44 protein-coding genes and 1 pseudogene are annotated in these 50953 nt (G+C 72.1%); 32 read left to right on the top strand and 13 right to left on the bottom strand.

Annotated elements, in window-relative coordinates; genetic code table 11:
- Positions 1-281: 281 nt before the first annotated feature.
- A complete protein-coding gene (locus tag ACTWP8_RS25040; protein ID WP_443324375.1) occupies positions 282-791 on the top strand; it encodes a response regulator in 510 nt (169 codons plus the stop codon).
- Between the two features lie 120 nt (positions 792-911).
- Here ACTWP8_RS25040 and ACTWP8_RS25045 read toward each other — a convergent pair whose 3' ends face one another.
- Positions 912-1811, bottom strand: a complete 900-nt coding sequence (locus tag ACTWP8_RS25045; RefSeq protein ID WP_443324376.1) for a hypothetical protein — start codon at positions 1809-1811, stop codon at positions 912-914.
- Positions 1812-2045: 234 nt separating this feature from the next.
- Positions 2046-3779 (bottom strand): PucR family transcriptional regulator, encoded by a 1734-nt coding sequence (locus tag ACTWP8_RS25050; RefSeq protein ID WP_443324417.1) that lies wholly within the window; start codon positions 3777-3779, stop codon positions 2046-2048.
- Positions 3780-4080: 301 nt separating this feature from the next.
- Between ACTWP8_RS25050 and ACTWP8_RS25055 the strand changes: the two genes are divergently transcribed.
- From ACTWP8_RS25055 to ACTWP8_RS25080, 6 genes and pseudogenes are all read left to right on the top strand, one after another.
- Complete coding sequence (locus ACTWP8_RS25055) at positions 4081-4968, top strand: FAD binding domain-containing protein (RefSeq protein WP_443324377.1); 888 nt, start codon at positions 4081-4083, stop codon at positions 4966-4968.
- Entirely contained in the window at positions 4959-5567 is a 609-nt protein-coding gene (locus ACTWP8_RS25060; protein ID WP_443324378.1) for a (2Fe-2S)-binding protein, read from the top strand. Before ACTWP8_RS25055 ends, ACTWP8_RS25060 begins: the two co-directional genes overlap by 10 nt.
- 5 nt (positions 5568-5572) lie before the next feature.
- The gene (locus tag ACTWP8_RS25065) at positions 5573-7957 is read left to right on the top strand and encodes a xanthine dehydrogenase family protein molybdopterin-binding subunit (protein ID WP_443324379.1); all 2385 of its coding nucleotides are present in this window, start codon (positions 5573-5575) and stop codon (positions 7955-7957) included.
- 210 nt (positions 7958-8167) lie between these two features.
- The gene (locus tag ACTWP8_RS25070; RefSeq protein WP_443324380.1) at positions 8168-9628 is read left to right on the top strand and encodes an NCS2 family permease; all 1461 of its coding nucleotides are present in this window, start codon (positions 8168-8170) and stop codon (positions 9626-9628) included.
- A 43-nt stretch (positions 9629-9671) separates the two neighbouring features.
- The gene (locus tag ACTWP8_RS25075) at positions 9672-10850 is read left to right on the top strand and encodes an XdhC family protein (RefSeq protein ID WP_443324418.1); all 1179 of its coding nucleotides are present in this window, start codon (positions 9672-9674) and stop codon (positions 10848-10850) included.
- A 76-nt stretch (positions 10851-10926) separates the two neighbouring features.
- A pseudogene (locus ACTWP8_RS25080) lies at positions 10927-11274 on the top strand (helix-turn-helix domain-containing protein); the annotation flags it as partial.
- Between the two features lie 15 nt (positions 11275-11289).
- Here the strand turns inward: ACTWP8_RS25080 and ACTWP8_RS25085 are convergent.
- Positions 11290-12099 carry a GntR family transcriptional regulator gene (locus tag ACTWP8_RS25085; protein ID WP_443324419.1) on the bottom strand — a complete coding sequence of 270 codons (810 nt, stop codon included), beginning with the start codon at positions 12097-12099 and terminating at the stop codon, positions 11290-11292.
- A gap of 616 nt (positions 12100-12715) precedes the next feature.
- Here ACTWP8_RS25085 and ACTWP8_RS25090 point away from each other — a divergent pair.
- Positions 12716-13549: a (2Fe-2S)-binding protein gene (locus tag ACTWP8_RS25090; protein ID WP_443324381.1), complete on the top strand. Its 834-nt coding sequence runs from the start codon at positions 12716-12718 to the stop codon at positions 13547-13549.
- Positions 13550-13772: 223 nt separating this feature from the next.
- Positions 13773-14861 (top strand): DUF2637 domain-containing protein, encoded by a 1089-nt coding sequence (locus tag ACTWP8_RS25095; protein ID WP_443324382.1) that lies wholly within the window; start codon positions 13773-13775, stop codon positions 14859-14861.
- A gap of 40 nt (positions 14862-14901) precedes the next feature.
- Here ACTWP8_RS25095 and ACTWP8_RS25100 read toward each other — a convergent pair whose 3' ends face one another.
- The 3 genes from ACTWP8_RS25100 to ACTWP8_RS25110 form a co-directional block, all read right to left on the bottom strand.
- Positions 14902-15366: an ATP-binding protein gene (locus ACTWP8_RS25100; protein WP_443324383.1), complete on the bottom strand. Its 465-nt coding sequence runs from the start codon at positions 15364-15366 to the stop codon at positions 14902-14904.
- Between the two features lie 259 nt (positions 15367-15625).
- Positions 15626-17368 carry a pyruvate dehydrogenase gene (locus tag ACTWP8_RS25105; protein WP_443324384.1) on the bottom strand — a complete coding sequence of 581 codons (1743 nt, stop codon included), beginning with the start codon at positions 17366-17368 and terminating at the stop codon, positions 15626-15628.
- Positions 17369-17468: 100 nt separating this feature from the next.
- Positions 17469-19109: a protein phosphatase 2C domain-containing protein gene (locus ACTWP8_RS25110; RefSeq protein WP_443324385.1), complete on the bottom strand. Its 1641-nt coding sequence runs from the start codon at positions 19107-19109 to the stop codon at positions 17469-17471.
- A gap of 332 nt (positions 19110-19441) precedes the next feature.
- Between ACTWP8_RS25110 and ACTWP8_RS25115 the strand changes: the two genes are divergently transcribed.
- The 3 genes from ACTWP8_RS25115 (at position 19442) to ACTWP8_RS25125 (ending at position 21544) form a co-directional block, all read left to right on the top strand.
- Positions 19442-20446, top strand: coding sequence for a helix-turn-helix domain-containing protein (locus tag ACTWP8_RS25115; RefSeq protein WP_443324386.1), 1005 nt, complete (start codon positions 19442-19444; stop codon positions 20444-20446).
- Between the two features lie 94 nt (positions 20447-20540).
- Positions 20541-21023: a DUF456 domain-containing protein gene (locus ACTWP8_RS25120; RefSeq protein ID WP_443324387.1), complete on the top strand. Its 483-nt coding sequence runs from the start codon at positions 20541-20543 to the stop codon at positions 21021-21023.
- Positions 21024-21175: 152 nt separating this feature from the next.
- Positions 21176-21544, top strand: coding sequence for a PPOX class F420-dependent oxidoreductase (locus ACTWP8_RS25125; protein WP_443324388.1), 369 nt, complete (start codon positions 21176-21178; stop codon positions 21542-21544).
- 56 nt (positions 21545-21600) lie between these two features.
- Here the strand turns inward: ACTWP8_RS25125 and rsgA are convergent, their stop codons facing one another.
- Complete coding sequence (gene rsgA, locus ACTWP8_RS25130) at positions 21601-22728, bottom strand: ribosome small subunit-dependent GTPase A (protein ID WP_443324389.1); 1128 nt, start codon at positions 22726-22728, stop codon at positions 21601-21603.
- A 675-nt stretch (positions 22729-23403) separates the two neighbouring features.
- Here rsgA and ACTWP8_RS25135 point away from each other — a divergent pair.
- The 3 genes from ACTWP8_RS25135 to ACTWP8_RS25145 all read left to right on the top strand — a co-directional run bounded on the left by ACTWP8_RS25135 (position 23404) and on the right by ACTWP8_RS25145 (position 26861).
- Entirely contained in the window at positions 23404-24999 is a 1596-nt protein-coding gene (locus ACTWP8_RS25135; RefSeq protein ID WP_443324420.1) for an ABC transporter substrate-binding protein, read from the top strand.
- 121 nt (positions 25000-25120) lie between these two features.
- Positions 25121-25894 (top strand): MBL fold metallo-hydrolase, encoded by a 774-nt coding sequence (locus ACTWP8_RS25140; RefSeq protein WP_443324390.1) that lies wholly within the window; start codon positions 25121-25123, stop codon positions 25892-25894.
- Between the two features lie 106 nt (positions 25895-26000).
- Positions 26001-26861, top strand: a complete 861-nt coding sequence (locus tag ACTWP8_RS25145; RefSeq protein ID WP_443324391.1) for a YhjD/YihY/BrkB family envelope integrity protein — start codon at positions 26001-26003, stop codon at positions 26859-26861.
- A 3-nt stretch (positions 26862-26864) separates the two neighbouring features.
- Here ACTWP8_RS25145 and ACTWP8_RS25150 read toward each other — a convergent pair whose 3' ends face one another.
- Positions 26865-28016, bottom strand: a complete 1152-nt coding sequence (locus ACTWP8_RS25150; protein ID WP_443324392.1) for a YihY/virulence factor BrkB family protein — start codon at positions 28014-28016, stop codon at positions 26865-26867.
- Positions 28017-28034: 18 nt separating this feature from the next.
- Here ACTWP8_RS25150 and ACTWP8_RS25155 point away from each other — a divergent pair, with 18 nt between their 5' ends.
- Together ACTWP8_RS25155 and ACTWP8_RS25160 are read left to right on the top strand one after the other, a co-directional pair.
- On the top strand, positions 28035-29687 hold the full coding sequence (locus tag ACTWP8_RS25155; protein WP_443324393.1) for an acyl-CoA dehydrogenase family protein: 1653 nt from the start codon (positions 28035-28037) through the stop codon (positions 29685-29687).
- Positions 29688-29931: 244 nt separating this feature from the next.
- Positions 29932-31230: a GAF domain-containing protein gene (locus ACTWP8_RS25160; protein ID WP_443324394.1), complete on the top strand. Its 1299-nt coding sequence runs from the start codon at positions 29932-29934 to the stop codon at positions 31228-31230.
- A gap of 19 nt (positions 31231-31249) precedes the next feature.
- Here ACTWP8_RS25160 and ACTWP8_RS25165 read toward each other — a convergent pair whose 3' ends face one another.
- A complete protein-coding gene (locus ACTWP8_RS25165; RefSeq protein WP_443324395.1) occupies positions 31250-32020 on the bottom strand; it encodes a hypothetical protein in 771 nt (256 codons plus the stop codon).
- Between the two features lie 189 nt (positions 32021-32209).
- On the opposite strand from ACTWP8_RS25165, the gene ACTWP8_RS25170 reads away from it, so the two are divergent.
- The 13 genes from ACTWP8_RS25170 (at position 32210) to ACTWP8_RS25230 (ending at position 43389) form a co-directional block, all read left to right on the top strand.
- A complete protein-coding gene (locus ACTWP8_RS25170) occupies positions 32210-32893 on the top strand; it encodes a class F sortase (RefSeq protein ID WP_443324396.1) in 684 nt (227 codons plus the stop codon).
- Between the two features lie 84 nt (positions 32894-32977).
- On the top strand, positions 32978-33544 hold the full coding sequence (locus ACTWP8_RS25175; protein WP_443324397.1) for a GNAT family N-acetyltransferase: 567 nt from the start codon (positions 32978-32980) through the stop codon (positions 33542-33544).
- Between the two features lie 92 nt (positions 33545-33636).
- On the top strand, positions 33637-33720 hold the full coding sequence (locus ACTWP8_RS25180; RefSeq protein WP_309471194.1) for a putative leader peptide: 84 nt from the start codon (positions 33637-33639) through the stop codon (positions 33718-33720).
- Between the two features lie 181 nt (positions 33721-33901).
- Positions 33902-35599, top strand: coding sequence for a nitrite/sulfite reductase (locus tag ACTWP8_RS25185; RefSeq protein ID WP_443324398.1), 1698 nt, complete (start codon positions 33902-33904; stop codon positions 35597-35599).
- Complete coding sequence (locus ACTWP8_RS25190) at positions 35596-35778, top strand: hypothetical protein (protein ID WP_443314621.1); 183 nt, start codon at positions 35596-35598, stop codon at positions 35776-35778. Before ACTWP8_RS25185 ends, ACTWP8_RS25190 begins: the two co-directional genes overlap by 4 nt.
- Positions 35775-36482 carry a phosphoadenylyl-sulfate reductase gene (locus tag ACTWP8_RS25195; RefSeq protein WP_443324399.1) on the top strand — a complete coding sequence of 236 codons (708 nt, stop codon included), beginning with the start codon at positions 35775-35777 and terminating at the stop codon, positions 36480-36482. Before ACTWP8_RS25190 ends, ACTWP8_RS25195 begins: the two co-directional genes overlap by 4 nt.
- Before the next feature lie 92 nt (positions 36483-36574).
- Positions 36575-37108 carry an adenylyl-sulfate kinase gene (gene cysC / locus ACTWP8_RS25200; protein WP_443324421.1) on the top strand — a complete coding sequence of 178 codons (534 nt, stop codon included), beginning with the start codon at positions 36575-36577 and terminating at the stop codon, positions 37106-37108.
- A gap of 139 nt (positions 37109-37247) precedes the next feature.
- Positions 37248-38183 (top strand): sulfate adenylyltransferase subunit CysD, encoded by a 936-nt coding sequence (gene cysD, locus ACTWP8_RS25205; protein ID WP_443314619.1) that lies wholly within the window; start codon positions 37248-37250, stop codon positions 38181-38183.
- 2 nt (positions 38184-38185) lie between these two features.
- Positions 38186-39541: a sulfate adenylyltransferase subunit 1 gene (locus ACTWP8_RS25210; protein WP_443324400.1), complete on the top strand. Its 1356-nt coding sequence runs from the start codon at positions 38186-38188 to the stop codon at positions 39539-39541.
- 203 nt (positions 39542-39744) lie between these two features.
- The gene (locus ACTWP8_RS25215; protein WP_443324401.1) at positions 39745-40875 is read left to right on the top strand and encodes an ABC transporter substrate-binding protein; all 1131 of its coding nucleotides are present in this window, start codon (positions 39745-39747) and stop codon (positions 40873-40875) included.
- Positions 40876-40908: 33 nt separating this feature from the next.
- The gene (locus ACTWP8_RS25220) at positions 40909-41700 is read left to right on the top strand and encodes an ABC transporter ATP-binding protein (RefSeq protein WP_443324402.1); all 792 of its coding nucleotides are present in this window, start codon (positions 40909-40911) and stop codon (positions 41698-41700) included.
- On the top strand, positions 41687-42595 hold the full coding sequence (locus ACTWP8_RS25225; protein ID WP_443324403.1) for an ABC transporter permease: 909 nt from the start codon (positions 41687-41689) through the stop codon (positions 42593-42595). Before ACTWP8_RS25220 ends, ACTWP8_RS25225 begins: the two co-directional genes overlap by 14 nt.
- Positions 42596-42609: 14 nt before the next feature.
- Positions 42610-43389, top strand: a complete 780-nt coding sequence (locus ACTWP8_RS25230) for a sirohydrochlorin chelatase (RefSeq protein WP_443324404.1) — start codon at positions 42610-42612, stop codon at positions 43387-43389.
- Positions 43390-43620: 231 nt separating this feature from the next.
- On the opposite strand, the gene ACTWP8_RS25235 is transcribed toward ACTWP8_RS25230, so the two are convergent.
- Positions 43621-44544: an arginase family protein gene (locus ACTWP8_RS25235; RefSeq protein WP_443324405.1), complete on the bottom strand. Its 924-nt coding sequence runs from the start codon at positions 44542-44544 to the stop codon at positions 43621-43623.
- A 199-nt stretch (positions 44545-44743) separates the two neighbouring features.
- Between ACTWP8_RS25235 and ACTWP8_RS25240 the strand changes: the two genes are divergently transcribed.
- Positions 44744-44950: a DUF4236 domain-containing protein gene (locus tag ACTWP8_RS25240; protein WP_443324406.1), complete on the top strand. Its 207-nt coding sequence runs from the start codon at positions 44744-44746 to the stop codon at positions 44948-44950.
- A gap of 7 nt (positions 44951-44957) precedes the next feature.
- Here the strand turns inward: ACTWP8_RS25240 and ACTWP8_RS25245 are convergent, their stop codons facing one another.
- From ACTWP8_RS25245 to ACTWP8_RS25255, 3 genes are all read right to left on the bottom strand, one after another.
- Positions 44958-45497 (bottom strand): DUF1697 domain-containing protein, encoded by a 540-nt coding sequence (locus ACTWP8_RS25245; protein WP_443324407.1) that lies wholly within the window; start codon positions 45495-45497, stop codon positions 44958-44960.
- A 27-nt stretch (positions 45498-45524) separates the two neighbouring features.
- Positions 45525-46598 (bottom strand): glycosyltransferase family 2 protein, encoded by a 1074-nt coding sequence (locus ACTWP8_RS25250; RefSeq protein ID WP_443324408.1) that lies wholly within the window; start codon positions 46596-46598, stop codon positions 45525-45527.
- 404 nt (positions 46599-47002) lie between these two features.
- Entirely contained in the window at positions 47003-48211 is a 1209-nt protein-coding gene (locus tag ACTWP8_RS25255; protein ID WP_443324409.1) for a S8 family serine peptidase, read from the bottom strand.
- A gap of 385 nt (positions 48212-48596) precedes the next feature.
- Here ACTWP8_RS25255 and ACTWP8_RS25260 point away from each other — a divergent pair, with 385 nt between their 5' ends.
- Entirely contained in the window at positions 48597-50909 is a 2313-nt protein-coding gene (locus tag ACTWP8_RS25260) for an MMPL family transporter (RefSeq protein ID WP_443324410.1), read from the top strand.
- The last annotated feature ends 44 nt before the right edge of the window (positions 50910-50953 follow it).

Here is a 50953-nt window from a genome sequence, read left to right on the forward strand (position 1 = left end):
GGGCCAGCACCCCCTTCCCCTCCATTGTGCGGCGCGGACGGGCGAGCTGCTGCCACGGGCGGCAGATCGCGTGCGTGCGAACGCGGGCGTGCGAACGCGGCTCTCCCATCGCTCGTCGCCGTCCGGAGCGCTCAGAGCGCTCAGAGCAATCAGACGGTGCACCTCGACGTCCAGCCGCACGGGATGGCCGGCGGGACCGCACGAGACGAGACGCAGGTCGTCGCCAGCCACCGCCCGTCGGGAGCCCGGAGCAGCGCGGGCGCGTAGAAATGGACCTGCGCATGCCAGGAGTCGACGGCATCACCGCCGCCCAGAGGATCCTCGCGTCACGGCCCTCAGCCCGTGTCATCGCCTTGACCACGTTCGACGACGATGACCACCTCTATCCCGCCCTGGAGGCCTGGGCCTGCGGGTTCCTCGTCAAGGACACCCCGCCGGGCGAACTGGTCGCCGCCGTCCGCAGGGCTGCTGAAGGAGAGTCGCCCTTCAGCCGGGACGTACTGCGCCGCCTCGTCGAGCAGGCGGTCCAGACTGCTGGCCTCCGAGCCTCGCCGCCCGTCCCGCCATCCGGGCGAGCGGACGAGCGGACCAGCGATGAGGTGGTCTACCGGTATCCCAACAAGGAGATGCCGGCCGTGGACCGCGTATCGCTGACGCTGCGCCGGGGCGAGGTCGTCGCGATCGTCGGCGAGACGATGAGGTGTCGAGGGCAAGCGAGTCTTCAGCCTGCCCAGGCGATGTGCCGACGTCGATCGCGCCGCGGCCCCACCGCCTCAGCCGTGGCTCAGTGACTTGTGCCGTGCGGTTGGAGGGGGAGGCGAGGGTCATGACCCATCCCTGGTTCATGACCTTTTCGAGGGCCTCTGCATTCCGTGCACCCCGTGCACCCTGTCCCGGGCGACCCTACGGCCCTACGCCGCCGTCTCCGGGCTCAACTGGTCCGCCAGCCACGTCGGTACGCCCCCCAGCAAGCGGAAGAGGCGGCCCGCCTCCGCTCGTAGCCGGGAGGCATCCGGCTCCGGCTCGGCCTCCGCGAGGGCCGTGAGGGCCGGAGCCGTGCCGATCAGATAGCCCAGCTCCTCACGGATGCGGAGGGATTCCGTGAAACCGTGCCGCGCCTCGGCGAGTTCGCCGTCGCGCAGGGCGAGACCCGCCAGGTGCCGCCAGGTAAAAGAGCACAGCAGCTGGTCGTCCTGCGCGGTGGCGCCTTCGTGGGCGCGGCGGTAGGCGGCGCGGGCGGACTGCGGGCTGTCCGCGAGGTGTTCGGCGACCAGGCCGCGCCGGAAGTCGAGGAGCGGGCGGCCCGCGGCCGAAGGGGCGAGCAGCGCGGCGGCCCGCCCGAGCGCCGCCCGGGCCTCGTCGGCGCGGTCCCGTACGCCGAGGACCGTCGCCGCGTACGCCAGGTGCCCGCGCTCGCAGGCCGCCGCGCCCCGCTCGTCGTCCGAGCTCGCCAGGGCTTCCGCTGCGCGCAGCGCGTCCTCCGCCTCGGACCACCCGACCGCCGTGAACAGGCAGCGCTCGCCGAGCAGGGCGGCGCGCTGCAGCGCCACCGCGGGGTCGTCGGCGGCGTGCGGGGCGAGCAGCGCCGCCGCGTCGTCCCAGCAGCCGCGCGAGCGCAGCCGCCATACGGCGACGCTGCGCGGGTGCTGCGGGTCGTCCCGCCCGGCCGGCTCTGGCTTCCCCGCAGATCCCGCTCCCGCTGATCCCGTAGATCCCGGTCCCGCAGGCCCCGCAGATCCCGCAGGCCCCCCATATCCCCCAGGTCCCGCAGATCCTGAAGACCCCGAACGTGACATGGCGGTATCCGCCACATTCCCTCCCCAAGCGCGCCGTCGAGCCGGAAGCCGTGGGCGAATCTCAGCACGGAATCCGCAGCCGGGGCTAGGGGGTGGGTGAATCCGTTCACAATCAGCCGGGACAGTGCGGTTGTTCAGCCTCTTCGCGGTGCACGGTCCTCGTCCCGCCCGCAGGGCACGCCATCACCGCGGACCATCACCGCAGACCATCACCGCACGCCATCACCCGCGCACCATCACCGCACGCCGTCAGCTCATCCGCAGCGCAAGGAAGAAGTCCAGCTTGTCCTCGAGCCGCGACAGGTCACGCCCCGTCAGCTGCTCGATCCGCCCCACCCGGTACCGCAGCGTGTTCACGTGCAGATGCAGCCGCGACGCGCACCGCGTCCACGACCCGTCGCTGTCCAGGAAGGCCTCCAGCGTCGGGACCAGCTCCGCCCGGTGGCGCCGGTCGTAGTCCCGCAGCGGGTCGAGCAGCCGCGCGGTGAAGGCGCGGCGCACGTCGTCCGGTACGAACGGCAGCAGCAGAACGTGCGAGGCCAGCTCCTGGTGGCCCGCCGCGCACACCCGGCCCGGGCGCGCCGCCGCGACCCGGCGCGCGTGCCTGGCCTCCTCCAGCGCGCCGCGCAGCCCCTCCGCCGACTGCACCACCGCGCTGACCCCGATCGTCAGCCGTCCGTCCCCGTCCAGGCCGCGGGCCAGCGGCTCGCCGACCGCGGCCAGCAGTTCCTCGGCCTCCAGGCCCCGCACCGGGCTCCGGTGCGGCCCTTCCTCGTCGGCGGGCAGCGACGGGAGCGGCACCAGCGCGATGGCCTCCTCGCCGTTGTGCGCCACGGCGATACGGTCCGACGGCTCGGGGTCGTCCGTCCCCTGGCCGACGAGGATCTCCTCCAGCAGCGACTGGGTGATCGGACCGCCGTCGAGGTCGCCGCCCTCCCACTCGACGCGTGCCACCACAACCTGCCAGTGCGGCGCGGCGCCGAGCCCCGGCAGCAGCACCGGCGCGGCCACCCGCAGGCGGGCCGCGACCTCGGCGGGCGGCGCCCCGGCCTGGACCAGCTCCAGCACCTCCTGCGCGAGCCGCCGCCGTACCGTACGGGCCGCGTCGCGGCGGTCCCGCTCCACCGCGATCAGCTGCGTGACGCCCTGGAGCAGGTCGAGCCGCTCGGCGGACCACTCCCCGGCGTCCGCCTCGACGGCCAGCAGCCAGTCCGAGAGCACGGTCTCGCGTACGTCACGCGAAGCGGGCGCCTGCGCCTCTGGCGCCGCCCGCCCTCCCCCGGCTGCCGCTGGATAGTGCCCCCAGCTGCGGATCGGGAACAGCGAGTACGTGCCGGCCTGGGTGGCGAGCCGGTACGGGCCGCGGCGCCCGCTGCGCGTCGCCGCGAGGTGCTCGCCGGCCAGGGTCGAGCACACCGGCGCGGGCAGCTCGGGACCCGCGCCCGCCAGGCTCGATCCGGCGATCCGGCGGCCGGTCGGCGAGAGCACCCAGGCCCGCAGGTCGAGGTCGCTGCCGAGCAGGTCGAGGACGACCTCGGGGCCGCCGCCCGCGGGCCCGGACGTCATCAGCCGACGGTGCCGGTCCACCACCGCCGCCAGGTCCCCGGCGCGCTCGCTGGACACCTGGCGTACGACGTGCTCGGTGATCGCGGCGAAGGCGACGTCCTCGTCCACCGCGAACAGCGGCAGCCGGTTGCGGGAACAGGCCGCCACCAGGTCGTCCGGGATGGCGCCGAGCTCGGCCTCGCCCGCCGCGAGCCCCGCGACCCCGGCCTGGGTCAGGATCCGTACGAACCGCTCGGAGTCCTCCGGCTTACGGCGCCACGCCAGGCCTGTCAGCACCAGCTCGCCGCCCGACAGATAGCGGCTCGGATCGCGCAGGTCGGTGGTCATCACGCCGCGCACGGTGCGGTCCAGCTCGTCCTCGCCGCCGAGCAGCCGCAGGCCGAGGGTGTCCGTCTCCAGCAGTGCGCGCAGCCTCATCTCTCGTCGCCCGCCGATCGCTTCGTGTCGCGTCTTGTCGTGTCTTGTTGCCAGGCTCATGCCGCGAGGTTTCCCGCCCCCGTCTTTCGTTCGAATCTACAAGACCGGACCCATGGCCAGCCAAGTGCTTCATGGTTTCGGTGACTGCACCCGGGGGGTCGTGGCTCGGTGTACTGACCCCACGTCGCGTGAACAGGACATGAATAGACCAGCAAGGGCCCGTCGTGAGGATCCTCCCCAGGTCCTCCGCAGGTCCTCCCCGCTGGTTTCCGAACGACCGATCCCCAGAAGAGAGCCACTGATGGACTTCCTTCGCCCCGCCAGCTGGGAGGAGGCGCTCGCCGCGAAGGCCGAGCACCCGACGGCTGTGCCCATCGCGGGTGGCACCGACGTCATGGTCGAGATCAACTTCGACCACCGCAGGCCGGAGTACCTGCTCGACCTGAACCGGATCCCGGAGCTGCGCGAGTGGGAGGTCGGCGAGGAGAACGTACGGCTCGGCGCCTCCGTGCCGTACACCCGGATCATGGAGAACCTGCGCGGCGAGCTCCCGGGCCTCGCGCTCGCGTCGCACACCGTGGCCTCCCCGCAGATCCGCAACCGCGGCGGCGTCGGCGGCAACCTCGGCACCGCATCCCCGGCCGGTGACGCCCATCCCGCCCTTCTCGCCGCGGGCGCCGAGGTCGAGGTCGCGTCCGTGCGCGGCACCCGCTTCATCCCGATCGACGACTTCTTCACCGGCGTGAAGCGCAACGCCCTCGAGGCGGACGAGCTGATCAGGTGCGTCCACATCAAGAAGGCCGAGGGCCCGCAGCAGTTCTCGAAGGTCGGCACGCGGAACGCGATGGTCATCGCGGTGTGCGCCTTCGGTCTGGCGCTGCACCCCGGGACCCGGACCGTCCGCACCGGCATCGGCTCCGCCGCCCCCACCCCCGTCCGCGCCCGCGAGGCCGAGGAGTTCCTGGCCGCGGCGCTGGAGGAGGGCGGCTTCTGGGAGAGCGGCCGGGCGATCACCCCGTCGGTCGCCAGGCAGTTCGCGGAGCTGTGCTCCGGCGCCTGCAACCCCATCGACGACGTGCGCGGCAGCGCGAAGTACCGGCGCCACGCGGTCGCCGTCATGGCCCGCCGCACCCTCGGCTGGACCTGGGACGAGTACCGCGGCAAGGAGAGGATCGAACGATGCGCGTGAACTTCCGCGTCAACGGCCGCCCGTATGAGGCGGACGACGTGTGGGAGGGCGAGAGCCTGCTGTACGTCCTGCGCGAGCGCATGGGGCTTCCCGGCTCGAAGAACGCCTGTGAGCAGGGCGAGTGCGGCTCCTGCACGGTCCGCCTCGACGGGGTGCCGGTCTGCTCCTGCCTGGTCGCCGCGGGCCAGGCCGAGGGCCGCGAGGTCGTCACGGTCGAGGGCCTGGCCGACTACGCGAAGCAGCGTGCGGAGGGCGGCTGCGCCTCCGGCACCTGCGGCACGAGTACCGACGCCGCTCAGCGCTGGGAAGCCAGGCCCTCGGACTCGCATACCGGCGAGGTCGCCGATCTCTCCCCCATCCAGCAGGCCTTCATCGACGCCGGCGCCGTCCAGTGCGGCTTCTGCACCCCGGGCCTCCTCGTCGCCGCAGACGAGTTGCTGGAGTGCAACGCCCAGCCGACCGACGCCGACATCCGCGAGGCCCTCTCCGGCAATCTGTGCCGCTGCACGGGCTACGAGAAGATCCTCGACGCGGTCCGCCTCGCGGCCGCCCGCGGCGCGGGCGAGAGCGCGGAGACGACCGCGGGAAAGGGGGCCTGACCACCATGGGCGTCACGCGCACACCCACCCATCTCACCCAGGGGAGTCGGACCAGGGGCGGCATCGGCGAGTCCACGCTCCGCCCCGACGGCACCCTGAAGGTCACCGGCGAGTTCGCGTACTCCTCCGACCTCTGGCACGAGGACATGCTGTGGGGCTTCACCCTGCGCAGCCCGCACGCGCACGCCGAGATCGTCTCCATCGACATCTCCGAGGCGCTCGCCCAGGCCGGAGTCCACACGGTCCTCACCTACGACGACCTGCCGGCCCCGACGAAGAACTACGGCCTGGAGATCCAGGACACCCCGGTCCTGGCCCACGGCCGGGTGCGCCACCACGGCGAGCCGGTGGCCATCGTCGCCGCCGACCACCCCGAGACCGCCCGCCGTGCCGCCGCGAAGATCAAGGTCGAGTACGCCGAACTGCCCGTCGTCACCGACGAGTCCACCGCCACCGCCCCCGGCGCCCCGCTGCTGCACCCGGGCCGCAACGACCACCACGCACGTCACGTCCCCCATCCGAACATCGTCCACCGCCAGCCGATCGTCCGCGGCAACGCCGCCGAAGCGGCCGAGCGCGCCGACGTGATCGTGCGCGGCGAGTACGAGGTCGGCATGCAGGACCAGGCCTTCCTCGGCCCGGAGTCCGGCCTCGCCGTGCCCGCCGAGGACGGCGGCGTCGACCTCTACGTCGCCACCCAGTGGCTGCACTCCGACCTCCGCCAGATCGCCCCGGTCCTCGGCCTGCCCGAAGAGAAGGTGCGGATGACGCTGTCCGGCGTCGGCGGCGCCTTCGGCGGCCGCGAGGACCTGTCGATGCAGATCCACGCCTGCCTTCTGGCGCTGCGCACCGGCAAGCCGGTCAAGATCGTCTACAACCGGTTCGAGTCCTTCTTCGGCCACGTCCACCGGCACCCGGCCAAGCTCTGGTACGAGCACGGCGCCACCAGGGACGGCAAGATCACGCACATGAGGTGCCGGATCGTGCTGGACGGCGGCGCGTACGCCTCCGCCTCCCCGGCCGTCGTCGGCAACGCCTCCTCCCTCTCCGTCGGCCCGTACGTGATCGACGACGTCGACATCGAGGCCATCGCGCTCTACACCAACAACCCGCCCTGCGGCGCCATGCGCGGCTTCGGCGCGGTCCAGGCGTGCTTCGCGTACGAGGCGCAGATGGACCGGCTCGCGGCGGAGCTGGGCATGGAACCGGTCGAGTTCCGGCAGCTCAACGCCATGTCGCAGGGCACGATCATGCCGACAGGACAGCCCGTCGACTCCCCGGCCCCGGTCGCCGAACTGCTGCGCCGCGTCAAGGCCATGCCGATGCCGCCCGAGAAGCAGTGGGAGAGCGCGGGCGAGACCGCCGACGTCCGCGCCCTGCCCGGCGGTCTGTCCAACACCACGCACGGCGAAGGCGTCGTACGGGGCGTGGGCTACGCGGTCGGCATCAAGAACGTCGGTTTCTCCGAGGGCTTCGACGACTACTCCACCGCGCGCGTGCGCCTGGAGGTCGTCGGCGGCGAGCCGGTCGCCGTCGTGCACACCGCGATGGCCGAGGTCGGCCAGGGCGGTGTCACCGTGCACGCCCAGATCGCCCGCACCGAACTCGGCGTCACCCAGGTGACCATCCACCCCGCCGACACCCAGGTCGGCTCCGCGGGCTCCACCTCCGCCTCCCGCCAGACGTACGTCACCGGCGGCGCGGTGAGGAACACCTGCGAGGCCGTACGGGAGAAGGTCCTGGAGATCGGCCGCCGCAAGTTCGGCACGTACCACCCGGCGTGGGCCACCGCGGAACTGCTGCTGGAGGGCGGCAAGGTCGTCACCGACGGCGGCGAGGTCCTGGCGAACCTGGTGGACGTGCTGGAGGGCGAGGCGGTCGACATCGAGCTCGAGTGGCGGCACCGCCCCACCGAGGCGTTCGACCTGCACACCGGGCAGGGCCGGGGCCACGTCCAGTACTCCTTCGCCGCGCACCGCGCGGTCGTCGAGGTCGACACCGAACTGGGCCTGGTCAAGGTGATCGAGCTGGCCTGCGCCCAGGACGTCGGCAAAGCGCTCAACCCGCTGTCCGTGGTCGGCCAGATCCAGGGCGGTACGACGCAGGGCCTCGGCCTCGCGGTCATGGAGGAGATCGTCGTGGACCCGAAGACCGCGAAGGTCCGCAACCCCTCCTTCACCGACTACCTGATCCCCACCATCCTCGACACGCCGGTCATCCCGGTCGACGTGCTCGAACTGGCCGACGAGCACGCGCCGTACGGTCTGCGCGGCGTCGGCGAAGCGCCGACGCTGTCCTCCACACCGGCCGTGGTCGCCGCCATCCGCGCGGCGACGGGGCTGGCTCTCCACCGCGTACCGGTGCGCCCGGAGCACATCACCGGCACGTAAGTCCTCCGGGCGGCGCGGCCGGGAAAGTCCTCCTCCGGCCTTCGGTATGGAGAACCCCACTCGCGGCGCCCGGAGCCCCCACACGTACCGCACCGCTCGCGGTACCCCGTTCGTCTCGGGCCGTTCCCCCGGGTCGTGCAGCCAACTCAACATCCCAAATCCCGCGGCAGCCCCCCGCGGGTGCCCCTATGAACCTTGGGAGCAGGCATCATGACCCAGTCGTCAGTACAGCCGAGGACCTCGGCGGAGGAGGCGGGCCCAGGCTCGCGTCCGCCGGCCGGCCGGTCCTGGCTCGACCGGTACTTCCACATCTCCGACAGAGGATCCACGGTCGCGCGTGAGGTGCGCGGCGGCATCACCACCTTCATGGCGATGGCGTACATCCTTCTGCTCAACCCGCTGCTGCTGGGCGGTGAGGACGTCGCGGGCAACACCCTCAGCCGCACCGGTCTGATCACGGCCACCGCGCTCGCCGCCGCCTTCACGACGCTGCTCATGGGCTTCGTCGGCAAGGTGCCGCTCGCCCTCGCCGCCGGGCTCAGCGTTTCCGGCGTGATCTCCTCGCAAGTCGCGCCCAACATGACGTGGCCGCAGGCCATGGGCATGTGCGTGATCTACGGCGTCGTCATCATGCTCCTGGTCGTGACCGGGCTCCGCGAGCTCATCATGAACGCGATCCCGCTGGCGCTGAAGCACGCGATCACTATCGGCATCGGCATGTTCATCGCGCTGATCGGCCTGGTGAAGGCCGGCTTTGTGCAGATGAACAACGAGTCGGCGCCCGTGATCCTCGGAGCGGGCGGCGAGCTGGCCGGCTGGCCCGTGCTGATCTTCTGCGTCACGCTGCTGCTGATCTTCATGATGCAGGCCCGCAACATCCCCGGCGCGATCCTCATCGGCATCGCCATCGGCACGGTCATCGCGGTCGTGGTCAACGCGGTCGGCGGTCTCGACGCGAAGGCGTGGGGCGGCGCGCCGCCGGAGCTCGACGGCGGTGCCGTGTCCAGCCCCGACTTCTCCCTCTTCGGGCAGGTCGAGTTCGGAGGCTGGGGCTCGATCGGCGCGATGACCGTCGGCATGATCGTCTTCACGCTCGTGCTGGCCGGGTTCTTCGACGCGATGGCCACCATCATCGGCGTCGGCACCGAGGCCGAACTGGCGGACTCCCAGGGGCGGATGCCGGGCCTCAGCAAGGCGCTGTTCATCGACGGCGCGGGCGGCGCGGTCGGCGGCCTCTCGGGCGCCTCGGGCCAGACCGTGTTCATCGAGTCGGCGACGGGCGTCGGCGAGGGCGCCCGTACGGGTCTGTCGAGCGTGGTCACCGGGCTGTTCTTCGCGGCCTGCCTGTTCTTCACCCCGCTCACCCAGATCGTGCCAGGTCAGGTCGCGGCCGCCGCGCTGGTCGTCATCGGCGCGATGATGATGCAGAACGCCAAGCACGTGGACTGGAGCGACCGCTCCGTGGCCATCCCGGTCTTCCTGACCGTGGCCCTGATGCCGTTCACGTACTCCATCACCGCCGGGGTCGGCGCGGGCGTCATCGCCTACACCGCCATCAAGGCGGCCCAGGGCAGGTGGCGCGAGCCCGGCGCCTTCATGTGGGTGCTGACCGGCGTCTTCCTCGTCTACTTCGCCCTCAACCCGATCGAGCACCTGCTGGGCGTCAAGTAGCGCCCCCGTGCTCTCCACGCACACTGAAGGAGAGGTGATCGCCGTGCTGGACATCGCGGATGAGCTGCACCGGTGGTGCGAGCAGGGACGCGACTTCGCCGTGGCCACCGTGGTGGCGACGAGCGGCAGCGCGCCCCGGCAGCCCGGTGCCGCCCTGGCGGTCGACAGCGACGGCACGGCGATCGGCTCCGTCTCCGGCGGGTGCGTGGAGGGCGCGGTCTACGAGCTGTGCCGGAGCGCCCTCGAGACCGGCGACCGCGTCCTCGAACACTTCGGCTACAGCGACGAGGACGCCTTCGCCGTCGGTCTGACCTGCGGCGGCGTCATCGACATCCTCGTCACCCCGGTACGGAACGGGGAACGGGCGGACGGCTCCCCGGTGGACGGCACCGACCGGGAGACGCTCGCCGCCGCCGTGGCAGCCGCCGCCCGCGGGGAAGCGGCGGCGGTCGCGCGCATCGTCGAGGGCCCGGCCGTACTGTTGGGCCGCGCCCTGCTCGTACGGCCCGACGGGTCGTACGCGGGTTCGCTGGGCGGCCGCCCCGAGCTGGACCGTACGGCGGCGGGCGAGGCACGCGCGCTGCTGGACGCCGGCCGCACGGAGACCGTCGGGATCGGCGCCGAGGGCAGCCGCTGCGGGCAGCCGGTCATGCTGCTCGTCGAATCGTCCGTTGCTCCACCCCGCATGATCGTCTTCGGGGCGGTCGACTTCGCCTCGGCCCTGGTCCGGGTCGGCAAGTTCCTGGGCCACCACGTCACGGTCTGCGACGCCCGCCCCGTCTTCGCCACCGCGCGCCGCTTCCCCGAGGCCGACGAGGTCGTCGTCGACTGGCCCCACCGCTACCTCGATTCCCAGGAGCTGGACGGCCGTACGGTGCTGTGCGTCCTCACGCACGACGCGAAATTCGACGTCCCGCTGCTGGAACGCGCCCTGAAGCTCCCGGTCGCCTACGTCGGAGCCATGGGCTCCCGCCGCACCCACCTCGACCGGCTCCAGCGCCTCCGCGACGCCGGCGTCACCGAGCTCGAACTGGCCCGGCTGCGCTCCCCGATCGGCCTCGACCTCGGCGCGCGTACGCCCGAGGAGACGGCTCTGTCGATCGCCGCCGAGATCGTCGCCGACCGCCGCGGCGGCACCGGCGCCCCCCTGACGGGCGCCCACACCCCGATCCACCACGACACGGCGGGGACGCCTACGGGGCGGATCGGGTCGGTGGCGTGACGGAGGCGCGGGCACGGGCACGGGCCTGCCGACACCTGACAACGAGAGCGATCCCGGTGGCATGATCCACTGCGGGGTCGGCGAGCCGCCCATGGCGTACCTCGCGGGCCGGCGGCCGGCCCTGGCCGCCGATCTGCTGCGCGAACGGGACGCGACGGTCGGCGCGGTGGCCCGGCAGGTGGGATACGGGAGCTCCTTCCCGCTCAGCACCGCGTTCAAGCGGGTACGCGGCGTCAGCCCGCAGCAGTACCGGGCCGCTGCGGGGCTGATGACTCCCGGCACCGGCACCGCGGCGACGCTCATCCCCTGCCGCGATCCGGACGGGAATGACCCGACCGGCCCACGGTTGCGGGCAGTTGTGGGCCGTGCTGGTGCCACGGCGCACACGTTTCCTGCTCTCGGCAGGTTGCAGACCGCGCGGTGATCCGCCGGTCGCGGACTAGCCGGTGCGGCCGGCGCCGGCGAAGTGCTCGCGTACGAGCTGCTCGACGACCACCAGGTCCTGCGCGGCAAGGGCGTCGAGCAGGGCGTTGTGCTCGGCGGCGTCGGCGAGCAGGTCGGCGGCTCGCACGATCGTCCCGTCGTCGGCGGGACCTTGCGCGCGCCGGTGCAAGTCGTCGCCCAGAAGGGAGAGTTGGCGGTTGCCCGCGAGTGCGAGGAGGGCGTGGTGGAAGGCTCGGTCGACCTCCGCGTAGGCGGCGCGGTCGCCGCGGGCGGCGGCCGCGACGGTGTCCGCGGCGAGCGGGCGGAGCTCGTCCCAGCGCTCACGCGGCACGGTGCGGGCCAGTCCGACCATCACGGGCACCTCGATCAGCGCCCGGATCTCGGCCAGTTCGGCGAGGTCGCGCGCGGTGCGGCGGGCGACCCGGAAGCCGCGGTTGGGTACGACCTCGACGGCGCCCTCGCAGGCGAGTTGCTGCATCGCCTCGCGCACGGGGGTCGGGGAGACGCCGAACCGCTGGGCGAGCGCGGGCGCGGAGTACACCTCGCCCGCAGCCAGCTCCCCGCTGACGAGCGAGCAGCGCAGCGCGTCGAGGACCTGGCCGCGTACGGAGTGCCGCCGCGGAAGCTTGCGCGCAGCGGGCGGCTCCCCATCGGTCGCCGCGGCGGCCCGCCGCGGCCGCGCCGTGGGGTCACTGCCAGCGGCCCCCTCCGGCGCACTGTGACCATGCTCACTCCGCACGGCGTCACGCGGCCGGAGGCCATCGGGCGCGGCAGAACTCCGCCGCGAGCCGTCGGCCCCGTCCAGGCGAGCGCTGCCCGGCGCCCCGGCGCTCGCCCGCAGCCGCTCGGCTCCGGACGCGGACCGGGAAGCGGTCCCTCCGGGCCCGTCCGCCCCGGCGCCGTCCCGCCGACGCCCCTCGGACGCGGCCGTGGCCTGCCGGGAGACTTCCGGCACGGAGGCCCCCCGCGCAGCCTCCGGCCGAAGGCCGGGGGACGCGAAGGCGATCCGTCGAGACCCCGCAGCCGCGGAGGCGCCGGGGCCGGACTCGGCAGCCACCGCCTCCGCCACCGCACCCGACCCGGCTGGGGAGCGCACCGCGGGAGCGGTGACACCAGGACCCGACTGGCCGGCCGCCGCCCGCGTCGATGCCTCGGGGGCCTCGTACGGGCGCGCGGGCCCGCCCTGTGCGGGGGCGGGCGTGCCTCGCGTTCGTGCGGGCGTGGAGGGCGGCGGCTGTGCGGGCACGCGCGCCGGCGGGCGCGGCGCAGCCGCGTCCGTCTCCGCTCCGGCCTGCTCCATGCGTGCCCTCCCTGAAGGTTCCCCAGAACGATAGGGGCCCCCTGCCGCAGATCAAACCTCGATCGCATTCGGGTAAGGTAAGGCTTACCTGCAAACGATCGCGTGATTCGGTGGTCCCTGCATGTCCCTCGCACCGGCCGTACCGGCCCTTGCCTCCTCGCCCGTCGCCGCGGCCTACGCCCGGCTGGCCGAGGTGTTCCCCGGACTGCGCGTGACCGAGGAGCCCCCGCGCTTCGGCGGCGGCTGGGTCGCGGCGACCGAACTCGCCGCCGGTGGCCCGGCCCTCGACACGTTCCTGGCCTGGGACAACGCGCAGGTGCTGCGGGACTACAGGCAGCAGGCCCGCCCCGATGTCATCGCCAGCTTCGGACTGCACCGCTACGCCTGGCCCGCCTGCCTACTGATCACCGTCCCGTGGTTCCTGCTGCGCCGTGTCCCTCGGATCCCGGTCGGCCAGGTGTCCTTCCAGCGCACCCTGGGCCGGATGACCGTGCGGATACGGGAGTTCGCATGTCTGCCGGACGATCCGGCGGCCGCGCTCCCGTACGCCCGTGTCGTACCGGACGAGCGGGCCCTGCGGGCCGAGGTGCGCGAGGCGGTGGCCGAGCACCTCGGCCCCGTTCTCGATGGCTTCCGGCCGCGGATGCGGCGCGGCCCGCGCGCCCTGTGGGGCATGGCGACGGACGAGATCGTCGAAGGCCTGTGGTACGTCGGCCATCTGCTCGGCGAGGAGCGGCGCGCGGTGGCCGAACTGCAGCGCCTGCTGCCGGGCTCCACCACGCCGTACGTCGGCGGTTCGGCGTTCCGCGAGCTGACGGGCCCTGACGGCCAGGCGCTGCCGACCCGCGACCGGGCGAGCTGCTGCCTCTTCTACACGCTGCGTCCCGAGGACACCTGCGTGACCTGCCCGCGCACCTGCGACGCGGACCGCATCGCACGGCTCACCGCAAGCTGATTCCAGCCGAACCACCCGGCCGAGTGGTGCGATCCGAACGCAACTCCCTTTACTGACACGGGAGTTCGACTTTTTTCACCCTATTCGCATGCCCCTCGCCGGTATTGGGCCGAAACCCCTTGGGGCAAGGCTGGTTTCCGCCAAGATGACGGCCGTCGAGTGGCGCGCGGCGTCCGCACTCGACACCGCAAGAGCGTGACGGAAGCGAGGCAAGGGGCCCCAGATGAGACTTACCGAGATATCGCTGAACTGGCTGCTTCCGGGCATGGTGCTGCTCGTCGGCATGCTGGTGGCGGTGGTGGTCCTCACCCGCGGCCGCCGCGCCGGGGAGGACGCCGCTGCCGCGGACTCCTGGGAGCGCAGCGAGGAGCGCAGACGGCGCAAGGAAGCCGTCTACGGCTCCGCCTCCTACGTGCTGCTGTTCTGCTGCGCGGCCGTCGCCGCCGCCCTCTCCTTCCACGGACTCGTCGGCTTCGGACAGCAGAACCTCAACCTCTCCGGGGGCTGGGAGTACCTGGTCCCCTTCGGCCTCGACGGTGCGGCGATGTTCTGCTCCGTGCTGGCCGTCCGCGAGGCGAGCCACGGTGACGCGGCGCTCGGCTCGCGCCTGCTGGTATGGACGTTCGCGGGCGCGGCGGCCTGGTTCAACTGGGTGCACGCGCCGCGCGGCCTCGACCACGCGGGCGCCCCGCACTTCTTCGCCGGCATGTCCCTCTCCGCCGCGGTGCTGTTCGACCGGGCGCTGAAGCAGACCCGCAGGGCGGCGCTCCGCGAGCAGGGGCTCGTACCCCGGCCGCTGCCGCAGATCCGCGTCGTCCGCTGGCTGCGGGCGCCCCGCGAGACCTTCGCGGCGTGGTCGCTGATGCTGCTCGAGGGCGTACGGAGTCTGGACGAGGCGGTGGACGAGGTGCGCGAGGACCGGCGGCAGAAGGAGCAGAGCCGGATGCGCAGGCGCGACCAGGAGAAGCTGGAGCGGGCGCAGATCAGGGCGCTCAACCGGCAGCACCGGATGTGGGGCCGCCGGTTCGGCCGCCAGGTGGACGCCGCGGGCCTTCCGGTGGCCTCCGCGACGCAGGTCGGCGCGGAACCCGCCGCAGCGGAGCAGGGAGGACCGCTGCCCATACGCTCCCGCCCGGCGCTGGAGGCCGCGGGCGCGAACAGCGGTGACCCCGACTCGGGCGGTGGCAGACGGGACCGGTCGCAGGAGCGGCCGCTGACCGTCGACCTCACCGCCGAGGACGACACCCTGACGATCCCCCGGCTCGACTCCCTCGAGCGGAAGCTCAAGGACCTGGAGCAGCAGTTCGGCTGAGCGCGGGAACGGCGGACCGGCCCCGTCGTACCGGCGCAGGTCAGGCCGGTCCGCCGCCCAGCTCGAACCACACGACTTTCCCCGCCCCCAGCGGCCGTACGCCCCAGGCGTCGGCCAGCGACTGAACGAGCATCAGGCCCCTGCCGCCGGTCCCCTCTCCGTCCGGCCTCCGCAGCACCGGGCGGCGGGCGACGAAGTCCCTGACCTCCACCCGGAGCCGGTACGCGGACGGCACGCGCGAAGGGGCCTGGGCGACCGTGCCCCGGCCGCCGGACCCGCGCCCACCGACCAGGGTCGCCGTCACCTCCGCGTCCCGGTCGGTGTGGATCAGTGCGTTGGTGACCAGCTCGCTGGTGAGCAGCTCGGCTATGTCGGCCTGGTCACTCCCGCCCCATGAGCGCCTGCTGAGCAGGTCTCTCAGCGCCTCTCGCACATCGGCGACCGCTGTCAGATCCGCCTTCCGCAGGCGCTTGTTCAATACGGAATCCCCGCGCTGCGCAGCCATCTCCCCCGCCCCCGTAAGCCATCCTGGTCGATCTGTTCGTACTGGCTCACGCTGATGCATGCCCAGGGCCGCGCACGGCAAAGCCCGGCACCGCCGGGAGAACGGTGCCGGGCCTCAGGGGAGGACGGTCGCGCGGGTCACCCGCTGCACAACAGTCGACAATCGGAACATCCCGCGCAGAGTCGGCGGGCATGCCACGCGCGCGTGCCTTCCACTCGTACGGCGCAGCCCGCCGCATGTCCCCGCAGTCGGCGGACCGTCACGGCCGCGGCACGTTCCGCAGGTTGGAGCGGGCCATCTGGACCATCCGGCCGACGCCGCCGTCCAGCACGATCTTGCTCGCGGAGAGCGCGAAGCCCGTCACCATCTCCGCCCTGATCTTCGGCGGGATGGACAGCGCGTTGGGGTCGGTGACGACGTCCACCAGCGCGGGGCCCTTGTGCTTGAAGGCGTCCCGGAGCGCGCCCTGCAGCTCCTTCGGCTTCTCCACCCGCACCCCGTACGCCCCGGCCGCCCCCGCGATCGCCGCGAAGTCCGGGTTTTGGTTGGTCGTGCCGTACGAGGGGAGGCCGGAGACCATCATCTCCAGCTCGACCATGCCCATCGCCGAGTTGTTGAAGACCACGACCTTCACCGGCAGCTCGTACTGCACCAGGGTCAGGAACTCGCCCAGGAGCATGGTGAGGCCGCCGTCCCCGGACATCGCGACGACCTGGCGCTTCCGGTCGAGGAACTGCGCCCCGATCGCCTGCGGGAGCGCGTTCGCCATCGAGCCGTGGGTGAAGGAGCCGATGACGCGGCGGCGGCCGTTGGGGGTGAGGTAGCGGGCCGCCCAGACGTTGTTCATCCCGGTGTCGACCGTGAACACGGCGTCCGGGTCCGCCTCCTCGTCCAGCACGGAGGCCACGTACTCGGGGTGGATCGGGGTGTGCTTCTCGACCTTGCGGGTGTAGGCCCTGACGACCCCTTCGAGCGCGTCCGCGTGCTTCTTCAGCATCGTGTCGAGGAACCGCCGGTCCGTCTTGACCCGCACCTTCGGGGTCAGGCAGCGCAGCGTCTCGCGGACGTCGCCCCACACCGCGAGGTCGAGCTTGGAGCGCCGGCCGAGGTGCTCGGGCCGCACGTCCACCTGAACGATCTTCACGTCGTCCGGCAGGAAGGCGCCGTACGGGAAGTCGGTGCCCAGCAGCATCAGCAGATCGCACTCGTTGGTCGCCTCGTACGCGGCGCCGTACCCGAGCAGGCCGCTCATCCCGACGTCGTAGGGGTTGTCGAACTGGATCCACTCCTTGCCGCGCAGCGCATGGCCCACCGGGGACTTCACGCGCTCGGCGAACGCCATGACCTCGTCGTGCGCGCCCGCCGTACCGCTTCCGCAGAAGAGCGTGACTCGCTCCGCCTCGTCCACCATCCGGGCGAGCTCGTCGATCTCAGCGTCGCCCGGCCGTACGGTCGGGCGCGAGGTCACCAGCGCGTGCTCCTCGGCCCGCTCCGGCGCGGGCTGAGCGGCGATGTCGCCGGGCAGGGCGACGACGCTGACGCCGCCGCGGCCCACGGCGTGCTGCACGGCCGTCTGCAACACCCTCGGCATCTGGCGAGGGCTGGAGATCAGCTCGCAGTAGTGGCTGCACTCCCGGAACAGCTGGTCGGGGTGGGTCTCCTGGAAGTAGCCGGAGCCGATCTCGCTGCTGGGGATGTGCGAGGCGAGGGCGAGCACCGGGGCCATCGAACGGTGCGCGTCGTACAGGCCGTTGATGAGGTGCAGGTTGCCCGGGCCGCACGATCCCGCGCAGGCCGCGAGCCGACCGGTGAGCTGCGCCTCGGCCCCGGCCGCGAAGGCCGCACACTCCTCGTGGCGGACCTGGATCCAGTCGATGGCGGAGTTCCGGCGGATGGCGTCCACGATGGGGTTGAGGCTGTCGCCGACGACGCCGTAGAGCCGCCGCACACCGGCTCGTACGAGGATGTCGACGAACTGCTCCGCCACGCTCTGCTTGGCCATGGGTGCGCACCCCTTCGGGGTCAAGGTCGGTCGGGCTTCCCTCCCCTCCCGACCATCAACCCACGGTCCGGGCGCTCCCGCCTCCTGGCCGCGGTCCTGATTACGCCTCCCAGACGGCGGCGGCCGTACGGTCGTCGGCGTATCCGGTGACGCGCAGCTGCACGTCGGCGAGGAAGGCCGCGAGGCCGGGCGGAGCGGCGCACGCCCACCGGCCGGCGAGGATCCCGGCGAGCTCGGGCTCGTCGCGCAGCGGTTCCGCGAGGCCCGCGCTGCAGAGCAGCAGGGTGTCACCGGGGCGGGCGACGGAGGCCCGGAACAGGAAGGGTTCAGCGGGCGGCTCGGGGCTCGGCTCGGGGCTCTGCGCGGCGGCGGAGGATGGCGCGGCGGGGGCTTCGGGCGCGCCGGGGGACCGTACGCCGAGGCCGACGGTGGGCGCGTCGCCGGTGTGCCGGTCGGCGGTTTGCAGGTCGGCGGCCGGGGGCGCGGCGCCGTAGCCGACGACGGGCGCGCCGCCGCCCGGCTCGGTGGCGGCGGGCTCGAGGTCCTGCCAGACCCCGTCCCGTAGCCGGAAGAGGCCGCCCCCGCCGACACCGAAGAAGACGCGCGTACGGCACGCGGGGTCGGCCGGGAGCAGCAGGCAGCGGAGGGCGGCGGTGTACTCGGCCGGGTCCAGGCCGAGTTCGGTCGCGCGGGCGCGCAGGCGCCCGTAGGCGCGGTCGGTGAGCCGGTGCAGGCCGGACTTGAGCGCGCCGCGTCGGCCGGCGCGGATGTCCTCGGCGAGGCGGGCGTGGCTGTGGCCTGCGGCTGTGCCGACCCAGCGGCAGATTTCGGCCGCGGCGCGGCGCGCGCCGTGGCCGGCGGCCCGGGCCCCGCAGGCCACGGCGACCAGCAGCAGCGCGCCGTCGCCGGTCCCGAACCGCGCGGTGACCAGCGCGTCCCGGCGCGGCTCGCCGCGGTAGCGCCCCGAGTCGCCGCGCAGCGACGCGGCGCGCAGCACGAGTGATCCGTACCGGGCGCCGTCGAGAACGGTGTCCGGGGCGAGGTCGCCGATGCCATCGGGGTCGGCGAGCGGCAACGCGATCGGCTCGGCCTCGTACGTCGGCGCCCGCCGCCCGACGAACTCCGCCTCCGCGGGAGGCCGGGGGCCGTCACTCACGACCCCGCCGGTCCGCCCCGGGTCGGCATCGCCGGGGCCGGGCCCGTTGTCATCGCGCGGGAGCGTGCGGGGGTCGTCGTTACGCTCGCCCGGCGCCGGGGGCGCCTCCCAGGGTGCACGCGCACGTGGCACGGACCGCGGGGCGGGCGTCGGTTCCTCGGCCGGGGCTCGGTCCGCGCCCGGCTCGGGATCCAGGCCCGACCGACCATCGCCCGGGACCGGCGGGCGCGGGGCCGGCGGGCGCGGGGCCGGGCGGCCGCGGGGTGGCCAGGTGGGCTCGGGCCATTCCTCGGGGGCCGGGCCCGGTGGGGAGGAGTCGAGGGTGGGGGGTGCGCTCTGCCACCACTCGCCCTCCTCCGCGGCTCGTTGCGGCAGATCCGGCGCGGTACGGCCGGGCGGCGACCCGCCCGGCGGCGACCCTCCCGGCGACGACCGGCCCGCCGAGGCGACCGCCCGGGACGCCGAGTCGAAGCGGTCGTCCAGGGAGTCCGCGGCGCCCGCGGGCCCCGTGTCCGGCTTCTCCTCGTCGTACAACTCCCGCCACCAGTCGTCCTCGTGGCCGCGCCGCGCCCCCTGCTGACTCATGCCCTTATTGTCCACCTCTCCGCCCTTCCGGAAACGCGCAAGGCAAGGCTGGAACGGAAGAGTCGGAGCGGAGGAGCTGGAAGCAGGATCCGGAACAGAGGAGCGGGCGTGACAGGCCGTCACCTCCTTGGGCGGCGCCTCAAGCGCTCCGGGTATTGGCCTGTACCACGGTGCCGACACCTTGGCAGAGTGGCAGGTCGTGCCGGGATGATGTCCGGCGGCGGGTTTGCGCCGTGGCTCATATCCGCCACCGCCGGTCGCCACCGCAGCGGCGTCGTCGCGTGACGAGGCGTCGGGGGAACCAGGGGAGCCAGGGGAGTCAGGGGAGTCGGATGCTGAGCGCGATCGGTCTTGACGAGGTTCAGGAGTCTGCGTACCGCACGCTGGTCGCGCTCGGCGCAGCCGAGGTCTCCGACCTCGCGCACCGCCTGACGCTGCGCGAGGAGGAGGCCGTACGCACCCTGCGCCGGCTCGAACGGCGCGGCCTGGCCGCCCAGTCCTCCGCCCGCCCGGGCCGCTGGGTGGCGGCCCCGCCCGCCGTCGCGCTCGGCGCGCTGCTGACCCAGCAGCGCCACGAGCTGGAGCAGGCGGAGCTCGCGGCGGCGCTGCTCGCCCAGGAGTACCGGGCCGAGGCCGCCGAGCCCGCCGTGCACGACCTGGTCGAGGTCGTGACGGGCTCGAGCGCCGTCGCGCACCGCTTCCTCCAGCTGCAGCTCGGCGCGTCCCGGGAGGTCTGCGCCCTGGTCACGGGCAGCCCGACCACGGTCACGGGCGCGGAGAACGACGCCGAGGAGCGGGCCGCGACCCGCGGTGTCCGCTACCGCGTGGTGATCGAGCGCGACGTGCTGTCCGGACCCTCCGGGATCACCGAGCTGACGGCGGCGCTCGGCCGTGACGAGCAGGTACGGGTGGTCGACCGGGTACCGACGAAGCTCGTGGTCGCGGACAGCACGCTCGCGATGGTCCCGCTGACGCGCAGGACCTCGGAGCCCGCCGCCGTGGTCGTGCACGCCAGCGGGCTGCTGGAGTCGCTGATGGGCCTGTTCGAGAGCGTGTGGCGGGACGCGCTGCCGCTGCGCCTGGGCACGGGCGGCGCACCGTACGAGGACAGGCCCGAGGGACCGGACGGCACCGACCTGGAGATCCTTTCGCTGCTGCTGGCCGGGCTGACCGACGCGAGCGTCGCCAAGCAGCTCGACCTCGGGCTGCGCACGGTGCAGCGCAGGGTGAAGCGGCTGATGGAGCTGACCGGGGTGTCGACGCGGCTGCAGCTGGGCTGGCACGCGTACGAGCTGGGCTGGGTCGCCCGGGAGGACCGCAGAGCCGGGCGGCTCTGACCTCGCGGCCCCGCCCCTGGCAGGCCGTACCGACCCTGCCCAGCCCGCCCCGCGCCGGGAAGCGCGGCCCGTCACCTTCCGGCACCCTGGGCCCATGGGGACCTGGCAACTGGTCGCGGTCGGACTGGTCATGCTGCTCGGCCTCTTCGGCGTGCTGGTCCCCGGCGTGCCGGGGCCGCCGGTCGTCTGGTCGGGGGTGCTGTGGTGGGCGCTCACCGAGAAGTCCGGGCTCGCCTGGTGGGTGCTGATGGGGTCGACGGCCGTCCTGCTGCTCAACCAGGCGCTCAAGTGGCTGGTCCCCGCCCGCCGGATGAAGGAGGCCGGGATCCCCTGGCAGACCCTCTACATCGGCGGGGCGGCCGGGATCGCTGGGTTCTTTCTGGTGCCGGTGGTGGGCGCGGTCATCGGCTTCGTGGGGGGCCTCTACGGCGCCGAGCGGGTGCGGCTCGGCAGCCACGACAACGCCTGGGGGTCGACGCGGACGGCGATGCGGGCGATCGGCCTCGCTGTGCTGATCGAGCTCTTCGCGTGCCTGCTCGTGGTGGGGGCGTGGACCGGCGCGGTGCTCGCGCGGTGACCTCGGGGTGACGGTTGCCGAATGACGGCCAGGTCCGTGCACTACAGATCGAAAGGACGCGGCCTTTCGGCCGTCCGTAGGCTCTCCGGCCCAGGTCCGAACCAGGCCGCACCTCCGATGCGGAGGAGCTGTCCCGGTGTGATGCTGGCGGCATGACGGAATTCAGCGAAGCCGAGCGCGAGTACCTGAAGAGCCAGCCCCTGGGGCGGATGGCCACCGTGGATCCGCAGGGGCAGCCTCAGGCCAACCCGGTCGGATTCTTCCCGCAGGACGACGGGACGATCCTGGTCGGCGGCATGGCGCTGGCCCAGTCCAAGAAGTGGCGCAATCTGCAGCAGAACCCGAAGGTCGCGCTGGTCGTCGACGACGTCGCGAGCGTCAAGCCGTGGGTCGTGCGCGGAGTGGACATCCGCGGTGAGGCGGAGCTGCTGCCCAACCGGCACGACCTCGGCACGTTCGTCAGCGAGCAGGTCATCCGCATCCACCCGCGGAAGATCATCAGCTGGGGCCTGGAGGAGTAGGTCCCCCGGCCGCGGGCCGGGCCGGAAGGACCGCGGCCCGAGCCCGCCGGACCGTCTCAGCGCCGCGTCCCCCGCTTGCGCTCGCCCATGTGCCGCCCCAGGGCCTGCTTCTGCTTCCAGTCCCGGCGGAGTTCCGCGCGCAGCCGGGCGTCCGTACGGGCGGCGAGCCGCTCGTTCTCACGCTGCAGCTTGCGGTAGCTCTCCAGCCGGCGCTCCGGCAGCTCGCCGCCCTCGACGGCCCCGAGCACGCCGCACCCGGGCTCGACGGTGTGCGAGCAGTCGTGGAAGCGGCACCGCCGCGCCAGCGCCTCGATCTCGGCGAAGACCTGGGTGACGCCGCTCTCGGCGTCCCACAGCCCGACGCCGCGCAGGCCCGGCGTATCGATGAGCACGCCGCCTCCGGGCAGCGGCAGCAGATCGCGGGTGGTCGTCGTGTGCCGTCCCTTGCCGTCGCTGTCGCGGGTGGCTCGGACTGCCTGGACCTCGGCGCCCAACAGGGCATTGGCGAGGGTGGACTTGCCCGCGCCCGACTGGCCCAGCAGCACGGCCGTACCCCCGCCGAGGACTGCTGCGAGCACGTCCATGCCCTGCCCGCTCTCCGCGCTGACCGCCAGCACATCGACGCCGGGCGCGGCCGCCTCCGTATCCGCGACGAGATACGAGAGTCCGGCCGGGTCCGGTACGAGATCGGCCATGGTGAGGACGACCATCGGCCGCGCTCCGCTCTCCCAGGCCAGGGCCAGGAAGCGCTCGACGCGGCCGAGGTCGAGCTCGGCCGCGAGCGAGACGGCGATGACGGCGTGGTCGACGTTGGCGGCGAGGACCTGGCCCTCGGACCGCTTGGAGGAGGTGGACCGGACGAACGCGGTACGGCGCGGCAGCAGCGCCCGCACGACCCGCCGACCGGCGTCGAGCGCCACCCAGTCGCCGGTGCACGCGATCCGCATGGGGTCGGGGGACCACACGGGCGCGGTCTCCGCCTGCACGGTCACGGTGCCCTCGCTGTCCGTGCCGCCGCCGTCCGTTCCCTGCGTACTGGCCGTGACGACATCGCAACGGCCGCGGTCGACCCGCACGATCCGGCCGGGCAGCAGGCCCGCGGCGGCGTGCGGAGTGAAGTCTGCGTCGAACCCGTCGTCCCAGCCGTAGGGGGCGAGCGGGTGCGAAGCGGTGAGGTCGTTCAACGGGATGGACCCTTCGAGGGGGTGGTCCCGGGGTGACGAGAGCCGTCGGCCAGAGAGCCGTAGACGGAAGACGCCGCCCGCAGAAGGCCGACGTCGGTCAGCCGGAGACCACGGGGGTGGGAATGATGGACTTCTGGATGCGGGCAGCGCCCATCGCAACGACAGTCATCGGTCCTCACCTCCCGCTCTCACTCGCGCGGCCGCGCGCCCCATACGGCGTCCGGCGCCCTGAACGGCGCTCACCTTAGCCGCCGTTCACCCGCAGCCGCCAACGCTTTTCCCGGCCGCCCCCGATGCCCCGGGCGCGCACCTGCGGTTGCCTGGCCTATGACCTGCGTCACATCGCGCTGCCACGTCTCCTAATCGACATCCGGCGCAGCCGCCGCGCCGGCCACGGGCTGGACCATCGGCGCGGCGCTCCCCGTGCCGGGGGCCGAGCCCAGTGCGCCGGCACAGAGGAGGTGCCGTCGGTCCACACGTCGCCGCACCCGGCTGTACGTCGGGTCAGTACGGCGTCTACGGTATGGGCTCGGATCCGCACTCCTCAGGATCCGAGGAGCAGCTTCCCCAACTTCCTCCCCAAAACGGGAAATTGGCGGCGGCGAAGCGGGCGCCCACTCCCCCCACGGTGCCGACCGCACCGGCAGGCGAACGGAAAGTGTGAAGAACGTGCAGTTGAGGATACGTCGCCAGTGGCTGGCAGGCTCGATCGGAGCAGGCGTCGTCGCCGGGCTGCTCACGGGGTGCGGTGCGGGTGACGGCGAGGCCGGCGGCTCGGGAGCTTCCGTGGTCCTGGGGACGACCGACCAGGTACAGGCCCTCGACCCGGCGTCGGGCTACAACATCGGCTCCTGGCTGGTGTTCAACAACGTTTTCCAGACGCTGATCAGCTTTCCGCACGGCGCGAACACCCCCCGGCCGGAGGCCGCCAAGAGCTGTTCCTTCACGGACGGCAACAGCACCGTCTACCGCTGCGTGCTGAAGGACGGGCTGAAGTTCAGCAACGGCAACGACTTCACCTCCGAGGACGTGGCGTACTCCTTCAAGCGCACGCTCAGGATCAACGACCCCAAGGGTCCGTCGTATCTCCTGCAGTCCATCAAGGACGTCACGACCCCGGACGAGAAGACCGTCGTCTTCCGCCTCAAGACCTCCGACGCCACCTTCCCCATGAAGATCGCCTCGAGTGCGGGCGCGATCGTCGACCACCGTGAGTACCCCGAGAACAAGCTGCGCACGGACGGCAAGGTCGTCGGCTCCGGCGTGTACCGGCTGGACTCGATCGACGACAAAGAGGCGGTCTTCTCCGTCAACGAGGAGTACCAGGGCGAGGCCGACGTCCAGAACTCCGGCATGACGATGAAGTTCTTCAAGGGCGACCCGGCTGCTCTCAAGAGAGCTGTGCAGAAGGGCACCGTGGATCTCGCCTACCGCGGACTCGCGGCGAAGGACATCCAGGAGCTGGAGGCCGCGACGACCGCCGACCGGCGGGGCGTGGAGGTCGTCGACGGCGCCAGCGCCGAGGTGATGCACATGGTGTTCAACATGCGCGACCCGATCGCCGGGAAGCTCGCGGTGCGCAAGGCCATCGCGTATCTCGTCGACCGCCAGGCCCTGGTGCGCGATGTGTACCGGCGTACGGCCAAGCCGCTGTACTCGGTGATCCCCGCCGGGATCACCGGCCACAAAACGCCCTTCTTCGACAAGTACGGCGACCGGCCGCAGCGCGACAAGGCGAAGGCGGCGCTCCGCGAGGAGGGCATCTCCGGCAAGGTCCGGCTGACGCTGTGGGCCACCCCCATCCGCTTCGGGCCCGGCACCGTGCCCGCGGTCAAGGAGCTCGCCCAGCAGCTCAACGCCAGCGGGCTCTTCGACGCCCAGGTCAAGAGCGTGAGCCTCGACGAGTACGAGAAGGGCATCGCCTCCGGGAGCTACGGCGTCTACGTCAAGGGCTGGGTGCCCGACTACCCGGACCCGGATATCTTCATCTCGCCGTTCTTCAGCAGGAACAACGTCATCTCCAACAACTACGTGTCGAAACGCATCGTCGACAAGCTCATCCCGGCGACCGTGGCCCAGCCCGACCGGCTGGTGACCGCCGGGAAGTTCGCGGAGATCCAGTCCATCGTCGCCGACGACCTGCCGGTGCTGCCGCTGTGGCAGGGCAAGCAGTACGCGGTCGCCCGGGACAACGTCTTCGGGATCGCGTGGAGCCTCGACGCCTCGACGGTTCCCCGCTTCTGGGAGATCAGCAAGTCCCAGGAGGACTGACGGGGCCGCGCCGGGGACGTCCGGCCTGGACGGACGGAGGGACGGACGGCCGGAGGGCGGTGGCGCGGCTGCGGTGTGAGACTGGTGAGGGAGAGGCCTTCCGAGCACCCGGGAGCAGGCCATGAACGGACAGCTCGCCGTCACCAGGATCACCCACAGCTGCCACCTGATCGAGATCGGCGGGTGGACGCTGCTCACGGACCCGTGGTTCAGCGAGAGGCCCGCCCATCACCCCGGGGAGCCCATCGCCTCCTCGGTGGCGGACCTTCCGGACCTCGACGCCGTCCTCATCAGCCACCACCACTACGACCACTGCGACCTCGAGGCCTTCGCGTCCTACCGGGACAAGGACGTGCCGATGATCGTCGCGGCCCCGGTCGTCGAGCGCGCCAGGAAGGCCGGATTCCGCCACGTCCGCGCCCTCTACCCCTGGGAGAGCACGCGCCTCGACGACCGGGCCGGCCGCGGCGAACTGACCGTCACCGCCATCCCGGCCAGGCACAAGGTCTACGAGGTCACGTTCGTCGTACAAGGCGGCGGGCAGACCGTCTACTTCGCGGGCGACACCCTGCTGGTCCCCGAGCTCAAGGAGCTGGCCGGCCGCTTCCCCGACATCGACCTGCTGCTCGTACCGACCAACGGGCTGCGGCTGCGCCCGCTGTTCAACCGCCAGGTGGTGATGAGCGCCCAGGACGCCGCCACGCTCACCTCCTGGCTGAAGCCGCGGGTCGCGGTGCCGCACCACTACGCGTACACCAGTGGGCGGCTCGGCGACCGACTGATCACCAAGTCCGACCGCGACCCCCAGAACTTCGTCCGCGCCGTGCACGTCACGGCCCCCGGGACGGACGTCCGGGTGATCGCACCCGGTGAGCGGCTGACAGTCGGCGGCTGACGGTCGGCGGCTGACGGCTGAGCTGACGGCTGACGGTCTGAGCCATTCCGGGGTCTCTCCGTGCGCCGTCGCACCGCGATGACCCCGATCGGGTAGGCGAGATTCCATGCGCGAGAAGTCTTCCGGCGCCGAGGGCGATGCGTCGGCGTGGCGGAGGCTGTACCGCGGGCTCCGCCGCTCCACCGCCGCGCGCGGCTGGCGGCGGGGCAGCGAGCTGGAGCTGATGCACCGCTCGATGGGCTTCGCGGCGCTCGGGTTCCTCACGCTGGTGCCGCTGCTGATCGTGGTCGCGGCGGTCGACCCGGCGAACGGCCAGGGGTTCGCCGAGTGGCTCAGCGAGGGCCTGGGGGTGTCGATGGGTGCCCAGCAGGAGGTCGAGGAGCTGTTCTCCGAGCCCAGGAAGGCGCTCGAGGCCACGACCGCGTACGGCCTCGCCGCCCTCTGCGTCTTCGGCCTGACGTTCGGCTCGGCCGTGCAGACCGGCTACGAGAAGGTGTGGGAGCTGCCCTCGGCCCGCTGGCACACCATGTGGCGGCACGCGCTGTGGCTCGCCGCGCTGATCGGCTACCTCTTCGTGTCGGCCCAGATCACCCAGGACCGCCAGCCGGCCGGGAACGCCTTCGTGACCTCTCTCTGGCACTTTCTCAGCGCGGCGGCGAGTGCCGTGGTGTTCTTCTGGTGGTCGCAGCGGCTGCTGCTCGTGGGCCGGGTCGGCTGGGCCGCCCTGCTGCCCGGCGCTGTGGCGACGGTGATCGGCCTCATCGGCCTGCGGGTGTTCTCCCGGCTGGTGTTCTCGCCACTGATCGCGTCCAATGCCGTCACCTACGGCCCGTTCGGCACCGTGCTCGTCGTCCAGTCCTGGCTGGTGGGCGTCGGGTTCGTGGTCTTCGGCGGGGCCCTCGTCGGCCGCCTGCTGCACGAGGAGTACCCCCGCGTGGCCCAGCTGCTGCCGCGCCACCGCAGGTGAGGCTCACTCCTCCCGCTTGGCGTGCAGCCGCGCGCGGACGTCCTCCGGCGGCAGGAACTGCGCCCACCTTTCGGGGAATTCGGAGGGCGGCTCGGCGTCGGGGCCGTCCTCGGACTCGTCCCAGTCCTCGTCCGGCTCGTCCGCACCCGCGCGGGCCGCGCGCTGGGCCGCCGCCCGCGCGATCAGCTCCGCTGCCGCCGCCTCCCGTGCACGCTCGTTCGCCTCGCGCGCCGCCGCCGTCGCGACCGAGGGCCACACCCGGTCGATCGCCGCGTTGACCGCCGCGCCGACCAGCACGGCGAAGGCCGAGACGCCGATCCACAGCAGGACGGCCACGGGCGCGGCCAGCGACCCGTAGATGGTCGGGCCCTCGACCGTGTTGGTGAGGTAGATGCGCAGCAGGAAGCTGCCGAGCACCCACATCGCCAGCGCCACCAAAGCGCCCGGAATGTCCTCCTCCCAGGGCGAGCGGACCGGTACGGACACGTGGTACAGGGTGGTGAGGAAGGCCACCGACAGGACGAGGACCACCGGCCAGTACAGGACGCGTACGACCGCCTCGCTCCACGGCACGATGTCCATGACCGCGTCGGGGCCCGCCACCATCAGCGGCAGCGCCACGGCCCCCACTCCCAAGGCGATCAGATACAGCAGGAAGGCGAGCAGCCGGGTCTTGACGATGCCCCGGACGCCGTCGAGTCCGTACATCACGGTGATCGTGTCGATGAAGACGTTGACCGCCCGCGAGCCGGACCACAGGGCGAGGGCGAAGCCGAGCGAGATGATGTCCGGCCGCCCGCCACGGGTGACGTCGTTCAGCAGCGGCCGGGCGATCTCCTCCACGCCGCGCTCGGACAGCACGGTCCCCGACGCGGTGAGGATGTTCTGCCGGATGCTCTCGATCGTCTCGGTGCCGGTCCAGGCGTCGAGGTAGCCGAGCAGCCCGATGAGGCCGAGCAGCAGCGGCGGCAGCGACAGCAGGGTGAAGAAGGCCGCCTCGGCGGCCAGGCCGAGGATCCGGTACTCGATGCACGAGTTGACCGTGTCCTTGAGCAGCAGCCACCCCACGTTACGCTTGGACAGATGCGGATAAAGGGCGCGTGCCCTGCGCCAGCGGCTCGTGGACCGCCTGGGGGATGACTCTGCTGCTCGCACCTCCTTAACGTATCTGGCATGGGAGCCTCGACTCACACCGTGACCAATCAAGCTCCGCCGCTGACCGGCTACGACGTCTTCACCACCGACGCCGCCCTCACCGAGGGCGTCGCGCGGCACGCCGCGCCCGGGCGCCTGGCGGAGATACGTGCCGAGCTGGGCGAGCTGGGGCGGGCCGCGGGCTCCGCCCAGGCGCAGGAGTGGGGTGCCCAGGCCAACGACCACCCGCCCGTCCTGCGCACCCACGACCGCTACGGCCACCGCATCGACGAGGTCGAGTTCCACCCGGCCTGGCACCGCCTGCTGCGCAAGGCCGTCTCCTCCGGGCTCACCGGCGCCTGGCCGCGCCCCGACGGGCACCTGCGGCGGACGGCCGGCTTCCTGGTGTGGACGCAGACCGACGCGGGCCACGGCTGCCCGGTCTCCATGACCCACGCGGCGGTCCCGGCCCTGCGCACCGACCCGGAGCTGGCAGCCGAGTGGGAGCCGCGGCTCACCTCGCGGATCTACGTGCCCGACCTGCTGCCCGCCGCCGAGAAGCCGGGCGCCCTGCTGGGGATGGGCATGACGGAGAAACAGGGCGGTTCCGACGTACGGGCCAACACCACGCGCGCCGAGCCCCTGGCCGCCGCGGGCGAGTACGTCCTCACCGGTCACAAGTGGTTCTGTTCCGCCCCCATGTCGGACGGCTTCCTCGTACTGGCCCAGGCGCCCGGAGGCCTGACCTGCTTCCTGCTCCCCCGCGTCCTCCCGGACGGCACACGCAACACCTTCCGGATCCAGCGGCTCAAGGACAAGCTGGGAAACCGCTCCAACGCCTCGGGCGAGGTGGAGTTCGACGGGACGACCTGGGCGCGCCGGGTCGGCGAGGAGGGCCGCGGCGTCGCCACCATCATCGGCATGGTCGCGGCGACCCGGCTGGACTGCGTGACCGGCGCGGCCGCGGTCATGCGGCAGGCGGTCGCGCAGGCGGTGCACCACACGGCGTACCGCAGCGCCTTCGGCGGCCCGCTGATCGACAAGCCGCTGATGCGCAACGTCCTGGCCGACCTGGCGCTGGAGTCGGAGGCGGCGACGACGGTGGCGCTGCGGCTGGCGGCGGCGTACGACGCGGCTGCGGACACAGAGGGTGGCGAGGCGGAACGGCAGCTGCTGCGCCTCGCGGTCCCGGCCGCCAAGTACTGGGTGACCAAGCGCTGCACGCCGTTGGCTGCCGAGGCCCTCGAGTGCCTGGGCGGCAACGGCTACGTCGAGGAGTCGGGCTTGCCGCGGCTGCTGCGCGAGTCCCCGCTCAACTCCATCTGGGAGGGCTCGGGCAACATCCAGGCCCTCGATGTGCTGCGCGCCCTCCAGCGCGAGCCCGCCGCCCTCGACGCGTTCCTCACCGAGCTCGGCCGGGCCCGCGGCGCGGACCACCGCCTGGACGGCGCGATCAAGGACATGCTCACCGAACTCGCCGATCTGAGCGGGATCGAGGCACGGGCGCGGCGGCTGGTGGAGCGGATGGCGCTCGCATTGCAGGGCTCGCTGCTCGTACGCTTCGCGCCGCCCGAGGTCGCCGACGCCTTCTGCGCCTCGCGGCTCGGCCGCGACTGGGGCGGGGCGTTCGGCACGCTCCCGCACACCCTGGACCTGGCGTCGATCGTGGACCGTGCGCGGGTGCAGGTCTGAGGGTCCGCGGGAGCTGCCCGTCCGCCGGAACCGGGTGATGCCGCGCCGACACGGCACCACCCCGTCCGCGTACGCCCCCACTCTTGCCCTGCGGCGCAGCGAGGCACAAACGTTGCGGTGGGTTGCAGGAATTACGCCAAGTGCCCTCCCCGTCACGGTCACCGGCGGCACCATAGGAAGGCGCGGCCGACCGGGCCCGCCCTGCCGCCCCTTCGTCCTTCCCGTCACTTCGGAGACCGGATCCGTGAACGACGAACCGCTGGACATGCCCCGGATGTCGGCCGTGGGCCCCCGCCACGCCACCCGCCTCCTCAGCGGCGTACGGGCGGCCGCGCTGGACGGCAGGACACCGCGGTTCACCCACCGCAAGGTGATCGACGAGTCGTGGCACCGGGTCCTGCGGCACGGCGTCGACCCCGACCGGGGCACCCACTCGGGCCTGCTCGGGCTCGACGAGGTCGAGCACCGGCGCCGGTCCACACCGCTCGCCACGGTCCTGCCGACCCTGCGCGAGGGCCTGATGGCGGCGGCCGACGAGGCCTGGCACATCATGGTGATCACCGACGCCGAGGGCCGGCTGCTGTGGCGGGACGGCAACATGACCGTCCAGAAGAAGGCCGACCAGCTCGGCTTCTCCGTGGGCGCGAGCTGGGCCGAGGAAGTGGCGGGCACCAACGCCATCGGCACATCGCTGGTCTCCCGCGGCCCGCTCCAGGTGCACTCCGCCGAGCACTTCGTCCGCGCCTTCCACGCGCTGTCCTGCGCGGCCGCGCCCGTACGCGACCCGCGCGACGGGCGCCTGCTGGGCGTGGCCAATGTGACCGGACCGGCCGCCGCCATCCATCCCGCTACCCTCGCCCTGGTCAGCGCGGTCGCCAGGGTCGCCGAGGGCGAGATACGGGAGCGGCACCGGGAGGCGGTCGACCGGCTCCGCTCGGTGGCCGCGCCGGTCCTGGCCCGGGTGGGCGGCCGGGCGCTGGCCGTGGACCGCAACGGCTGGACGGCCGGGGTCACCGGCATGCTGCCGCCGGACCGGGTGTCGCTGCCCAAGTCCCTCCGGGCCGGGCAGGTCTGGATCCCCTCGCTCGGCATGTGCAGCGCGGAGCCGCTGCCGGACGGCTGGCTGCTGCGGGTCGACGGCGAGGGTCCGGGTGGCGAGGGGCGCGGCGCTCCGCCGGGCCGGGTCGTGCTGGACCTGCGGCGGGCCGGGCAGCCCTCGCTGTCCGTGACGGGGGCGGCGGGCAGCTGGAGCCAGGAACTGACCCCGCGCCATGCGGAGTTGCTGTACGTCCTCGCCCGGCACCGCAAGGGCCGTACGGCGTCGCAGCTGGCCGCGGACCTGTTCGGCGACCCGGCGCGTACGGTGACCGTGCGGGCCGAGCTGTCCCGGGTCCGGCGGACGCTCGGCGGGCTGCTGGACCATCGGCCGTACCGCTTCGCCGACGGGATGCGGGTCGAGCTGCTCACCCCGGCCGACGCCTCGGACCTGCTGCCGCACTCGACGGCGCCCGCTCTGCTCGCGGCGCGGTCCGCCCCGGGCTGACTCCGAGAGACTGCCCGCGTCAGCCGAAGTCGGCCGGGCGGCGGCGGATGAGGTAGTAGCCCCCGGCCGCCAGCGAGCCCGCGACGAGTCCGATACCGAGGGCGACGGTGACCGGGGGTACGTGCGAGCCGCCGCCGCCGAGACCGGCCCTCACCGGGCGCCGCGGGATCGCCGGGGCGCTGTGGACCGGGGGCGGTGCCGCGGTGGCGACACCGTGCGGCGGGACGACGACGGTCCCGCCGGAGGCGCGGGATGTGTCCTCGTCCACGGTCCCGGCGGCGGCCGCTCTCTTCTTGCGGGCCTCAGCGGCCTCAGCGGCCTCGTCGGCCTTATGGGCCTTGCGGTCCTTGTGGGCGCTGTCTGCCGTGCGGGCGTTGCCTGCGGTCGCGTTCCCCTCCTCCGCCCGCCGACCGGCTTCGCGCGCTACGACGCGAAAGCGCCCGCCCGTGACCGTCCAGCCGCCGCAGGTGGCGGAGACGGTGTGCGTGCCGGGCTCCACGGCGCCGAAGACCTTGGGCCTGGCGACCGATGAGGACGTGCCGGGCTGCCCCCTGAGCCGGGTGCGCGGAAAGGCGTTGGACTCGACGATCGCGTCGTAGGCACGGCCCGTGCCGCGGCAGCTGCGGCCGTCGACGGTGATCGTCAGGGTGCCGCCCTGTTTCACCGTCACCGGTGTGACGACGATGTCGCTCGGGCCCTCGCGGCCGGGGTCCGCGGCGGCGAGCGGAGCGGGCAGGCCGAGAGCCGCCACGGCGAGCGCGGCGGCAACGAGGGTCCGGGAGGCGTGCATGCTCCTACGCTCGCCCGGCCCGGCGGGACGCGCATGCCGCGCTGCTCCGGCCGGGTGGGGACGGGCGGCCCCCTCGCGCCCCGCCACCCGTTCGCCCGCCTGCTGTCGCCGCCCCAACCTCCCGGTCCTAACGTGCCGTTAGAACCAGGCGCGGAGGCGACCGCGCCCGAAGGGCCCGAGGGGTGAGAGATGCGTGCGAAGGACAGCCCGGGCCGGGGCAGCTACACGCCGGTGCGGACGAAGCGCTCGCCCTGGGGGTTCATAATCCTCGTCCTTCTCATCGGGGTCGCCCTCATAAGGAACGGGTCGCACGCGGAGTCGGGTCCGCCGCAGCCGACCTCCGATTCCGCGGCCGAGCACCGGTCCGAGGCCGCGCACAAGAGCTCCGCACCCGCCAGCCCGCTGCCCGGACCGCTGCCCGCGTCCACCCCGAGCCGGGTGGTAATCCCCGCCATCAGGATCGACGCCCCGCTGATGCCGGTGGGCCTCGACCCCGAAGGCTGGGTCGACGCGCCGCCGGCGACGGAGAAGAACCTGGCCGGATGGTTCAAGGACGCCGTCTCCCCCGGCCAGAGCGGGACGTCGGTCATCGTGGGGCACGTGGACAACCAGACCGGGCCTGTCGTGTTCTACAACCTCGGCGCCCTCAGGAAGGGGCACCGGGTGGAGGTGGTCCGGGAGGACGGCCGCACCGCGGTGTTCGAGATCTACGGCATCGAGGTGTTCGAGAAGCGGAACTTCCCCGCGGACCGGGTCTACGGCGACACGGGGCGGCCGGAGCTCCGGGTCATAACGTGCGGCGGCGGCTTCTCGAAGACCAACGGCTACTCGGGCAACGTCGTCGTCTTCGCCAGGATGACCGACGTGCGATGAGTCACAGCGGACGTCACAGGAGGAGCCGCCGCGGCGGCTCCTCCGCCGGTGAGGGTGTCCGGCGCGCGTGGTTGGCTGTGAGGTATGAGCATCACCGTGACCACCTGGTCCCTGGAGCAGACCTCGCCCGCCGACCTCGCGCCCGCCACCCGGCCGGACGCGGGCAGCGGCATACGGATCGTCCGGTCCGAGGTGCCCTCACCCGAGTTCAGCCGCTTCCTCTACACCGCCGTCGGCGGCGACGTGACGTGGACCGACCGGCTCGGCTGGCCGTACGAGCGGTGGCAGGCGTTCCTGGACCGGCCCGGCGTCGAGACCTGGGTCGCCTACGTCCGCGGGACCCCCGCCGGGTACATCGAGCTGGAGGCCCAGGACGAGGGGGTCGTGGAGATCTCGTACTTCGGGCTGATCCCCGCCTTCCGGGGGCGGCGTGTCGGCGGGTACCTGCTGAGCGAGGGCACGGCCCGTGCCTGGGACCTCGCCGAGCGCTGGCCGGGGCTCACCCCGACCAAGCGGGTGTGGGTGCACACCTGCAGCAAGGACGGTCCGTACGCCCTCGACAACTACCGGCGCCGCGGCTTCCGGCTCTTCGGGACGAAGACCGAGGAGGAACCGGAGGTGCCCGCACCTGGCCCCTGGCCGGATGCGTGACCCGCACCACATCATCTCACGGAACGGGACATTGCTGTCCACATGATGGATACCGGTGGACGCTCCCGAGACCCCCATGACACGCTTTCGTCATGTCTCGAGCTGGAATTGCCTTGGTGAGTCGGCGGCACGTCGACCTCGGCCGCATGTCCAGCGCCATCTGTCCGGCGGGCTGATAGTCACAGCACTGCCGCACCCACCGCCGTCCCCATCGTCGCGGACGAGCTGACGCCCCCGGTCCCCCACTGCTGCACGCGCCCTCCGCGCTGTGCCGGGGACACCTGCATATCGGCAGGTCAGACAGGGTGCCGCCAGCCCGGTCCGCCCCCTTGAGCCGCCCCGAAGGACATCACACCCATGGCCGCCACCCCAGAACGCGCTACGGCTGCAACGACCCGCCGCAAGGCCGGACGCCACCGCGGCGAGGGCCAGTGGGCCAAGGGCCACTTCACCCCGCTCAACGCCAACGAGCAGACCAAGAAGGACGACGACGGTCTCAATGTGCGGACGCGCATTGAGACGATCTACGCCCACCGCGGCTTCGACTCGATCGACGGTGCCGACCTGCGCGGGCGTATGCGCTGGTGGGGCCTCTACACCCAGCGCAAGCCCGGCATCGACGGCGGCAAGACCGCGATCCTCGAGCCGGAGGAGCTGGACGACGAGTACTTCATGATGCGGGTCCGCATCGACGGCGGGCGGCTGACGACCGAGCAGCTGCGGGTCATCGGCGAGATCTCCCAGGAGTTCGCCCGCGGCACGGCCGACATCACCGACCGGCAGAACGTCCAGTACCACTGGATCCGGATCGAGGACGTGCCCGAGATCTGGCGCCGCCTGGAGGCCGTCGGCCTGTCGACCACGGAGGCGTGCGGCGACACCCCGCGCGTCATCCTCGGCTCCCCGGTCGCCGGGATCGCCGAGGACGAGGTCATCGACGGCACCCCGGCCATCGAGGAGATCCACCGCCGCATCATCGGCAACCCGGCCTTCTCCAACCTGCCGCGGAAGTTCAAGTCGGCGATCTCCGGCTCCCCGCTGCTGGATGTCGCGCACGAGATCAACGACGTCGCGTTCGTCGGCGTCAACCACCCCGAACACGGCCCCGGTTTCGACCTGTGGGTCGGCGGCGGCCTGTCGACGAACCCCAAGATCGGTGTCCGGCTCGGCGCCTGGGTCCCGCTCGACGAGGTGCCCGAGGTCTACGAGGGCGTCGTCTCGATCTTCCGCGACTACGGCTACCGCAGGCTGCGCACCCGCGCCCGGCTGAAGTTCCTGGTCGCCGACTGGGGCGCCGAGCGGTTCCGCGAGGTGCTCGAGGACGAGTACCTGAAGCGCAAGCTGGTCGACGGGCCCGCCCCCGACCAGCCCGTCCAGCAGTGGCGCGACCATGTCGGCGTCCACCGCCAGAAGGACGGCCGCTTCTACGTCGGCTTCGCCCCGCGCGTCGGCCGGGTCGACGGCACCGTCCTCACCAAGATCGCCGAGCTGGCCGAGGCCCACGGCTCGGGCCGCCTCCGTACCACCGTCGAGCAGAAGATGCTCGTGCTCGACGTCGAGGAGTCGCAGGTCGAGTCGCTGGTCGCCGGTCTCGAGGCGCTTGACCTGCAGGTCAAGCCGTCGGCCTTCCGCCGCGGCACCATGGCCTGCACCGGCATCGAGTTCTGCAAGCTCGCCATCGTCGAGACGAAGGCGCGCGGCGCCTCGCTCGTCGACGAGCTCGAGCGCCGGCTGCCGGACTTCGACGAGCCGATCACCATCAACGTCAACGGCTGCCCCAACGCCTGCGCCCGTATCCAGGTCGCGGACATCGGTCTCAAGGGCCAGCTGGTCCTGGACGAGGACGGCAACCAGGTCGAGGGTTTCCAGGTGCACCTGGGCGGCGCACTGGGCCTCGAGCCCGGCTTCGGCCGCAAGGTCCGCGGCCTGAAGGTCACCTCCGCCGAACTGACCGACTACGTCGAGCGGGTGCTCAAGCGCTTCCAGAAGGAGCGCGCGGACGGCGAGCGGTTCGCCCAGTGGGCGGCGCGTGCGTCCGAGGAGGCGCTGTCGTGAGTGAGCGAGCGGCGCCCTTCTATTGCCCGTATTGCGGTGACGAGGACCTGCGGCCCTCCGAGGAGGGCCACGGAGCTTGGGAATGCGCGTCCTGCAACCGCGCGTTCCGCCTGTCGTTCCTCGGGCTGCTGGCCAAGGGTCTGCAGCGCGACCGCAGCGAAGGGGGCAACACCGCATGACAACCGCACAGCAGCGCACGGCAGTTGAACTCCAGGAGCTGGCCGAGCAGGCGGGCCGCGACCTGGAGGACGCGTCCGCGCTCGACATCCTGCGCTGGGCCACCGACACCTTCGGCGGCCGCTTCTGCGTGACCTCCTCCATGGAGGACGCCGTGGTGGCACACCTCGCCTCGCGCGCCCGCCCGGGCGTCGACGTGGTGTTCCTCGACACCGGCTACCACTTCCCGGAGACCATCGGCACCCGCGACGCGGTCGAGGCCGTGATGGACGTCAACGTCATCTCCCTCACCCCCCGCCAGACGGTCGCCGAGCAGGACGCCGAGTACGGGCCGAAGCTGCACGACCGGAACCCGGACCTGTGCTGCGCTCTGCGCAAGGTCAAGCCGCTCGAGGAGGGCCTGACCGGGTACGACGCGTGGGCGACGGGCCTGCGCCGCGACGAGTCCCCGACCCGGGCGGACACCCCGGTCGTCGGCTGGGACGCCAAGCGGCAGAAGGTCAAGGTCTCCCCGATCGCCCGCTGGACGCAGGGAGACGTGGACGCGTACGTCGCCGAGCACGGCGTGCTCACCAACCCGCTGCTGATGGACGGTTACGCCTCCGTCGGCTGCGCGCCGTGCACCCGCCGGGTGCTGGAGGGCGAGGACGCGCGCGCCGGCCGCTGGGCGGGACGCAGCAAGACCGAGTGCGGGCTGCACGGCTGATGACGGAACGAATACGCGAAGGACGGGACATGAGCGTGACAGGCCACGGCGCGCGCGACACCGGGTCTGAGCGCCCGGAGGCGAGCGCGCCAATGTTGGGCGCCACGGTGTGGCTCACCGGTCTGCCGAGCGCGGGCAAGACGACGATCGCCTACGCGCTGGCGGAGCGGCTGCGCGGTGAGGGGCACCGGGCGGAGGTGCTGGACGGGGACGAGATCCGCGAGTTCCTCTCCGCCGGTCTCGGCTTCTCCCGCGAGGACCGGCACACCAACGTGCAGCGCATCGGCTTCGTCGCCGAGCTGCTGGCGAGCAACGGCGTGAAGGCGCTCGTCCCGGTCATCGCGCCCTACGCGGACTCTCGGGAGGCGGTGCGCAAGCGCCACCAGACCGAGGGCACCGCGTACGTCGAGGTGCATGTCGCGACCCCCGTCGAGGTGTGCTCCGTGCGCGACGTGAAGGGTCTCTACGCCAAGCAGGCGGCCGGCGAGATCTCCGGGCTCACCGGGGTCGACGACCCGTACGAGGAGCCGGAGTCCCCCGACCTGCGGATCGAGTCGCAGAACCAGACCGTGCAGGAGTCCGCCGCCGCGCTGCATGCGCTGCTGGTTGAGAGGGGATTGGCGTGAGCGACGCACGCGCGGCCGCCGGGCCGCAGCCGACTGGGGGCACCCCCGGCCGGAGGTTGGGGGAGGCCGCACCTCTGCGCCGCGCGGGCGGCAGTGACATGAGCCGCTGGCGCGGCGGGGCGAACGAGAGGGGTGCAGCGTGACGACGGCCGCGATCGTGAGCGAGGGCACCGACAACCCGTACGCCCTGACACACCTGGACGCGCTCGAGTCCGAGGCGGTGCACATCTTCCGCGAGGTGGCGGGCGAGTTCGAGCGGCCGGTGATCCTCTTCTCCGGCGGCAAGGACTCGATCGTCATGCTGCATCTGGCGCTGAAGGCGTTCGCCCCTGCGGCGATCCCCTTCTCCCTGCTGCATGTGGACACCGGGCACAACTTCCCCGAGGTCATCGACTACCGGGACCGTACGGTCGCCCGGCACGGACTGCGGCTGCACGTCGCCTCCGTCCAGGAGTTCATCGACCGCGGCGAGCTGCGCGAGCGCCCCGACGGCACGCGCAACCCGCTGCAGACCGTCCCCCTCCTGGACGCCATCGACAAGAACCGCTTCGACGCGGTCTTCGGCGGCGGGCGGCGGGACGAGGAGAAGGCCCGCGCCAAGGAGCGGGTGTTCTCGCTGCGGGACGAGTTCGGCGGCTGGGACCCCCGGCGCCAGCGCCCCGAGCTGTGGCAGCTCTACAACGGCCGCCACTCCCCCGGCGAGCACGTCCGGGTCTTCCCGCTGTCCAACTGGACCGAGCTGGACGTGTGGCAGTACATCGCCCGGGAGAAGATCGAACTCCCGGAGATCTACTACGCCCACGACCGTGAGGTCTTCCAGCGCAGCGGCATGTGGCTGGCCCCCGGCGAGTGGGGCGGCCCGAAGGACGGCGAGCGGGTCGAGACCCGGCTGGTGCGCTACCGAACGGTCGGCGACATGTCCTGCACCGGCGCCGTGGACTCCGACGCGACCACGATCGAGGCCGTGATCGCGGAGATCGCCGCGTCGCGGCTGACCGAGCGGGGCGCGACCCGCGCCGACGACAAGCTGTCCGAGGCCGCGATGGAAGACCGTAAGCGCGAGGGGTACTTCTAGCCATGACCAGCACGAGCTCGACCACGAGCGCGATCATCGAGGAGGCCGCGGCCACCTCGCTGCTGCGCTTCGCCACCGCGGGATCCGTCGACGACGGCAAGTCCACGCTGGTCGGCCGGCTGCTGCACGACTCCAAGTCGGTGCTGGCGGACCAGCTCGAGGCCGTGGAGCACGCCTCGCGCAGCCGCGGCCAGGAGGCGCCGGACCTGGCGCTGCTGACCGACGGGCTGCGCGCGGAGCGGGAGCAGGGCATCACCATCGATGTCGCGTACCGCTACTTCGCCACGCCCCGGCGGCGGTTCATCCTGGCCGACACCCCCGGGCACGTGCAGTACACCCGGAACATGGTCACCGGTGCGTCCACCGCGGAGCTCGCCGTGGTCCTGGTCGACGCGCGCAACGGCGTGGTCGAGCAGACCCGCCGGCACGCCGCCGTGGCCGCGCTCCTCCGGGTGCCCCACGTGGTCTTGGCGGTCAACAAGATGGACCTCGTCGACTACGCCGAGCCCGTCTTCGCCGCCATCGCCGAGGAGTTCACGCAGTACGCCGCCTCCCTCGGCGTCCCGGACATCACGGCCATCCCGATCTCCGCACTGGCCGGGGACAACGTGGTGACGGCGTCGGCGAACATGGACTGGTACGGCGGCCCGACCGTGCTGGAGCACCTGGAGACGGTGCCGGTGGGCACCGACGCATCGCAGGAGCCCGCCCGCTTCCCGGTCCAGTACGTGATCCGCCCCCAGACCGCCGAGCACCCGGACTACCGCGGCTACGCGGGCCAGATCGCCTCCGGCGTGCTGCGCACCGGCGACGAGGTCACCGTCCTGCCGTCGGGCCTCACCAGCACGATCGAGGGCATCGACGCGCTGGGCGACTCCGTCGACGTGGCCTGGGCCCCGCAGTCCGTCACCGTCCGGCTGGCCGACGACCTGGACATCTCCCGCGGCGACATCATCGTCCCGACCGCCTCGGCCCCCGCCACGACGCAGGACATCGAGGCGACCGTCTGCCACCTCCACGACCGTCCGCTGAAGCCCGGTGCGCGCGTGCTGCTCAAGCACACCACCCGCACGGTGAAGGCGATCGTCAAGGAGATCCCCTCCCGGCTGACCCTGGACGATCTGTCCCAGCACCCGGCGCCGGGCGAGCTGGCCGCCAACGACATCGGCCGGGTCGTCGTACGCACCGCGGAGCCCCTCGCCCTCGACGCGTACGCCGACTCCCGCCGCACCGGGTCCTTCCTGCTGATCGACCCGGCGGACGGCACGACCCTGACGGCCGGCATGGTCGGCACCGCGTTCGGCGCCTCCGCGACGGCGGACGAGGCGGCCGCGGACGACGAGGGATGGGACTTCTGAGCATGGTTGTCGACGTCTTCTCGACCTTCGCCAAGGAGGGCGGCCGCATAGGCAGCGGTGTCCTCGGCAGCGGTCAGGGCGGGACCGGGCGATGTGTGCGCTCATGAGCCACATCCCCAGGCCTCACCCACCGCGCCGAAGACCTACCGACCTGCCGGGCGTCCCCTGACCGGACGCCGGCCTCTACGAGAGGAAGACCTCCCGTGTCTGCCGATCGCACGACCTCCGCTCGACCATCCCGCCGCGGCCGCCTCCTCGCCGCGGCCGCCGTCCTCCCGCTTCTGGCCGGCGCCCTCGGTGCCTGCGGCTACGGCTCGCAGGCCAAGGAGGGGGACAACACCAGCTCGCCGGCTCCCAAGGGCAAGAAGCTCTCCGTCGACGAGGTGAAGATCGGCTACTTCCCGAACCTGACGCACGCCACGGCGCTGGTGGGCGACCAGGAGGGCATCCTCCAGAAGGAGCTGGGCGGCACCAAGCTCACCTCCGCCGCCTTCAACGCCGGACCGTCCGAGATCGAGGCGCTCAACTCCCGCTCCATCGACATCGGCTGGATCGGCCCCTCCCCCGCCATCAACGGCTTCGCCAAGTCCGACGGCCAAGCCCTGCGGATCATCGGCGGTTCCGCCTCGGGCGGCGTGAAGCTGGTCGTCAACCCGAAGAAGATCAAGACTCTCGACGACGTCAAGGGCAAGAAGATCGCCACCCCGCAGCTGGGCAACACGCAGGACGTGGCGTTCCTCCACTGGATCGCCGAGCAGGGCTGGAAGGTCGACGCCGAGAGCGGCAAGGGCGATGTGTCCGTCGTCCGCACGGACAACAAGGTGACGCCGGACGCCTACAAGTCCGGTTCCATCGACGGCGCGTGGGTGCCCGAGCCGACGGCCTCCAAGCTCGTCGCGGAGGGTGGGAAGGTCCTCCTCGACGAGGGCACGCTGTGGCCCGACAAGAAGTTCGTGATCACGAACCTCATCGTGTCGCAGAGCTTCCTCGACGAGCACCCGGACGTCGTCGAGGCCGTGCTGCGCGGCTCGGTGAAGACCAACCAGTGGATCAAGGACAACCCGGACAAGGCCAAGGCCGCCGCCAACGCCGCGCTCAAGAAGCTGTCCGGCAAGGCCCTGCCGCCCGAGGTGCTCGACCCGGCGTGGAAGAGCATCGAGATCACAGATGACCCGCTGGCCGCCACGCTCAACACCGAGGCCGAGCACGCGGTCAAGGCCGGCCTGCTGGAGGAGCCGGACCTGAAGGGCATCTACGACCTCGGCCCGCTGAACAAGGTGCTGAAGGCCGAGGGCAAGCCCGAGGTCGACGACGCCGGTCTCAGCGCCAAGTAATCGCACGCCGGACCTTTCCAGGAGGTGACACCCATGTCCGCCACGCTCACCAAGGCTGCCGACGCCGACACGGCGGCGTCCTACGCCGCCCGCATCGCGCACGTCTCGAAGTCCTTCGGCCGACCCGGTGCGCAGCAGCTCGTACTGGACGACATCACCATCGATGTGGCTCCGGGTGAGTTCGTCACCCTCCTGGGAGCGTCCGGCTGCGGAAAATCAACCCTGCTCAACCTGGTCGCAGGTCTCGACCGGCCGTCCGCCGGGGGCATCGAAGTCCCCGGCGGCCGGCCGGCCCTGATGTTCCAGGAGCACGCCCTCTTCCCGTGGCTGACCGCGGGCAAGAACATCGAGCTCGCACTGAAGCTGCGCGGAGTGCCGCGCGGCGAGCGGCGCGAGGAGGCCGAGCGCCTGCTGGAGCTCGTACGGCTCACCGGCGCGTACCGCAAGCGGGTGCACGAGCTGTCCGGCGGAATGCGGCAGCGCGTGGCACTGGCCCGGGCGCTCGCCCAGGACAGCCGGCTGCTGCTGATGGACGAGCCGTTCGCCGCGCTCGACGCGATCACGCGCGACGTGCTGCACGACGAGCTGACCCGTATCTGGCGGGAGACGGACGTCTCCATCCTGTTCGTCACGCACAACGTGCGGGAGGCGGTACGGCTCGCCCAGCGCGTCGTGCTGCTGTCCTCGCGGCCGGGCCGGGTCGCCCGTGAATGGAAGGTGGACATCCCCCAGCCGCGCCGCATCGAGGACGCCGCGGTGGCGGAGCTGTCCGTCGAGATCACCGAGGAACTGCGTGGGGAGATCCGCCGTCATGGCCAGCACTGAGACCAAGGACGCGGTGCTGCCGCAGAAGACCGAGGACGCGAACGACCTGGCCGGGCTCGAGGCGGGCCTGGACGCCCTGGACACGGTGCAGGTGCGGCGCACCCCGCTGCGCCAGGCCCTGGTGCAGAAGGTGTTCCCGCCGCTGCTGGCCGTCGCCCTGGTGATGGTCGTCTGGCAGCTGCTGGTCTGGGCGAAGGTCACCGAGGAGTACAAGCTCCCTGCGCCGTCCGCCGTCTGGGAGAGCGTGACCGACCTGTGGCTCCAGGGCGAGCTGCACGAGGTCATCTGGACCAGCGTCTCCCGGGGACTGCTGGGATTCCTGCTGGCGCTCGCCATCGGCACCCCGCTTGGCCTGCTGGTCGCCCGCTTGAGGTTCGTGCGCGCGGCCATCGGCCCGATCCTGTCCGGCCTTCAGTCGCTGCCGTCGGTGGCCTGGGTGCCGCCGGCCGTGATCTGGCTCGGGCTCAACGACTCGATGATGTACGCCGTGATCCTGCTCGGCGCGGTCCCCTCGATCGCCAACGGCCTGGTCTCCGGCGTCGACCAGGTGCCCCCGCTGTTCCTGCGCGCCGGACGCACCCTGGGTGCCACCGGACTCCGCGGCACCCGGCACATCGTCATGCCGGCCGCGCTGCCCGGATACCTGGCGGGGCTGAAGCAGGGCTGGGCCTTCTCGTGGCGCTCGTTGATGGCCGCGGAGATCATCGCCTCGTCTCCCGAACTGGGCCTGGGTCTGGGGCAGCTGCTGGAGAACGGGCGCAACAACGCGGACATGCCCGGCGTCTTCCTCGCCATCCTCCTGATCCTCCTCGTCGGTATCGCGATCGACCTGCTGCTCTTCAGCCCGCTGGAGCGGTGGGTGCTGAAGAACCGCGGTCTCCTCGTCAAGAGCTGAATGCGCTGAAGCCCATGCACGCCCCTGCGCCCTCGCCCGTACTCCTCGTCGTCGCCCACGGCAGCCGCGACCCGCGGCACGCGGCGACCGTCACCGCGCTCACCGAGCGGGTGCGGTCGCTGCGGCCCGGGCTGCGCGTCGAGACCGGCTTTCTCGAGTTCAACGCGCCCAGCGTGCCGCAGGTCTTGGAAAAACTCAGCCTGGAGCGGCCGGCCGCCGAGGGCGTTCGGGACGTCGTAGCGCTGCCGCTGCTGCTCACCCGCGCCTTCCACGCCAAGTCGGACATCCCGACCGTCCTGCGCGAGGCGTCTGCCCGCCTCCCCCGGCTCACCATCCGGCAGGCGGACGTACTCGGCCCGTCCCCGCTCCTCACGGCCACCCTGGAGCGGCGGCTGTACGAAGCCGGGGTGCGCCCCGGCGACCGGCGCTCGACCGGGGTCGTGCTGGCCTCGGCGGGCTCCTCGGACCCGGAGGCGATCGCAGTGATCGCTGAAATCGCGCGGGAGTGGCGGCACACCGGCTGGTGCGCCGTGCGACCTGCGTTCGCCTCCGCATCACTTCCCCGCACCGAGGACGCGGTGCGGCAGCTGCGCGCCGAGGGCGCGCGGCGGGTGGCTGTCGCGCCGTACGTCGTCGCGCCCGGCTTCCTGCCGGACCGCATCGCCGCGGGCGCGTGGGAGGCCGGCGCCGACGCGCTGGCCGGTGTCCTCGGCCCGTCCCCCGAACTGGCCCGGCTCCTGCTCCAGCGCTACGACGAGGCCCGCGTACCGAGGATCGCGGCACTGACGGCCTGATGGAGCCGGGGCTGCTCCAAGCGGGAAGGTTCGGGCCTGTTGGGCTGCTGGGGCAGAGCAAGGCCCCCAGGTGCGCATGCGCGTGAGGCGGTACGCATCGCGCGTGAGGCGGTACGCATCGCGCGTGAGGCGGTACGCATGCGCGTGAGGCGGTACGCGTATGCGTGACGGCCCGTCTCGGTCTCGCCGTCCCTCGCCCGGATCCGGCGCATGATGGCCGGAGAGCGGCCCTTACGAGCGCGCCAGCAGATCTGCGAGCAGCCCGACCAGGGCTTCGGCTCCGGAACCGTCCGGGTCCTTGGCCGGGTTGTAGCAGCCGATCGACAGGCCCGCCAGGCGGCCGCGGTCCGCGGTCAGCGGGTGCATCAGGTCGTGGAGTTCGGCGGTGGTCAGGCCGCCCGGCATCAGGTAGTCGGTGGCCGGGAGGGCCTGCTCGTCCAGGACGTCGACGTCGAGGTGCACCCAGTGGCGGCCGTCCGGCGTGCCGGCGGCCAGGCGGTCCCGCGCATCCGACCCGGCCTCGCGCATACCGCGGGAACGCAGGTCCGCGGGGCTGAGTTCGGGCCGCAGTCCGACTTCCTCCGGCAGGACCGAGGCCAGCCCCGCGGCCTCCTCGCGGTCCCGCGGTCCGAGGAGGGCGAGCCGGTCGGCAGAGACGATGGGGGCGGCCACCTCGTCACACCACGCGGCTGGACCGGCGCCGGTCACCACGGCCACCGGCATGTCCGCGGGCTCGCCCGTGGTCGACGTCCGGCCGTCGTAGAGGTCGAGGTGCCCGTCCAGGTAGGCCAGGCCCACAGTGCCGAGGGCGTCGCGCGCGCCCGCCAGCGCTCCGGGCAGCAGGGTGCAGTCGCCCCCGAGCACGAGCGGCACTGTGCCCTCGCGCACGATGTCGGCGAGCCGGGCCCGCAGCGCCCCCGTGGCGGCGCGCACCGACGGCCATCCCTGGACACCGGTTCTGGCGTCCCTGACCGGGCCGACGAGGCGTACGTCGAGATCACCGAGGTCGGAGGCGGCTGCGACGGCGTCCGCCAGGCCCGCGGCCCGCAGGGCCGCCGGGGCCAGCTCGGTGCCGGTGGGCGGGTCGCCCGGCTCGGGCATGCCCACGCAGTGGATGGGCACGCCGACCAGTACGACCTGGTACGGACGGCTCACACGCCCAGTCTCGGCCCCCGGGACACGACCGGCAATCCGACATCATGGGAAGAAAACCATCGACCCTGTAGATCCGTCGACCCTGTAGATCCGTCGACCCTGTCGACCCTGTTGACCCCGTTGACCCCGTTGACCGATCGATACGTTGACCCCGTTGACCCGTCGATTCATCGATCCATCGATCCAAGCGAGGTGCCCGATGCCGATCCGCTACCACAAGCGCGTGACGATCGTCCCCAAGCTCGTCCACCTCAACCTGAGCCCGCACGGTTGGTCCGTATCGTTCGGACCGCGTCAGGCACACATCACCTGGCACCGCCACGGCCGACGTACGACGACGGTGCGGCTGCCCGGCGGCTTCTCCTGGCGGCGGCACAGCCGTGGTCACGGCGGGGGTCACCACTGACGGAGGGTCAGCCGTCCGTCATCGCCAGCAGTTTGGTGACGGTGTTCCAGTTCCGGGCGGTGGCGGTGACGCCGAGCTTGGCGTTCGCCAGGACCTCGGCGAGCTTGCTTCTGCCGATGCCGTTCGGGCAGTGCAGAAAGATCTCGCGCTCGCCGAGCCGGAACTCGTCCGGCAGGTACGCTTCCGGGTCGATGCCGCTCAGCCGCCCCGGATCGACGGGTCCCGACAGGAAGGTCACCAGGAACTTCGCGGGTTCGAAGGACGAGGGCGGAAAGGGGTTCCGTTCGACGACGGCACGCAGCTCGGCCGCGCTGAGGACGACGCACGCCACCTCGAACCCGAAGCGGTCCGCCAGGGCCCGCTCGAGCTCGGCCGCGACCCCGCCCGGGTCCTGCTCGTCGCGGCTGAAGACCGCGTTCCCGCTCTGCAGAAGCGTGCGGACGTCGCCGTAACCGAGCCCGCCGAGCAGTTCCCGCAGGGCCGCCATCGGCACCTTCTTGTGGCCGCCCACATTGATCCCGCGCAGCAGCGCCACATACGTCGTCACGCCTGCACCCTACGCGAATCCCGGTGCTCACCCTGCCGGACAGGGGGTCGAAGCGCGGCCCTTCTCGTACACGGTGAGGCCCCGGGACAGCCGGAGCGGGACCAGGAGGAGTTCGACGGCGAGGGCCTTCCAGGCGTAGTAGAGGTTGACGACCTTGTTCGGGTAGACGCAGGGGATGTTCAGGAGCACGCCGAGGACGGGGAGTCTGCGGCGGTGGGCCGCGTAGACGAGGGGTGGTGCGGTGAGGAGGACTTCCGCGGCGACCCACCACGCCAGGGCCGATGCCAGGGACTGTTCCGTCGTCGCCGCTAGGACGAAGGGCGTGGCCCACCACAGCGGTGCCGTGAGGATCTCCACCAGCGCGAGGAGGATCCAGAGGGCGAGCAGGGGCTTCCTGGTGACGAGCGGTCCCAGGTGCAGGCGCACGTTCTGGCAGAAGCCCGCCATCCAGCGCCACACCTGCTTGCGCAGATATCTGAGGGTCTCGGGGTCGGCCGCCCACGCCACCGCGTCGCCGACGTAGACGGCTCTGCGGCCCTCGATCTGCCGGGACCAGGTGAAGTCCATGTCCTCGACGATCGTGCGCTCGGGGAATCCTCCGGACGCTACGAGGACGTCGCGCCGGAAGGCCGAGCAGCAACCCGAGCAGACCATGGGGCTGTTGGCGCGGTTCTGGATCGGCCGCTGCCAGTGAAAGCCGAAGAGGTACTCGACCGATCGCCCGCGCTCCCAGACCGTCCGCGTGAAGCGCGTCTGCACATTGCCCGCCGCCACGACCACACCGGGGTCGTCGAAGGCCGGTCCGATCCGCTCGATGTAGTCGGGGGCGAGCACGGTGTCGGCGTCAACCGCGAGCACGAGATCGGTGTCGCAGTGCGGCAGCGCGTAGTTCTGCGCCTTCGCCTTGCTGCCGAGGTTGCGCGGCGGCCGCAGCACCGTCACGCCGTGGCCCGCCGCCACCTCTCCCGTACGGTCGGTCGAGCCGTCGTCGACGACGATGACCTCGTCCGCCGGGACCGTTTGCCGGGAGAGGGACTCCAGCGTGGCAGGAAGGCCCTCCTCTTCGTTGTGAGCCGGGACGATGACCGTGACGCTCCGCATAGCTGATTCCCCCCGAGTTTCAGAACTCCGCTGCCCACGACCGTGGCCAGCCCGATGACGCCGTAGACGATGGTGCTGAGGCCGATGAACGGCAGACCCCCGTGCATCCCGTACCCCCGTTTCGCTGCTGCCCCGTGACGTAGCGTCGGCCCATCACGCCGTTTACGTCACTGACAGTAGCCGTACTCGCCGAATCACGCCTCCGGCGATCGCATCCTGTGGATAACTCGGGCCGGAAGCCAGAAAGCCCGACGCCCTGAAGTCCGGAAGCCCGGAAGCCCGGAAGCCCGGAAGCCCGGAAACACGGAAGCCCGGAAACACGGAGGAAACACGGAACCGGCCGCCGCGCCCCGTGGGGGAGGGCGCGGCGGCCGGCGACTGAAAGCGGCGCGACGGCGGGAGGGTTACTCCACGACCTTCAGCAGCTTGTTCGGGGTGCCTTCGCTCGGGTTGGAGATCTTGTCCGGCGTGGCGCCCTCGGTCAGCGCGGTCGCCACCGCGTCAGGCGCGGCGTCCGTGTGGTTGCCGAGGTAGACGGCGGCGGCACCGACGACGTGCGGCGTGGCCATCGAGGTACCGGAGATGGTCTTCGTGCCCGTGTCGCTGTCGTTCCAGGCGGAGGTGATCTCCGAGCCCGGGGCGTAGATGTCCACCACGCTGCCGAAGTTGGAGAAGTCCGACTGCTCGTCGTTCTCGGTGCTGGAAGCGACGGTGATCGCTTCCTTCACCCGGGCCGGGGAGCCCTCGCCCGCGTCGGCGGACTCGTTGCCCGCCGCGACACCGAAGGTCACGCCGGAGGCGATCGCCTTCTGCACAGCCGCGTCCAGGGCCTCGTCGGCGCCACCGCCGAGGCTCATGTTGGCGACGGACGGACCCTGGTGGTTCTCCGTCACCCAGTCGATGCCCGCGACGACCTGCTCGGTGGTGCCGGAGCCCTGGTCGTCCAGGACGCGGACGGCGACGATCTTGGCCTTCTTGGCGACGCCGTGCTGGGCACCGGCGACGGTGCCCGCGACGTGCGTGCCGTGGCCGTTGCCGTCGTCCGCCGAGTCGTCGCCGTCGACGGCGTCGAAGCCGTGCGACGCCCGGCCCTCGAAGTCCTCGTGGCTGATCCGCACACCGGTGTCGATGACGTACGCGGTGACGCCCTCGCCGGCGCCGTCCGGGTAGGTGTACTTCTTGTCGCCCTCGGTGTCGGCCTGGTCGATCCGGTCCAGGCCCCAGGACGGCGGGTTCTCCTGGGTGGCGTTGATGCTGAACTTCTTGTTCTGCACGACCTTGCCGACGGCCGGGTCGGCGGCGAGCCGCTTGGCCTCGGTCTCGCTGAGCCCGTTGGCGGAGAAGCCGTTGATGGCGGAGGAGTAGTTGCGCTTGAGCTTGCCGCCGTACTCCTGGGCCAGCTCCTTCTTTTCGGCCTTCTTGTCGGCCTTCTTGTCCAGCATGACGATGTAGCTGCCGTCGACGGCGCCCTTGGCATCGGCGCCGTAGATCTTGCCTTCCGCGGGCGCGGCGCCCGCGGGGAGCGTCAGCAGGGTTCCTCCGGCGATTGCGGCGACCGCGGCGGATATCGCCACCGTGAGCCGTCGCTTGCTGGAACGCTTGTGTGTAGCCATGAAGAGAGATCTCCTCGTGTGCTGTGTGGGGGGTTGAAAGCGTTGTTGCCAACGCCCCGGCACGCAGCAAGATCTGCGCCCGGGTGGCTCGAAACCCTGTCTGATTGACGCGCTCAAATCAATGGCGGCTCGCAGGTGTGACGTGCGCAACAAACCTGCAAGCTTCAGAAATCGCCACAGAATGGACGAAGTTGAAGCTGATCGCCTCAATTCCCTTTACGTGTAAGGGGTCATGGTCCCCCGTAGTGGGGAGAGCCCCACTCCAAATGGTGGAGGCCGCGTTCCAGGGGATCACCGGGCAGCAGGATGAGGCGACGCCACGCGCACCCTAGCGTCATAGCGAAGGTGGCGGCACGGTGCCGCCGCCGCGCCCGAGGGGGGAAACGTGGCGAGCCACACACCAGGGACGGACGACCCGAGATCAAGGACGGATGCCGGGCGCGGGCCGCGCGGCTTCGCGGCCCGCGCCGGGAGCTGGAGCGCACGGCACCGGTGGACGGCCGTCGGCGCCTGGCTGGTCTTCGTCGTACTCGCGCTGTTCATCGGGTCCATGGCGGGCCGGGTGGACGTGTCGGAGACCGAGCAGGTGCCCGGTGAGTACGGCAGCGCGGTGAAGATCCTCGACGAGGCGGGCATCGAGGACCCGGCGGGCGAGATGGTGCTCGTCCAGGCGGCCGAGGCCAAGGGCGGTCCCAAAGCGACCGACACCGTCTTCCGCGACGCCGTGGACGACGTCGTCTCCGCGGTGCGGAAGACGGGCGAGGCCACCGCCGTGACCTCCCCGTACGACTCCAAGTCCGTTTCGAAGGACGGCGGTTCCGCGCTGGTCCGGTTCCAGATCCGCGGCGACCCGGACACCGCGGCCGACCGGGTCCAGCCGGTCGTCGACGCGGTGGCGAAGGTCGCGGACGCGCACGAAGAACGGGGCCTGCGGGTCGAGCAGTTCGGCAGTGCCAGCTCCGAGAAGGTCTTCAACGACGCGTTCGGCGACGACTTCCAGCAGGCCGAGTTCTCCGCGCTGCCCATCGCGCTCGGCATCCTGCTCATCGCGTTCGGCGCGCTCGTCGCGGCCCTGCTGCCGGTCGCGCTCGCGATGACCGCGTTCCTGGCCACCACGGGTCTGGTGGCCGTCGTCAGCCACGCCGTGCACATGAGCGACACCGCCAACTCCGTGATGCTGCTGGTCGGTCTGGCCGTCGGCGTCGACTACTGCCTGTTCTACCTGCGCCGCGAGCGCGAGGAGCGGGCGGCGGGGCACGACGCGCAGACCGCGCTGCGGATCGCGGCGGCGACCAGCGGCCGGGCGATCCTCGTCTCCGGAGTCACCGTGATCGTGGCCATGGCCGGAATGCTCTTCACCGGCATCGCCGAGTTCCAGGCGATGGGTCTGGCGACCCTCATGGTGGTCGCGGTCGCGATGGTCGGCTCGGTGACGGTGCTGCCCGCGCTGCTGTCACTGCTCGGCGAGCGGGTGGAGAAGGGCAGAGTGCCGTTCCTGCACAGGATCAAGCGGGGCGGCGGTAACGGCGAGAGCCGGTTCTGGCGGAAGGTCCTCGGCGGCGTACTGCGCAGGCCGCGGCTTTGCGTCGTGGCGGCGGGCGGCGCGCTGGTGGCGCTGGCGCTCCCGGCGATCGGGATGAACACCGCGAACCTCACCCTCGACCAGGAGCTCGGCGACGACCTGCCGATCGTCCGCGCGTACCAGCACATGAACGAGGCCTTCCCCGGCGGCCCCGACCCCGCCAAGGTCGTCGTCAAGGCCGAGGACATCACCGCGGCCCCGGTACGCGCCGCCCTCGACGACTTCCGCAACCGGGCGGTCTCCTCGGGCGCCTCCACGGGCCCGGTCGAGATGACCGTGCACGAGAAGCAGGACGTCGCGGTCCTCGAAGTGCCCCTCTCCGGCGGCACCGACGAGGCGGAGAGCGAGCGGAGCCTGCGCACCCTGCGTGAGGACGTACGGCCCGCGACGTTCGGTGAAGTGCCGGGCGTCAGCGCCCCGATCGGCGGCCAGACCGCGGCCTCGATGGACTTCAACGACAAGCTCGGCTCGAGCGTGGCCCCGGTCTTCGCCTTCGTCGTCGTCTTCGCCTTCATCCTGATGCTGCTGTGCTTCAGGTCGCTGACGATCGCGGTGACGTCGATCGTGCTCAACCTGCTGTCGGTGGGCGCGGCGTACGGCATCCTCACCGCCGTCTTCCAGCACGGCTGGGGGGCGGGCCTGGTCGGCGCGGAGGGCGTGGGCGCGATCGTGTCCTGGCTGCCGCTCTTCCTGTTCGTGATCCTTTTCGGGCTGAGCATGGACTACCACGTCTTCGTGGTGTCCCGGATCCGCGAGGCCCGGGTGCGCGGGCTGACCACGCGCGGTGCGATCACGCACGGCATCACCACGACGGCGGGCGTGGTGACCAGCGCGGCGGTCATCATGGTCGCGGTCTTCGCGATCTTCGGCACGCTGTCCATGCAGAGCATGAAGCAGATGGGGGTGGGGCTCGCGGCGGCGGTGCTCATCGACGCCACCGTCATCCGGGGCGTCCTGCTCCCGGCGGTGATGGCGCTGCTGGGCGAGCACAACTGGTACCTGCCGAGGTGGCTGCGCCGCCTGCCCGACCTGTCGCACGACGAGTCGGCGCTCGCCGCCCAGCCGAGAACCACCGCCTTGGACGGCGGTGACGAGCCGGAGCGGGTGAAGGTCTGACTCCGGCACGGGGGTACGTACGGGCCCGGGGCGCGGGGCCCAGG

The sequence above is a fragment of the Streptomyces sp. 7N604 genome, from assembly GCF_052245475.1.
In the GTDB taxonomy this organism is placed as follows: domain Bacteria; phylum Actinomycetota; class Actinomycetes; order Streptomycetales; family Streptomycetaceae; genus Streptomyces.

Excerpts from the sequence above, each read along its gene's own strand:
- ACTWP8_RS25040 (WP_443324375.1), top strand. The coding sequence starts at position 282 with ATGCCAGGAGTCGACGGCATCACCGCCGCCCAGAGGATCCTCGCGTCA.
- ACTWP8_RS25050 (WP_443324417.1), bottom strand. The coding sequence starts at position 3,779 with ATGAGGCTGCGCGCACTGCTGGAGACGGACACCCTCGGCCTGCGGCTG.
- ACTWP8_RS25055 (WP_443324377.1), top strand. The coding sequence starts at position 4,081 with ATGGACTTCCTTCGCCCCGCCAGCTGGGAGGAGGCGCTCGCCGCGAAG.
- ACTWP8_RS25060 (WP_443324378.1), top strand. The coding sequence starts at position 4,959 with ATGCGCGTGAACTTCCGCGTCAACGGCCGCCCGTATGAGGCGGACGAC.
- ACTWP8_RS25065 (WP_443324379.1), top strand. The coding sequence starts at position 5,573 with ATGGGCGTCACGCGCACACCCACCCATCTCACCCAGGGGAGTCGGACC.
- ACTWP8_RS25070 (WP_443324380.1), top strand. The coding sequence starts at position 8,168 with ATGACCCAGTCGTCAGTACAGCCGAGGACCTCGGCGGAGGAGGCGGGC.
- ACTWP8_RS25090 (WP_443324381.1), top strand. The coding sequence starts at position 12,716 with ATGTCCCTCGCACCGGCCGTACCGGCCCTTGCCTCCTCGCCCGTCGCC.
- ACTWP8_RS25095 (WP_443324382.1), top strand. The coding sequence starts at position 13,773 with ATGAGACTTACCGAGATATCGCTGAACTGGCTGCTTCCGGGCATGGTG.
- ACTWP8_RS25100 (WP_443324383.1), bottom strand. The coding sequence starts at position 15,366 with ATGGCTGCGCAGCGCGGGGATTCCGTATTGAACAAGCGCCTGCGGAAG.
- ACTWP8_RS25105 (WP_443324384.1), bottom strand. The coding sequence starts at position 17,368 with ATGGCCAAGCAGAGCGTGGCGGAGCAGTTCGTCGACATCCTCGTACGA.
- ACTWP8_RS25110 (WP_443324385.1), bottom strand. The coding sequence starts at position 19,109 with ATGAGTCAGCAGGGGGCGCGGCGCGGCCACGAGGACGACTGGTGGCGG.
- ACTWP8_RS25115 (WP_443324386.1), top strand. The coding sequence starts at position 19,442 with ATGCTGAGCGCGATCGGTCTTGACGAGGTTCAGGAGTCTGCGTACCGC.
- ACTWP8_RS25120 (WP_443324387.1), top strand. The coding sequence starts at position 20,541 with ATGGGGACCTGGCAACTGGTCGCGGTCGGACTGGTCATGCTGCTCGGC.
- ACTWP8_RS25125 (WP_443324388.1), top strand. The coding sequence starts at position 21,176 with ATGACGGAATTCAGCGAAGCCGAGCGCGAGTACCTGAAGAGCCAGCCC.
- ACTWP8_RS25140 (WP_443324390.1), top strand. The coding sequence starts at position 25,121 with ATGAACGGACAGCTCGCCGTCACCAGGATCACCCACAGCTGCCACCTG.
- ACTWP8_RS25145 (WP_443324391.1), top strand. The coding sequence starts at position 26,001 with ATGCGCGAGAAGTCTTCCGGCGCCGAGGGCGATGCGTCGGCGTGGCGG.
- ACTWP8_RS25155 (WP_443324393.1), top strand. The coding sequence starts at position 28,035 with ATGGGAGCCTCGACTCACACCGTGACCAATCAAGCTCCGCCGCTGACC.
- ACTWP8_RS25165 (WP_443324395.1), bottom strand. The coding sequence starts at position 32,020 with ATGCACGCCTCCCGGACCCTCGTTGCCGCCGCGCTCGCCGTGGCGGCT.
- ACTWP8_RS25170 (WP_443324396.1), top strand. The coding sequence starts at position 32,210 with ATGCGTGCGAAGGACAGCCCGGGCCGGGGCAGCTACACGCCGGTGCGG.
- ACTWP8_RS25175 (WP_443324397.1), top strand. The coding sequence starts at position 32,978 with ATGAGCATCACCGTGACCACCTGGTCCCTGGAGCAGACCTCGCCCGCC.
- ACTWP8_RS25180 (WP_309471194.1), top strand. The coding sequence starts at position 33,637 with ATGTCTCGAGCTGGAATTGCCTTGGTGAGTCGGCGGCACGTCGACCTC.
- ACTWP8_RS25185 (WP_443324398.1), top strand. The coding sequence starts at position 33,902 with ATGGCCGCCACCCCAGAACGCGCTACGGCTGCAACGACCCGCCGCAAG.
- ACTWP8_RS25195 (WP_443324399.1), top strand. The coding sequence starts at position 35,775 with ATGACAACCGCACAGCAGCGCACGGCAGTTGAACTCCAGGAGCTGGCC.
- cysC (WP_443324421.1), top strand. The coding sequence starts at position 36,575 with ATGTTGGGCGCCACGGTGTGGCTCACCGGTCTGCCGAGCGCGGGCAAG.
- ACTWP8_RS25210 (WP_443324400.1), top strand. The coding sequence starts at position 38,186 with ATGACCAGCACGAGCTCGACCACGAGCGCGATCATCGAGGAGGCCGCG.
- ACTWP8_RS25220 (WP_443324402.1), top strand. The coding sequence starts at position 40,909 with ATGTCCGCCACGCTCACCAAGGCTGCCGACGCCGACACGGCGGCGTCC.
- ACTWP8_RS25225 (WP_443324403.1), top strand. The coding sequence starts at position 41,687 with ATGGCCAGCACTGAGACCAAGGACGCGGTGCTGCCGCAGAAGACCGAG.
- ACTWP8_RS25230 (WP_443324404.1), top strand. The coding sequence starts at position 42,610 with ATGCACGCCCCTGCGCCCTCGCCCGTACTCCTCGTCGTCGCCCACGGC.
- ACTWP8_RS25240 (WP_443324406.1), top strand. The coding sequence starts at position 44,744 with ATGCCGATCCGCTACCACAAGCGCGTGACGATCGTCCCCAAGCTCGTC.
- ACTWP8_RS25250 (WP_443324408.1), bottom strand. The coding sequence starts at position 46,598 with ATGCGGAGCGTCACGGTCATCGTCCCGGCTCACAACGAAGAGGAGGGC.
- ACTWP8_RS25255 (WP_443324409.1), bottom strand. The coding sequence starts at position 48,211 with ATGGCTACACACAAGCGTTCCAGCAAGCGACGGCTCACGGTGGCGATA.